This window comes from Sphingomonas sp. AC522 (assembly GCF_979258125.1).
In genome coordinates, this window is sequence record NZ_OZ409836.1 from 3,396,197 (window position 1) to 3,452,500 (window position 56,304).

At 64.2% G+C, this 56,304-nt stretch carries 52 protein-coding genes, 1 tRNA gene and 2 rRNA genes (2 of these 55 only partly in view); 17 read left to right on the forward strand and 38 right to left on the reverse strand.

The window, feature by feature from the left end; genetic code table 11:
• On the forward strand, positions 1-1,177 hold the 3' portion of the coding sequence (locus ACZZZM_RS17035) for a GMC family oxidoreductase (RefSeq protein ID WP_463596262.1). 500 nt of this gene lie to the left of the window's left edge; 1,177 of the gene's 1,677 nt are visible here — the last part of the coding sequence; its start codon lies beyond the left edge, outside the window; the stop codon is at positions 1,175-1,177.
• A 27-nt stretch (positions 1,178-1,204) separates the two neighbouring features.
• Here the strand turns inward: ACZZZM_RS17035 and ACZZZM_RS17040 are convergent, their stop codons facing one another.
• From ACZZZM_RS17040 to ACZZZM_RS17075, 8 genes are all read right to left on the reverse strand, one after another.
• Positions 1,205-2,080: a sigma-70 family RNA polymerase sigma factor gene (locus tag ACZZZM_RS17040; protein ID WP_463596263.1), complete on the reverse strand. Its 876-nt coding sequence runs from the start codon at positions 2,078-2,080 to the stop codon at positions 1,205-1,207.
• Positions 2,064-2,558 carry a carboxymuconolactone decarboxylase family protein gene (locus tag ACZZZM_RS17045; protein WP_463596264.1) on the reverse strand — a complete coding sequence of 165 codons (495 nt, stop codon included), beginning with the start codon at positions 2,556-2,558 and terminating at the stop codon, positions 2,064-2,066. Before ACZZZM_RS17045 ends, ACZZZM_RS17040 begins: the two co-directional genes overlap by 17 nt.
• On the reverse strand, positions 2,555-3,148 hold the full coding sequence (locus ACZZZM_RS17050; protein WP_463596265.1) for a glutathione S-transferase C-terminal domain-containing protein: 594 nt from the start codon (positions 3,146-3,148) through the stop codon (positions 2,555-2,557). The genes ACZZZM_RS17045 and ACZZZM_RS17050 overlap by 4 nt, the downstream gene beginning before the upstream one ends.
• The gene (locus ACZZZM_RS17055) at positions 3,145-3,900 is read right to left on the reverse strand and encodes an SDR family oxidoreductase (protein ID WP_463596266.1); all 756 of its coding nucleotides are present in this window, start codon (positions 3,898-3,900) and stop codon (positions 3,145-3,147) included. The genes ACZZZM_RS17050 and ACZZZM_RS17055 overlap by 4 nt, the downstream gene beginning before the upstream one ends.
• 170 nt (positions 3,901-4,070) lie before the next feature.
• Complete coding sequence (locus ACZZZM_RS17060) at positions 4,071-4,355, reverse strand: winged helix DNA-binding protein (protein WP_463596267.1); 285 nt, start codon at positions 4,353-4,355, stop codon at positions 4,071-4,073.
• A 98-nt stretch (positions 4,356-4,453) separates the two neighbouring features.
• Positions 4,454-4,876, reverse strand: a complete 423-nt coding sequence (locus ACZZZM_RS17065) for a hypothetical protein (RefSeq protein WP_463596268.1) — start codon at positions 4,874-4,876, stop codon at positions 4,454-4,456.
• A gap of 44 nt (positions 4,877-4,920) precedes the next feature.
• Entirely contained in the window at positions 4,921-5,268 is a 348-nt protein-coding gene (locus ACZZZM_RS17070; RefSeq protein WP_463596269.1) for a hypothetical protein, read from the reverse strand.
• 49 nt (positions 5,269-5,317) lie between these two features.
• Positions 5,318-5,752: a LuxR C-terminal-related transcriptional regulator gene (locus tag ACZZZM_RS17075; protein WP_463596270.1), complete on the reverse strand. Its 435-nt coding sequence runs from the start codon at positions 5,750-5,752 to the stop codon at positions 5,318-5,320.
• Between the two features lie 198 nt (positions 5,753-5,950).
• Between ACZZZM_RS17075 and hslV the strand changes: the two genes are divergently transcribed.
• The 4 genes from hslV to hslU all read left to right on the forward strand — a co-directional run bounded on the left by hslV (position 5,951) and on the right by hslU (position 9,844).
• Positions 5,951-6,505: an ATP-dependent protease subunit HslV gene (gene hslV / locus ACZZZM_RS17080; protein ID WP_463596271.1), complete on the forward strand. Its 555-nt coding sequence runs from the start codon at positions 5,951-5,953 to the stop codon at positions 6,503-6,505.
• Between the two features lie 186 nt (positions 6,506-6,691).
• Complete coding sequence (locus ACZZZM_RS17085) at positions 6,692-7,369, forward strand: glycoside hydrolase family 11 protein (protein ID WP_463596272.1); 678 nt, start codon at positions 6,692-6,694, stop codon at positions 7,367-7,369.
• A 38-nt stretch (positions 7,370-7,407) separates the two neighbouring features.
• The gene (locus tag ACZZZM_RS17090) at positions 7,408-8,499 is read left to right on the forward strand and encodes an FAD-dependent oxidoreductase (RefSeq protein WP_463596273.1); all 1,092 of its coding nucleotides are present in this window, start codon (positions 7,408-7,410) and stop codon (positions 8,497-8,499) included.
• Between the two features lie 52 nt (positions 8,500-8,551).
• Entirely contained in the window at positions 8,552-9,844 is a 1,293-nt protein-coding gene (gene hslU / locus ACZZZM_RS17095) for an ATP-dependent protease ATPase subunit HslU (RefSeq protein WP_463596274.1), read from the forward strand.
• A 36-nt stretch (positions 9,845-9,880) separates the two neighbouring features.
• Here hslU and ACZZZM_RS17100 read toward each other — a convergent pair whose 3' ends face one another.
• From ACZZZM_RS17100 to ypfJ, 8 genes are all read right to left on the reverse strand, one after another.
• On the reverse strand, positions 9,881-10,288 hold the full coding sequence (locus ACZZZM_RS17100; protein WP_463596275.1) for a hypothetical protein: 408 nt from the start codon (positions 10,286-10,288) through the stop codon (positions 9,881-9,883).
• Positions 10,289-10,299: 11 nt separating this feature from the next.
• Positions 10,300-10,695: a hypothetical protein gene (locus ACZZZM_RS17105; protein ID WP_463596276.1), complete on the reverse strand. Its 396-nt coding sequence runs from the start codon at positions 10,693-10,695 to the stop codon at positions 10,300-10,302.
• Between the two features lie 37 nt (positions 10,696-10,732).
• The gene (gloB, locus tag ACZZZM_RS17110; RefSeq protein WP_463596277.1) at positions 10,733-11,467 is read right to left on the reverse strand and encodes a hydroxyacylglutathione hydrolase; all 735 of its coding nucleotides are present in this window, start codon (positions 11,465-11,467) and stop codon (positions 10,733-10,735) included.
• 1 nt (position 11,468) lies between these two features.
• Complete coding sequence (locus ACZZZM_RS17115; RefSeq protein WP_463596278.1) at positions 11,469-12,500, reverse strand: NAD(P)H-dependent flavin oxidoreductase; 1,032 nt, start codon at positions 12,498-12,500, stop codon at positions 11,469-11,471.
• Entirely contained in the window at positions 12,497-12,910 is a 414-nt protein-coding gene (locus ACZZZM_RS17120; RefSeq protein ID WP_463596279.1) for a VOC family protein, read from the reverse strand. Before ACZZZM_RS17120 ends, ACZZZM_RS17115 begins: the two co-directional genes overlap by 4 nt.
• 73 nt (positions 12,911-12,983) lie before the next feature.
• Positions 12,984-13,721: a tetratricopeptide repeat protein gene (locus tag ACZZZM_RS17125; protein WP_463596280.1), complete on the reverse strand. Its 738-nt coding sequence runs from the start codon at positions 13,719-13,721 to the stop codon at positions 12,984-12,986.
• A complete protein-coding gene (locus ACZZZM_RS17130; protein WP_463596281.1) occupies positions 13,697-14,437 on the reverse strand; it encodes an alpha/beta hydrolase in 741 nt (246 codons plus the stop codon). The genes ACZZZM_RS17125 and ACZZZM_RS17130 overlap by 25 nt, the downstream gene beginning before the upstream one ends.
• A 52-nt stretch (positions 14,438-14,489) precedes the next feature.
• The gene (gene ypfJ / locus ACZZZM_RS17135) at positions 14,490-15,383 is read right to left on the reverse strand and encodes a KPN_02809 family neutral zinc metallopeptidase (RefSeq protein ID WP_463596282.1); all 894 of its coding nucleotides are present in this window, start codon (positions 15,381-15,383) and stop codon (positions 14,490-14,492) included.
• Between the two features lie 112 nt (positions 15,384-15,495).
• Here ypfJ and ACZZZM_RS17140 point away from each other — a divergent pair, with 112 nt between their 5' ends.
• From ACZZZM_RS17140 to ACZZZM_RS17165, 6 genes are all read left to right on the forward strand, one after another.
• Positions 15,496-16,281: a 3-hydroxybutyrate dehydrogenase gene (locus ACZZZM_RS17140; protein WP_463596283.1), complete on the forward strand. Its 786-nt coding sequence runs from the start codon at positions 15,496-15,498 to the stop codon at positions 16,279-16,281.
• A gap of 14 nt (positions 16,282-16,295) precedes the next feature.
• On the forward strand, positions 16,296-16,916 hold the full coding sequence (locus ACZZZM_RS17145; protein WP_463596284.1) for a DUF4893 domain-containing protein: 621 nt from the start codon (positions 16,296-16,298) through the stop codon (positions 16,914-16,916).
• Positions 16,917-17,030: 114 nt separating this feature from the next.
• Positions 17,031-18,338 carry an amidohydrolase gene (locus ACZZZM_RS17150; protein ID WP_463596285.1) on the forward strand — a complete coding sequence of 436 codons (1,308 nt, stop codon included), beginning with the start codon at positions 17,031-17,033 and terminating at the stop codon, positions 18,336-18,338.
• A 7-nt stretch (positions 18,339-18,345) separates the two neighbouring features.
• The gene (locus ACZZZM_RS17155) at positions 18,346-19,953 is read left to right on the forward strand and encodes a phage tail sheath family protein (RefSeq protein ID WP_463596286.1); all 1,608 of its coding nucleotides are present in this window, start codon (positions 18,346-18,348) and stop codon (positions 19,951-19,953) included.
• A gap of 42 nt (positions 19,954-19,995) precedes the next feature.
• On the forward strand, positions 19,996-21,366 hold the full coding sequence (locus tag ACZZZM_RS17160; RefSeq protein ID WP_463596287.1) for an RNB domain-containing ribonuclease: 1,371 nt from the start codon (positions 19,996-19,998) through the stop codon (positions 21,364-21,366).
• 60 nt (positions 21,367-21,426) lie between these two features.
• The gene (locus tag ACZZZM_RS17165; RefSeq protein ID WP_463596288.1) at positions 21,427-21,870 is read left to right on the forward strand and encodes a hypothetical protein; all 444 of its coding nucleotides are present in this window, start codon (positions 21,427-21,429) and stop codon (positions 21,868-21,870) included.
• A 4-nt stretch (positions 21,871-21,874) separates the two neighbouring features.
• Here ACZZZM_RS17165 and ACZZZM_RS17170 read toward each other — a convergent pair whose 3' ends face one another.
• The 4 genes from ACZZZM_RS17170 to ACZZZM_RS17185 all read right to left on the reverse strand — a co-directional run bounded on the left by ACZZZM_RS17170 (position 21,875) and on the right by ACZZZM_RS17185 (position 25,028).
• Complete coding sequence (locus ACZZZM_RS17170) at positions 21,875-22,774, reverse strand: hypothetical protein (protein ID WP_463596289.1); 900 nt, start codon at positions 22,772-22,774, stop codon at positions 21,875-21,877.
• A gap of 59 nt (positions 22,775-22,833) precedes the next feature.
• Positions 22,834-23,784, reverse strand: a complete 951-nt coding sequence (locus ACZZZM_RS17175) for a cation diffusion facilitator family transporter (protein WP_463596290.1) — start codon at positions 23,782-23,784, stop codon at positions 22,834-22,836.
• 6 nt (positions 23,785-23,790) lie between these two features.
• Complete coding sequence (locus ACZZZM_RS17180; RefSeq protein WP_463596291.1) at positions 23,791-24,147, reverse strand: hypothetical protein; 357 nt, start codon at positions 24,145-24,147, stop codon at positions 23,791-23,793.
• A 137-nt stretch (positions 24,148-24,284) separates the two neighbouring features.
• Positions 24,285-25,028, reverse strand: a complete 744-nt coding sequence (locus tag ACZZZM_RS17185) for a Bax inhibitor-1/YccA family protein (protein ID WP_463596292.1) — start codon at positions 25,026-25,028, stop codon at positions 24,285-24,287.
• A 239-nt stretch (positions 25,029-25,267) separates the two neighbouring features.
• Between ACZZZM_RS17185 and thpR the strand changes: the two genes are divergently transcribed.
• On the forward strand, positions 25,268-25,807 hold the full coding sequence (gene thpR, locus ACZZZM_RS17190; protein WP_463596293.1) for an RNA 2',3'-cyclic phosphodiesterase: 540 nt from the start codon (positions 25,268-25,270) through the stop codon (positions 25,805-25,807).
• A gap of 145 nt (positions 25,808-25,952) precedes the next feature.
• On the opposite strand, the gene ACZZZM_RS17195 is transcribed toward thpR, so the two are convergent.
• Entirely contained in the window at positions 25,953-27,278 is a 1,326-nt protein-coding gene (locus tag ACZZZM_RS17195) for an aminopeptidase P N-terminal domain-containing protein (RefSeq protein ID WP_463596294.1), read from the reverse strand.
• Between the two features lie 115 nt (positions 27,279-27,393).
• Between ACZZZM_RS17195 and ACZZZM_RS17200 the strand changes: the two genes are divergently transcribed.
• Positions 27,394-28,443, forward strand: coding sequence for an NAD(P)-dependent alcohol dehydrogenase (locus tag ACZZZM_RS17200; RefSeq protein WP_463596295.1), 1,050 nt, complete (start codon positions 27,394-27,396; stop codon positions 28,441-28,443).
• Positions 28,444-28,689: 246 nt separating this feature from the next.
• On the opposite strand, the gene ACZZZM_RS17205 is transcribed toward ACZZZM_RS17200, so the two are convergent.
• Positions 28,690-28,965 (reverse strand): DUF6894 family protein, encoded by a 276-nt coding sequence (locus ACZZZM_RS17205; protein WP_463596296.1) that lies wholly within the window; start codon positions 28,963-28,965, stop codon positions 28,690-28,692.
• Between the two features lie 232 nt (positions 28,966-29,197).
• On the opposite strand from ACZZZM_RS17205, the gene ACZZZM_RS17210 reads away from it, so the two are divergent.
• On the forward strand, positions 29,198-29,677 hold the full coding sequence (locus ACZZZM_RS17210) for an MgtC/SapB family protein (protein ID WP_463596297.1): 480 nt from the start codon (positions 29,198-29,200) through the stop codon (positions 29,675-29,677).
• Positions 29,678-29,692: 15 nt separating this feature from the next.
• Here ACZZZM_RS17210 and ACZZZM_RS17215 read toward each other — a convergent pair whose 3' ends face one another.
• Positions 29,693-30,754, reverse strand: coding sequence for an SDR family oxidoreductase (locus ACZZZM_RS17215; RefSeq protein WP_463596298.1), 1,062 nt, complete (start codon positions 30,752-30,754; stop codon positions 29,693-29,695).
• 156 nt (positions 30,755-30,910) lie between these two features.
• Here ACZZZM_RS17215 and ACZZZM_RS17220 point away from each other — a divergent pair, with 156 nt between their 5' ends.
• A complete protein-coding gene (locus ACZZZM_RS17220; RefSeq protein ID WP_463596299.1) occupies positions 30,911-32,476 on the forward strand; it encodes a spinster family MFS transporter in 1,566 nt (521 codons plus the stop codon).
• 30 nt (positions 32,477-32,506) lie between these two features.
• Here ACZZZM_RS17220 and ACZZZM_RS17225 read toward each other — a convergent pair whose 3' ends face one another.
• The 4 genes from ACZZZM_RS17225 to ACZZZM_RS17240 form a co-directional block, all read right to left on the reverse strand.
• Positions 32,507-33,034: a superoxide dismutase family protein gene (locus ACZZZM_RS17225; RefSeq protein WP_463596300.1), complete on the reverse strand. Its 528-nt coding sequence runs from the start codon at positions 33,032-33,034 to the stop codon at positions 32,507-32,509.
• A gap of 59 nt (positions 33,035-33,093) precedes the next feature.
• A complete protein-coding gene (locus ACZZZM_RS17230; protein WP_463596301.1) occupies positions 33,094-34,128 on the reverse strand; it encodes a hypothetical protein in 1,035 nt (344 codons plus the stop codon).
• Positions 34,129-34,208: 80 nt separating this feature from the next.
• Positions 34,209-35,108 carry a hypothetical protein gene (locus ACZZZM_RS17235; protein ID WP_463596302.1) on the reverse strand — a complete coding sequence of 300 codons (900 nt, stop codon included), beginning with the start codon at positions 35,106-35,108 and terminating at the stop codon, positions 34,209-34,211.
• Positions 35,109-35,186: 78 nt separating this feature from the next.
• Positions 35,187-37,760 (reverse strand): TIR domain-containing protein, encoded by a 2,574-nt coding sequence (locus ACZZZM_RS17240; RefSeq protein WP_463596303.1) that lies wholly within the window; start codon positions 37,758-37,760, stop codon positions 35,187-35,189.
• Positions 37,761-37,996: 236 nt separating this feature from the next.
• Here ACZZZM_RS17240 and acnA point away from each other — a divergent pair, with 236 nt between their 5' ends.
• Positions 37,997-40,666 carry an aconitate hydratase AcnA gene (gene acnA, locus ACZZZM_RS17245; protein ID WP_463596304.1) on the forward strand — a complete coding sequence of 890 codons (2,670 nt, stop codon included), beginning with the start codon at positions 37,997-37,999 and terminating at the stop codon, positions 40,664-40,666.
• 76 nt (positions 40,667-40,742) lie between these two features.
• Here the strand turns inward: acnA and ACZZZM_RS17250 are convergent, their stop codons facing one another.
• From ACZZZM_RS17250 to ACZZZM_RS17260, 3 genes are all read right to left on the reverse strand, one after another.
• The gene (locus ACZZZM_RS17250) at positions 40,743-41,228 is read right to left on the reverse strand and encodes an FKBP-type peptidyl-prolyl cis-trans isomerase (protein WP_463596305.1); all 486 of its coding nucleotides are present in this window, start codon (positions 41,226-41,228) and stop codon (positions 40,743-40,745) included.
• Between the two features lie 105 nt (positions 41,229-41,333).
• On the reverse strand, positions 41,334-44,306 hold the full coding sequence (locus ACZZZM_RS17255) for a TonB-dependent receptor (RefSeq protein WP_463596306.1): 2,973 nt from the start codon (positions 44,304-44,306) through the stop codon (positions 41,334-41,336).
• A gap of 198 nt (positions 44,307-44,504) precedes the next feature.
• Positions 44,505-45,944 (reverse strand): amino acid permease, encoded by a 1,440-nt coding sequence (locus ACZZZM_RS17260; RefSeq protein ID WP_463596307.1) that lies wholly within the window; start codon positions 45,942-45,944, stop codon positions 44,505-44,507.
• Between the two features lie 108 nt (positions 45,945-46,052).
• Between ACZZZM_RS17260 and ACZZZM_RS17265 the strand changes: the two genes are divergently transcribed.
• Complete coding sequence (locus tag ACZZZM_RS17265) at positions 46,053-46,553, forward strand: rhodanese-like domain-containing protein (RefSeq protein ID WP_463596308.1); 501 nt, start codon at positions 46,053-46,055, stop codon at positions 46,551-46,553.
• 11 nt (positions 46,554-46,564) lie between these two features.
• On the opposite strand, the gene ACZZZM_RS17270 is transcribed toward ACZZZM_RS17265, so the two are convergent.
• From ACZZZM_RS17270 to ACZZZM_RS17305, 8 genes are all read right to left on the reverse strand, one after another.
• The gene (locus ACZZZM_RS17270; RefSeq protein WP_463596309.1) at positions 46,565-47,182 is read right to left on the reverse strand and encodes an Isoquinoline 1-oxidoreductase subunit; all 618 of its coding nucleotides are present in this window, start codon (positions 47,180-47,182) and stop codon (positions 46,565-46,567) included.
• Positions 47,179-49,314, reverse strand: a complete 2,136-nt coding sequence (locus tag ACZZZM_RS17275; protein WP_463596310.1) for a xanthine dehydrogenase family protein molybdopterin-binding subunit — start codon at positions 49,312-49,314, stop codon at positions 47,179-47,181. The genes ACZZZM_RS17270 and ACZZZM_RS17275 overlap by 4 nt, the downstream gene beginning before the upstream one ends.
• Positions 49,315-49,316: 2 nt before the next feature.
• On the reverse strand, positions 49,317-49,778 hold the full coding sequence (locus ACZZZM_RS17280; RefSeq protein ID WP_463596311.1) for a (2Fe-2S)-binding protein: 462 nt from the start codon (positions 49,776-49,778) through the stop codon (positions 49,317-49,319).
• Positions 49,779-49,846: 68 nt separating this feature from the next.
• Complete coding sequence (locus ACZZZM_RS17285; protein WP_463596312.1) at positions 49,847-51,088, reverse strand: threonine synthase; 1,242 nt, start codon at positions 51,086-51,088, stop codon at positions 49,847-49,849.
• Between the two features lie 40 nt (positions 51,089-51,128).
• On the reverse strand, positions 51,129-53,549 hold the full coding sequence (locus ACZZZM_RS17290; RefSeq protein ID WP_463596313.1) for a penicillin acylase family protein: 2,421 nt from the start codon (positions 53,547-53,549) through the stop codon (positions 51,129-51,131).
• A gap of 118 nt (positions 53,550-53,667) precedes the next feature.
• Positions 53,668-53,744: transfer RNA gene (locus ACZZZM_RS17295), tRNA-Met, on the reverse strand.
• Positions 53,745-53,834: 90 nt separating this feature from the next.
• A 5S ribosomal RNA gene (rrf, locus tag ACZZZM_RS17300) occupies positions 53,835-53,949 on the reverse strand.
• Between the two features lie 131 nt (positions 53,950-54,080).
• Positions 54,081-56,304: ribosomal RNA gene (locus ACZZZM_RS17305) — 23S ribosomal RNA — on the reverse strand; it runs 580 nt beyond the window's last position.

Consider the following 56,304-nt stretch of genomic DNA (forward strand, 5'->3'; position numbering starts at 1 on the left):
TCTGCCGCATTTGCCCGACAGCCAGTTCCAGCCGCCGATGCAGATGAACGTGGCGGAGAAGTGGCTCAAGGAACGGCTCGAGGCGACCTCGCCGGGGCGCAAGCTAATCAATGCCCGCCTGTCCAACATCACCGAGGACAAGCCCGATCAGGGCCGCAGCAAATGCCAGTTCCGCAACCAATGCGGCCGCGGCTGTTCGTTCGGCGCCTATTTCTCGACCCAGGCGGTCACGCTGCCCGCCGCGCGCGCCACCGGCAAGCTGACGCTGCGGCCGGATTCGGTGGTCACCGGGCTCGAATATGACGCGGCGAAGAAGCGCGTCACCGGGGTTCGCGTCGTCGATGCCAAGACCAAGGCGGCCGAAACCATCCCGGCGCGCCTGGTGTTCCTCTGCGCGTCGGCAATGGCATCGACCCAGATCCTGATGAACTCGCGAATTCCGGGAACCGCCAAGAGCCATTTCAACACCAGCGGCACGCTCGGCGGCTATGTGATGGATCATATCTTCCGCGTCGGCATCTGGGGCGAGATCCCGGGGATGACCGATCTCATCGAATATGGCCGGCGGCCCGGCGGGGTCTATATCCCGCGCTTCCGCAATGTCGGCGGCGAAGAGGGCGTCGGCTTCCGCCGCGGCTATGGCTATCAGGGTACCGCACGGCGCGATCCGGCCGCCCCCAAGGGCTTTGGCGCATCGATGAAGCAGGGCATGCGCGATTATTCGCCGTGGCGGTTCGGCATGGGCGCATTCGGCGAATGCCTGCCATACGAAGACAATCGCGTCAGCCTCCACGCCGACAAGGTTGATCGCTTCGGCATGCCCCTGATGCGCTTCGACGTCACCTTCCGCGACAACGAGCTCAAGATGATGGCCGATGCCCGCACCGAGGGCGAAAAGATGCTGCGTGCGGCCGGCATGCTCAACGTGATGAGCGAACGCCGCGAGCATGTTCCCGGCGACGCCATCCACGAAATGGGCGGGGCGCGGATGGGTGCAGACCCGCGGCGCTCGGTGCTCAACCAATGGAGCCAGGCGCATGACGCCGCCAATCTGTTCGTCACCGATGGCGCACAGATGGCGTCGGTTTCCTGCGTCAATCCGTCTTTGACCTTCATGGCCCTGACGGCGCGCGCCGCGGATCATGCGGTCAAGCAACTCAAGGCTGGCGTGATTTAGGGAAGGGACGCGCGACAGCGGGCACCCTCAGTTCAATAGGCCCTCGGTGCCACCGATATGCTGCAGTTTGTCAGGATTGCGGATCTTGTAGACCGCGCGGATCTTCCCGCGCTCGATCTCGAATGCGGTGGTCTGCAACGTGCCGTTATACAGGCTGACATAGCCCGGAAGCCCATCGATCCAGACCGTGCGAATGAGCGCTTCGGCATCGCCATATTTCTTGAGCAGCCCCGAATAGAGCCGCAGCGCCTTGTCGATGCCGACGATCGGGTTGGGAAACGCGTGGACCTTGCCACCCCCGTCCGACACGATCTTCACGCCCTCGGCGAGAATGGCCTTGAGCCCATCGACATCGCCGTTTCGCGTCGAATCGAAGAACGCCATCGCGATCCGCTCGCCTTCCTCGCGGGCCATTGGGTAGCGGGGCTTGTCGCTTTGCACATTGCGCCGCGCACGCGAAGCCAATTGCCTGACGGCGGCGACATCGCGGTTCAGCGTCGCCGCGATTTCGTCCATCGGCGTATCGAATACGTCGTGCAGCAGGAATGCCGCACGCTCCAGCGGCGATAGCCGCTCCAGCGCAAGCATCAGGGTCAGGGTCAAATTGTCGGCCCGCAGCGCATCGTCCTGCTCCGTCAGCGGATCGGGCAGCCAGTTGCCGATATAGGTTTCGCGGCGGACCCGCGCCGACTTCATCGCGTCGAGGCACAGCCGCGTCACGATCCGGCTCAGAAAGGCCGGCGGGTTCTGCACCCCCGACCGCTCGTCCTGCTGCCAGCGCAGCCATGCATCCTGCACCACATCCTGCGCCTCGGTGACCGAGCTCAGCATCCGATAAGCGAGGCGCAGTAACCGCGGCCGCTGCGCCTCGAAAATGTCGGGCGCTTCAGGCTGCGTGGTCATGAATTTCCTCGACCGGATGGACGGCGCGCAGACCGACCTGCAGGCGGTTCCACAAATTGATCGTCCCGATTGCCAAGGTTAGATTGACTCGCTCCACCTCGTCAAAGACCGCTTCGACCAGCGCATAATCCTCATCCGGCGCACCGGTGCGGGCAACGTGGGTCAAGGCTTCCGTCCATGCCAGAGCTGCCCGCTCGCGCGCCGAATAAAGCGACGATTCGCGCCATGCATCGAGCAGATAGATGCGCATTTCGGTTTCGCCATCGGCCCTCGCGGATGTGGCATGCATATGAATGCAGAAGGCGCAGCCGTTGATCTGCGAAGCGCGAAGCTTCACCAGATGCAGCAGCGGCTGCTCAAAGCCGGCGGCAATTGCCGCCTCGACGGCGTACATGGCCTTGATGGCGGCAGCGGCCTTTGCGAACGGGTCGTCTATGCGGGGTATCATGTGGGTCTCCAGCGGATGCTTATCGGTCAAAGCAGGCCTTCGGCACGCAGCGCGGCTTGGACGGCGGGGCGCTCGCGCATCGCGCTGCGCAGTCGCGCCATCGGATCAGGCACCTCGACTTGAAATCGCTCGGCCCAGAGCAGCATCACGAACAGATAAAAATCGGCGACCGTCGGCTGGTCGCCAAACAGGAAAATGCCGCGCATGCCTTGGGCCAGGAGCGCCAACAGGCCCGTAACCGTCTCTCCGGCCCGCGCCCGCTCGCCTGCCGATCCGCCGTGCCACATCGGCTTGAAGGCGCGATGCACTTCGGTCGAGATGAACGCCAGCGCCTCGACCAGCCGCGTTCGACCAAGGGGTCCAGTCGGCGCCAGCTGCGGATGAAGCGTCGCTAGATGATCGAGCACCGCGATATTCTCGGTCAGCATCTCGCCGTCGGCGAGGATCAACGCGGGAACATAGCCCTTGGCCGTGATCGTCCGGAAATCCGCGCCGTGTTCGGTAAGGTGCGTACGGATATCGACGCGTTCGACGTCGAACGGCACGCCGATCTCATGGAGCGCGATATGATCGGCCAGGCTGCAGGCGATCGGGGCATAATAGAGCTTCATCCGGCTCATATGCGCAGCTCCCCGCGGTCGAGAAATGTCTGGAAGCTGGTGCTTCCCAGCCGCGCTCGATGATCGGGAACCAGCGAATGTTCTTCGAGTATCACGCCGAAATAGGCCGATGCCGGATCGGACACGACGACCCGCGGATCATGGGCAGCGGCGAGGAATTGCGCCACCATCTGATCGAGCGGTTGGCGATCCGGCCCGGCGATCTCCACCAGGCCATTGGCGGGCACGCCGAGGGCGATATCGGCAACGGCAATCGCGACATCGTCGGACGAGATCGGCTGGATCAGCGCCGGTGACAGGCGAACCTCATCACCTGCGGTCGCTCCATTCGCGATCGCCCCCATGAACTCGAAGAACTGGGTCGAGTGGATGATCGTGTAGGGGATGCCGGAGGCCGCGATCATATCCTCCTGCGCCTGCTTGGCACGGAAATAGCCGCTCGCTTGCAGTTTCGCCGTGCCGACTACCGACAGCGCGAGATGATGGCGCACCCCTGCCTTCTTTTCTGCAGCAAGCAGGTTGCGCCCCGAAACCTGGAAGAACTCCATCGCCGCGGCGTCTTCGAAGGAGGGCGAGTTGGCGAGGTCGATGACGACCGAGGCCTGTTCCAATACTCGATCGAGTCCCGCACCCGTGACCGTATCGACGCCAGTCGATGGCGCCGCAGCGATTGCCTCGTGGCCGAGCGCGATCAACCGCGCGACAGTCTTGGAACCGATCAGCCCGGTTCCGCCAATTACAACGATCTTCATGTTCGTGGTCCTTTGAGACTTCACGAGCATGACGAGGCGTGTCGCGAATATGTGACATCCGCTGGCGCATTTAATTTATAGAAGATGGCCCACGCGCCGCCGCTGCCGCCGGCGACACCCGAGCCCTGTCCCGCGAGCGGCCGGACGGCAGTCCGTCCGGCCTTGCTCCCTCAGTTCGCGAGCAGCGATTCGAGCGATGCTGCGCCCTTGTCGGTCAGATAGACCACGGTGCTGCGCCGGTCCGCGGGATGCGAGCGGCGCGCGACATAGCCGCGGTCCTCCAGCGTGCCCAGATGCCGCTTGGCAGTGGTGCTCGGCGCGCCGCTGCCGATACAGGCGGAAGTCACGCTGACGGCGTGGCCCTCGGCCTTGCGAACATACAGGTCGAGCAGCATTTCCCAGGTGGGATCGCCACAATCGAGCCCCGGCATCACCTCGCGGCGCCGGCGCAGCACGCTGAGAAGCTGCGAGGCCTTGGCGACCGCGCGGTCCTGCCCGCTCCGCGTACTGCCTTCGCTGAGCGAAGTCTCGCGCGGGACCGTGAGCGTCTGGATCAGCTCCGGACGGTCGGCTTGTGAAAAGTGCCGATCGCAAGAGCAATGAGGATGGGGAATGCCCAAAAGGGTTGCACCGAGCCGTAGGCTTCCGCCAACGTCGATGGCTGAAGGATCCGCACTACATGCGTGAAGGTCCCTACTAAGTGCGCTGCTGCTGCCCATAACGGCCAAAATCTCCGGCTGCGCCGTACGATCAGCAAGAGGAAGACGAGATAGAGCGCGTCCACTGCCATCACCGCATATTGCGGTTCGCGCCAGCGTGCATTCTGGATGGCCGCGACCGCCCAGGATGCGGCCGCCGCAGCGATAAAGCCCGCTGCGACGGCACGCTCGTCTCGCCCGCCCCAGATCAGCGCAGCCACGCAGATCCCGAGTACGGCGAACAAGTAAAATATGAAGGCTGCGGCGAGCATGGTCATATGATCAGCCCACCACGGCGAACCTTCCCGGTCAATGCGCTAGCTCAGGCGGCAACAACCGCGAGGGCCGGCTTGTCCTCCTTGGCGGCACGGAACTTGTCCGGCGTGCAGCCGAGCATGTCGCCGCGCAGGCCATTGGCATCGCGCAGGATCGCCAGCGCCTGGTGGCATGCCACGAAATTATCGCGGGCGTCGCGCAGCGCGGTCAGTCCTTCCACTGCCTTGGCAACGGCCGTCGAGGTGTTCTCGGCGGCAGTGCCGGTGCGCAGGCGGCCGTCGCAGATCGCGATGAGCAAATTGGCGCCGGCGATCAGCGACTGATCGATCGAAGCTTCCGAAGTGCCGAGGTTGGTCGCGATGGCGCGGCCGGCTTTCACCTTGTCGTTCAGCATGACATTCTCCCGTGCCGCGGCACGAGGCGCGGCAAATCCGTGTTGCGGTTCAGGAGCGGCTGATGGCTGAGCTGAAAACACCGAAGGCGATGAAATAGAGCGCCGCGACGGCCATCATGCAGACAGCCAGGCCGACAACGGCAATCAATTTCCCCCCGAAGCTCAGATCATTCTCTGGCCTTCCCGGCGTCGGAAACGGCCATGGCAGCCCCGACACGCCGGAATGAGAGTACGAAAGTCCGTCCGGTACGACCCCGAATTGTTCGTATGCGAAGGATTCCGCGGAAGCGGCACGTTCGGATTCGACGAGTTCGCGCGCCGCGGCCATGTAGGAAGGCGCGTCGAGCTTGTCCTTGGCTGAGCCCAGCCGCTGATAAACCGTATGGTGGGAAACCTGCAGGCGCTGCGCCACCGCCTTGGCGGAATTCAGGTCGTTATAGAGCCGAAGCGCATCGCGCTCGCGGTCGGTCAGCCGCTCGATCATTGCGAAGCTGCACAATCGTGAATGCGGGCGATGCCACAGGTCCGCACCTTAAAATACATTGGTGTCGGTTCGGACGAATCTTGCGCCATTCCGGCACGTATATGCCTGACAGAGCCCGAGAACAACGCACTGTTGTATCCAGCTGACACAGAATGGGCCGATTTGCACCCAGCGCCTGCCCTCCCCATATCGCTGGGCATGAGCGGACAAAGCAACGCGTGGCACGGCACGACCATTCTCTCCGTGCGCAAATCGGGAAAAGTAGTGATCGCCGGAGACGGCCAGGTCTCGGCGGGCAATACGGTGATGAAGCCCAATGCCCGCAAGGTCCGGCCGCTGGGCGACGGAAAGGTCATCGCCGGATTCGCCGGCGCGACCGCCGATGCCTTCACGCTTTTCGAGCGGCTCGAATCGAAGCTCGAGCGCCATCAGGGCCAGCTTCTCCGCGCCGCGGTCGAGCTCGCCAAGGACTGGCGCACCGACAAATATCTCCGCAACCTCGAGGCGATGCTGATCGTCGCCGACAAGGATGTGACCTTGGTGGTCACCGGCAATGGCGACGTGCTCGAGCCCGAAGGCGGCGTCGCGGCAATCGGATCGGGTGGCAATTTCGCCCTCGCCGCCGCCCGCGCGCTGGTCGATTACGAATCGGATGCCGAGACGCTGGCCCGCAAGGCCATGGGGATCGCCGCCGAACTCTGCGTCTTCACCAACGATCGCCTTACGGTCGAAGTGATGGATTCGGCGACTTAAGTCGCTATCCATTCAGTACCTACTCGTCATCCCGCGAACGCGGGCCCCCAGAGCCCCAAAGGACATCGCTTTGCGACCCTGGGTCCCCGCTTTCGCGGGGATAACGGTTGAGGTCATGATATCCGTACTCCTGCTCCTTCTCGCCGCCCACGCGACAAACGAGCGCGTCAACGATAGAATAGAGTCATGATTGCTCCCCGCGTCTTGGCGCTTATCATCACCGCAGCCCTGCTCCCCGCCTCCGGCGCTCCGGACCGCGAGATCTGCACCAACCAGACCGGGTCGCATGGCGGCTTCTTCTTCACCTTCTGGAAAAGCAGCGGCGCGGCTTGCATGGCGCTGGGCGCCAAGGGCCATTATGCGAGCAGCTATCGCCTGTCCGAACGCGAGAATCTTGTGCTGGGCAAGGGCTGGCGCACAGGGTCTGCCAACCGCACGATCGGTTATCGCGCGGACCGGTTCGATGCCGGATCGAACAGCTATCTCACGCTCTATGGCTGGTCGGTGGATCCGCTGGTCGAATATTATGTCGTCGATAATTGGGGCGCTAATTTCAAGCCCCCCGGCCCTGCCGCGCGCCTGCTCGGAACGGTCACCAGCGACGGCGGCACCTACAATATCTACCGCACCCGGCGCGTCCAGCAGCCCTCGATCCGCGGGACTGCGACCTTCGATCAGTTTTGGAGCGTCCGCACTTCGCGGCGGCCGACCGGCACGAACAGCCGCATCACCTTCGCCAATCATGTCGCCGCGTGGCGCGAGCACGGCATGACGCTTGGCACGATGGATTATCAGGTGATGGCCACCGAAGGCTTTGGCAGCGGCGGCGCCTCGGCGGTGACGGTGTGGGAGCAGCGCGACTAGCGCTTGCAAGCCAAAGGCAGCCCGGTACGTTCCAAGACATGCATCGCCGCCAGCTCCTAGCCGCCGCCCCGCTCCTCCTCCCCGCCTGTACGCCGCCGCGCCCGCGCACTGCCAGGGCGAACATCGTCTGCCTGCCGCGCGTCAACGTCCATCCCAGCCGCGTCATCCGCACCGTCGCCGGCCTGCGCCCCTATCGCGCCTCCGGCTTCGTTGTCCGCGCCGAGCAACTGGGCACCAAGAAGCTCGTCCATAATTATGGCCATGGCGGCGCGGGCATCACGCTCAGCTGGGGCACTTCGCGCCTCGCCGCCGATCTCGGCCTGCCTGGGCATAGCGGCCCGGTTGCAATCCTCGGCGCTGGCATCATGGGGCTCACCACCGCACGGCTCTGCCAGGAAGCCGGCTTCCAGGTCACACTCTACACCAAGGCACTCCCGCCCCACACCACGTCGAACATCGCCGGCGGCCAATGGGAGCCGTTCGGCCATTTCGACGAGGACGCCGTCACCCCCGAATGGCGCGAGCAATTCGCTCGCGCGCTCGATTATTCGTGGCGCCGCTTCCAGATCATGGTCGGCGACGATTACGGCATCCGCTGGGTCTCGACCTATCAGCAATCGAACCGCGATTTGTCCAAGCCCTTCCGGCTCTCGCGCTACATGCCGGGGCTACACGCGGTCCCGAAGGCCGAGCACCCCTTTCCCGTCGACAGCCAGATCATCAATTTCGACACGATGTATGCCGAGACCGGCCGGCTGTTGCGCAAGCTCGAACAGGATGTGCTGATCGCGGGCGGCAGAATCGTGATCCGCGACTTCGCCACCCCCGCTGATATCGCCGCGCTCCCCGAAAGCCTCGTTTTCAACTGCACAGGCCTCGGCGCGGGCGCATTGTTCGGCGATACCGGCATGCTGCCGATACGCGGTCAGCTCGCGATCCTGCTCCCCCAACCCGAGATCCGCTACGCCTTCAATGGCCGCATGGGTTACATGTTTCCCCGCCCCGACGGCATCCTCTGCGGAGGCACCTTCGAACGCGGCGAAACCCTGGCCGAGCCGCAAGACGCAGACATCGACCGCATCCTCGCCAACCACACTGCGTTCAACGCCGGCTTCCGCTGCACCGCTTGAAGCCGGGCGCCCGCGCCCCACATCGGGTCCGATACGAACCAATCGGAACCCCATGAACGACCAGCTCACCCCCAAGGCGATCGTCGCCGCTCTCGACTCGCACATTATCGGCCAGAAGGACGCCAAGAAGGCAGTGGCGGTGGCGCTGCGCAATCGCTGGCGCCGCCAGCGGCTCGGCGCCGATCTGCGCGACGAAGTCACGCCCAAAAACATTTTGATGATCGGGCCGACCGGCTGCGGCAAGACCGAGATTAGCCGCCGCCTGGCCAAGCTCGCCGACGCCCCCTTCGTCAAGGTCGAGGCTACCAAGTTCACCGAAGTCGGCTATGTAGGCCGCGACGTCGAGCAGATCGCCCGTGATTTGGTCGAGGAAGCGATCCGGCTCGAAAAGGAGCGCCGCCGCATCTCGGTCAAGGACAAGGCCGAGGAAGCCGCGATGGGCCGCCTGCTCGATGCCCTCACCGGCAAGGACGCCAGCACCGCCACCCGCGAAGCCTTCCGCCAGCGCTTCCATGACGGCGTGCTCGACAATACCGAGATCGAAATCGAAATCGAGCAGGCCCAGGCCATGCCCTTCGATATCCCCGGCGCCGCGCCGCAGATGATCAATCTCGGCGAGATGATGAAGGGCCTCACCGGGTCGCCGCTCAAGCGCCGCAAGCTCAACGTGCGTAGCGCATGGGAAAAGCTGGTGGAGGAGGAAGCCGACAAGCGCCTCGACCAGGACGAAGTCAGCCGCCAGGCGCTGGCCGACGCCGAAGCCAACGGCATCGTCTTCCTCGACGAGATCGACAAGATCGCAGTCAGCGACGTGCGCGGCGGCTCGGTCAGCCGCGAAGGCGTCCAGCGCGACCTGCTGCCGCTGATCGAAGGCACCACTGTCGCCACGAAGTACGGCCCGATGAAGACCGATCACATCCTCTTCATCGCCAGCGGTGCCTTCCACGTCGCCAAGCCCAGCGATTTGCTCCCCGAGCTCCAGGGCCGCCTGCCGATCCGCGTCGAGCTGCAGGCACTGACCGAGGAGGATTTCGTCGCGATCCTCTCGGACACCAAGGCGAGCCTGGTTCAGCAATATGCCGCATTGCTCGGCACCGAAGGCGTGACGATCGACTTCACGCCGGAGGGCATCCGCGCGGTCGCGAAGATCGCGGCGGAAGTGAACAGCGAAGTCGAGAATATCGGTGCGCGCCGGTTGCAGACGGTGATGGAAAAGCTGCTCGAGGAAATCAGCTTCGAAGCCGAGGACCGCTCGGGGACCACCATCACCATCGACGCCGCCTATGTCGACGCCCAACTATCCGCGATCGCCCGCAACAGCGATCTCAGCAGATACGTCCTCTAACCCCCTTTTCCTCCCCCGCTGCGCGGGGGAGGAAAATTACTGAGCGGGCTTCCGATACGGCGTAAACGCCCCCAGCCGGCACCGCGGACCCGGAATCGAAGACCCCATCTCGCGCGCATAGAACATGTCGTTGCGGCACAGCTGCGAGCCGTGAATCTCCACCACTAGAGTATCGCCCGGATCGAGCCCGGGGCAGCTCGTCTCCAGATCGTTGCGCCAGACCCGGCCCGCCTCGCGATAGATCAACGTACGCCCATCAACGATCTGCGGACCGCTCGTCGTGCTCGCGCTGATGCAATCCTGCGGCGCCCCCGCGACGCGCCCCTTGATCGCATCCGCCAACTCGCGCGCCGCGCGCTCCTGCGAGCCATAACTGCCGCGATCCTCCGCGCCGGTAACGCATCCCGCGAGCGCCAGCGCGCCCATCAACACCATCGTCCGCATCGCCGCTCTCCTCATTTGGTGTAGGGCACGAAATCGCCCAGCGAGCAGGATCCGGTCACCATCCCGCCGATACGCGCGCGGGTCTCGACGATGTCGCCCGAGCAATAATCGCGGCCTAGCGAACGCGTCACCGCAATGTCGCCGTGCGCCAGCCCGTTGCAACTGCCCACGGTTCGATTGCGCCAGAGCTTGCTGCGCCCCGCCACATAGAGGATCTCGCCATCGAACCCGCGCAGCTCGCTCACCCGGTCGCGCGAGACGCAGCGCTGCGGCGCGCCTGGCTGCAGCCCCTTCAGCGCGCGATCGAGCCGCGCCTGTTGCGAGCGGCTGCCGTTCTGTTCGGTGGCGGAAGTGGCAGTGGTGCAAAGGCCGGCCAGCACCAGCGCGGAAAGGGCAAAACGGATCATTCAAATCTCCTCATGCCCCACGCGCATCATAACGCACTCAGCCGCGAAAAGCATCCTTCGCCGCGCGTCTTTCCGCGAGAATTTCCGGGCTCGCCGCGCGCATGAAGGGATTGGTCGCCAGTTCCTGGCCAATTGTTGTCGGCACCGTCGCTTCGCCCGCCAGGCGTGCCGCATCGACCGTAGCCATCCGCGCGGCGATCGCCGCATTCTCGGGCTCGGCGACGAGCGCATAGCGCCCGTTCGATTGGGTATATTCATGCGCGCAGTAAACCCGCGTCTCCGCGGGCAGCGTCGCCAGGCGCTGCATATTGGCGAACATCTGTTCGGCGGTTCCTTCGAACAGACGCCCGCATCCCATCGCGAACAGCGTGTCGCCCACGAACGCCACGCCGTCCCCGGCGAAATGATAGGCGATATGCCCGGCCGTGTGCGCCGGCACTTCCATCACGGTCGCGGCATGCGCGCCCAGCCAAACCTCGTCGCCTTCCTTCACGAGCTTGTCCGCAGTCGGAATCCGCGCCGCCTCGCCCGCGGGCGCAATTACTTCGCAACCGGTCGCCGCCTTGATTCCGGCATTGCCGCCGGTGTGATCGGGATGCCAATGCGTGTTCCAGATCGCCGTTATCGACCAGCCGCGCGCGTCCGCCTCGGCCAGCACCGGCTCCGCGACTGCCGGATCGACCACTATCGTCTCGGCGCTGTCGGGGTCGTGGACCAGCCAGATATAATTGTCGCTCAGCGCCGGGATGCGGATGATTTCGAGGTTCGCCACTTCAATTCTCCAGCAATGCCACCGCTTCGGACACCAGCAAGCGCGTCAATTGCTCCGCGCCCATATCTCTAACCCGCGCCGCCCCGGCCCCAGCCCATAGCGGCGAATAATCGCCACGCCCCTCGGCCTCCGCTTTAACGCGCAACGCGGCGAGCGCGTTCGAGGCATAGGGAAATGCCGGCGCTTCCACACGAAACTCGCCAAGCTCGCGCATCAGCCGGTTGCGAATTCCCCGCGCCTCGCGTCCCGAAAACAGATTTGTGAACGCGGCGTCGCCTGCCGCCGGAGTGCCGAGCAATGCGCGGAACGGCGCCGAAATCAGGCTCTCGGGCGTCGCCAGATAGGCTGTGCCGATCTGCACTCCGCTGGCCCCCGCGCTGAGCGCCTGGGCGATCCCCGCGCTATCGACGATCCCGCCTGCGGCGAGCACCGGTACGTCCAGCCGCTCGGCAAGCAGCGATGCCAGCGGCGTCGGACAATGCCCCTCGAGAAACCAGCCCGCATGTCCGCCCGCTTCGGCGCCTTGCGCGATCACCGCGTCGCAGCGGTTCGCGAGCCAGCGCATCTCTGCCACTGTCGTTGCGTTGCCGAAAATCTTCGCCCCGCTCGCCCGAATCCGCGCCAGCAATTGCGCATCAGGAAGCCCGAAATGAAAGCTCACGGCCTCGGGCCGAATCTCGTTGACCACCGCACACATCGCCACGTCGAACGGCCGGCGCAGCGGAGGCGCAGGCCCCGCCGCCATATCTTCCTCGGTATAATAAGGGGCCAGCAGCGCGCGCCACCCGGTCTCGTCCGGGGCAGGATCGGGCATCGCGTGGCAGAAGAAATTGAGGTTGAGCGGCCCCTCCGCGTGCGCGCGGACTTCGGCGACTTGCCCGCGCAGCTGATCGGGCGTCAGCATCGCGCAGGGCAGCGAGCCGACGGCCCCGCCGCGCATTGCCGCAACGGCGAGCGCAACCCCGCCTGCCCCTGCCATCGGCGCCTGGACGATCGGAGCCTTCGCTCCAAGATCGGCCAGGAACCGCTTCACCATTCGCCGGTGTTCGGCATCGAAGCCCAGGGCTCCTGCGGGGGCAGATTGCCTTCCTGGAGCAATTCGATCGAGATATTGTCGGGCGTGCGGACGAACGCCATGTGCCCGTCGCGCGGCGGACGGTTGATCGTCACGCCGGCATCCATAAGCCGCTGGCAGGTCTCATAGATATTGTCGACGCGATAGGCGAGATGCCCGAAATTGCGCCCGCCCGAATATTCCTGCGGGTCCCAATTATGCGTCAGCTCGACCTGCGCACCCTCGTCCCCCGGCGCGGCGAGGAAGATCAGGGTGAACCGCCCCTTCTCGCTGTCCATGCGCTTGACCTCTTTGAGGCCGAGCAATTCGAAGAACTCGACCGTCGCCTTGGGATCGGTCACGCGGATCATGGTGTGGAGATATTTCATGGGGTGGAGATAGGCGCCTGACGCCGCCGCACAACCCATTCCTTCCTCGCGCAGCGTTGGGAGGAAAACGGGCTTACTTCTCCGCCACCCCGAACTGCTCCAGCGCCTTGCGCGCGCTCTCCGCCAGGGGGCTCCCGGGAGACAGTTCGATCACGCGCCCCCAAGCCGTCCGCGCATTGGCCTCGTCGCCCGCCGCCGCGGCCACATTGCCCGCTTCGAACTGCACCATCGGATCGTCGCCCGAGCGTCGCAGCGCCTCGGCGATGTCGCTCGCCGCGCGCTTGAGATCGCCTTCGCGCCGCGCCAGCGTTGCCGAGAGCAGCCAGGCGAGCGGGTCCGCCTTCGCATCCACCAGCGCCTTGTCGATATCGCTGCGCGCACCTTCCAAGTCGCCTGCCGCCACCAGCGCCCGCGCCCGATCGAGATGCGCCTCGCCAAGCGCTAGCCCTGTCAGGCTCGCCGTCGCCAGCGCCGCATCGAATCCCGCACGCGCGCGCGCCGGATTGCCCGCCGCCAGCCAGGCATTGCCCGATTGCACCCAATAATCCGCGGCTTTGGCGCTCTTCGCCAGCTCTGCCTCATGCGCTGCGTCGGCAAAGGCCTCGGCCGCTGAATCCCAGCGCTTCTGGTTGGCATAGGCCACGCCCAAACATTGCCGCGCCAGCGCGCCGCCACCCTCGCCGCGCCACTTGATCGCGTTCGCCTGCCCCGCCGAAGGATCGCCGGTGGCCAAGTCCATGCATTCGGCAAAGCGTGGCGGTTCGGCCGCGGGAACTTCCTGCGCGGTCAGGAGGAGGAAGGGGAAGAACATAGGGCAATCACATCCTCGAGCGCTCGGACGATCAGCGCGAGATCCTGGTCGCGCGAAAGCCGGTGGTCGCCGTCCTTGACCAGCACAGTCTGCACTGCGTCTGAACGAAACAATTCGGCCAAGGCGCCGGCGCGCTGCCACGGCACGTCGGGATCCTTCTGCCCCTGCAGCAGCCGCACCGGCCCCGTGAATTCGATCGGCCGCACCATCATCCGGTTCGCCTCTCCGGCCGCCCAGAAAGCCCGCGTCGTCACCCGCGGCTGGTCCGAATATTCCGAACGCTGCTCAAGCCGTCCTTCCTGGAGCAGCTTGAGCTTCTGCTCCATCGTGAAGCCCCAATCGGTGAAGTCCGGCGCCGCGGCGATCCCGACCATGCCCACCACGCGATCGGGCCGTTCCTTCGCCGCGAGCAGCATCACCCAGCCGCCCATCGACGAGCCGACCAGCACCACTGGCCCATCGACACTATCGATCATCCGCACCGCATCATCGCGCCAGGTGACGAGGGTCTCGTCTTCGAAATTGCCCTCGCTCTCCCCGCACCCGGCATAATCGAAGCGCAGGAAAGCCTGCCCCCGCGCCTTGGCCCAGGCCTCGAGATGCAGCGCCTTGCTGCCCTCCATGTCCGAGCCGTAGCCGCACAGGAAGATGACGGTCGGGGAAGTGCCGGGCGTATGGCGATAAGCGAGCTTCGGACGTTCGGGGGAATCAGTCATCCGGCTCGCCTAGCTCACTTTTCCTCCCTCGCGAAGCGGGGGAGGAGTGCCCTCACGAAATCGCACACACCGTCGGATCGCCGCTCTCCAGCCCCTTGCGCAATGCCGCCATCCGTTGCGCCGAAGTGCCGTGCGTGAAGCTCTCCGGCCGCACGCCGCCCTGCGATCCCTGCTGCAGCGTATCGTCGCCGATCGCATTGGCCGCGGTCATGCCTTCCTCGATATCGCCGCCTTCCAGCCGCTCGCGGTTGCGCCCGAAGAACACGCCGGCAAAGCAGTCCGCCTGCAATTCGAGCCCGACCGAGAGCCGGTTGGATTCGGCCTCGCCCGCCCGCGCCTGTGCCCGCGAAACCTCACCCGAAGTGCCGAGCAGATTCTGGATATGGTGCCCCATTTCGTGCGCGACGACATAGATGCGCGCCGCATCGCCGCTCGCCTTGAATTGCTGGTCGAGTTCCTGGAAGAATGCCGTGTCGAGGTACACGCCATTATCCGCCGGGCAATAGAATGGCCCAACCGCGGACGACGCCGCGCCGCAGCCCGATTGGACATTGCCGGTGAAGAAATTGATCGTCGCGGGCGAATAGGTCTCGCCGGCTTCCTTGAAGATCTGTCCCCAGGTCTTGTCGGCCAGCGCCATTACCCGACACGATTCGAGCCGCGCCTCGGTGCCGCACGCTGCCGTTCCGCCGGCCGGCCCCGCGCCGCCCGAGCCCTGCGCCACCTGACTCGTCGGTGCGGTGCCCGTATCGACCCCGCCGCCGCCGAACATTCCGAACACCGCCATGCCGCCCAGGATCACCACCATCAGCAGGCAGCCGATTTTGCGTCCGAAGATCATCGGCAGGAAGAACAGCAGGCCCATGATCCCGCCGCCGCCGCCGCCCCCGCCGCCGAAGCCGCGGTCGCGCGCATTGCTGGTCGGGTCGATATCGTCGAGACGCATGGCCATCCCCTTTTCGTTGGCTGACCGCAACAATGCCCCAAAGCACGAAGCGTTGCACGCGCCGCGGCGTTGCGCCTAGGAGGGGCCGTCATTCCGCTCGAAAGGCCCATATATGTTCCTTGCCGGCAAGTCCGCGATCATCACCGGTTCCACTTCGGGCATTGGCCTGGCCTATGCCAAGGCGCTGGCTGCGGAAGGCTGCGCAGTGATGATCAACGGCTTCGGCGACGCGGACGCCATCGAAGCCGAGCGCGCCGCCCTCGAGGCGCTGAGCGGCGCCAAGGCGCTCTATGACGGCGCCGACATGTCCAAGCCCGATCAAATCGCGGCGATGGCCGGGCGCGCGCAGGCCGAACTGGGCGGCGCTGACATTGTCATATCCAATGCCGGCATTCAGCATGTCGCCCCGGTCGACGAATTCCCGCCCGAGAAATGGGACGCGATCATCGCGATCAACCTGACCTCGACCTTTCACCTCATGCGCGCGACGATCCCGGCAATGAAGGCCCGGAAGTGGGGCCGGATCATCACCACCGCGAGCGCGCACAGCCTCGTCGCCAGCCCCAACAAATCGGCCTATGTCGCCGCCAAGCACGGCATCGCCGGCCTCACCAAGAGTGTTGCGCTGGAGACCGCCACCCACGGCATCACCGTCAATTGCATCTCACCCGGCTATGTCTGGACGCCTTTGGTCGAGGGCCAGATCCCCGACACGATGAAGGCCCGCGGCCTCACGCGCGAGCAGGTGATGAACGACGTGCTTCTCGCGGCCCAGCCAACCAAGCAATTCGTCCATCCGGAACAAGTAGCCGCGCTCGCGCTATTCCTCTGCCGGGACGAAGCGGCGTCGATCACTGGCGCCAATTATTCGATGGACGGCGGCTGGACCGCCGCCTGATGGAGCGCATGCGCATGAAGGGCCTGACCACTGCCGCGGCGATCGCGCTGAGCCTGACCGGTTGCAACGTCTATCGCGACGCCACTTCGGCCAAGCCCGACATCACCCAGCCCTGGCGCGGCATCGCCACCGATGCCGATCGCGAGCGCCTGCGCAATTGGCACAAGGCCTGGGACGAGGCCCTTCCGCTCGCCAAGGCCGCCGATGCCGCCGCGATCGCCGCCGATCCTTTGCTGTTCGATCCCGACCGCGCCCTCGCCGAGGGCGCCCTGCCCCCCGGCCAATATCGCTGCCGCACGATCAAGCTCGGCGCCTCGGGCACGGCGATGCGCGATTACACTGCCTATCCCGCATTCGACTGCGAAGTCACCGACGAAGGCGAAGTCGATGGCTTCCACAAGCTCAACGGCTCCCAGCGCCCCGCGGGGCTGCTCTTCACCGAAAACGACGCCCGCACGATCTTCCTCGGCACTCTCGTCCTCGGCGACGAAACCTCCCCCCTGCGCTACGGCCTCGACGCCCAGCGCGACATGATCGGCTATGTCGACCGCATCGGCGAAAAGCGTTGGCGCCTGGTCCTCCCCTGGCCGCACTTCGAATCAAAGCTCGACATCATCGAGCTAGTGCCGAACTGATCCCCATTCCTCCCTCGCGAAGCGGGGTAGGTGGCACGCGAAGCGTGACGGAGGGGCCTCGCCGCGAGCGCAAACCCAAGTTACACTCCCCCAAAACCAAGGGGACCCCAAGAAATGCGCGCCGCCCTCCTAGCCACCGCCACCCTACTCCTCGCCACCCCCGCGACCGCCGACCCAATCCACGACGCCACGCAAAAAGCCCTCCCCGCGCTCATGGCGCATTACCGCGATTTCCACGCCAACCCCGAACTCAGCCTCCACGAGACCGCCACCGCCGCCAAGCTCGCAGCCGAAGCCCGCAAGGCCGGCTATGAAGTCACCGAAAAAATCGGCGGCACCGGCGTGGTAGCCATCCTCCGCAACGGCCCCGGCCCCGTCCTCCTGATCCGCGCCGATATGGACGGGCTCCCGGTGATCGAGCAGACCGGCCTCCCCTTCGCCTCCAAGGTCCGCGCCACCACCGACGAAGGCCTTGAGACCGGCGTGATGCACGCCTGCGGCCACGACACCCACATGGCGAGCTGGATCGGCACGCTGCAAAATCTCGCGGCGTTGAAGAGCCAGTGGAAGGGCACGGTCGTGATGATCGCCCAGCCCGCCGAGGAGCGCGGCATGGGCGCCAAGGCGATGATCGAGGACGGGCTGTTCACGCGCTTCCCCCGCCCGCAATTCGCGCTCGCCTTCCATGACAGCGCGATGCAGCCCGCGGGCCAGATCGGCGTGACTTCGGGCTATGCCCTCGCCAATGTCGACAGCGTCGATTTGCTGGTGAAGGGCGTTGGCGGCCATGGCGCCTATCCGCAGACCACCAAGGATCCGATCGTCCTTGCCGCGCGCATCGTCGGCACGCTGCAAACCCTCGTCAGCCGCGAAATCGATCCCCAGGCCTCGGCCGTGGTCACTGTCGGCAGCATCCAGGGCGGCTCGAAGCACAATATCATCGGCAGCGAAGTCACCATGCTGCTCACCGTGCGCAGTTTCTCGCCCGAAATGCGCAAGTTCCTGCTCGACGGCATCGCCCGCATCGCCAAGGGGGAAGCCATCGCCGCGGGCATGCCCGAAGACCGAATGCCGGTGATGACGGTAAAGGGCGAATTCACCCCCAGCACCTTCAACACGCCCCCGCTCGCCGCGCGAATGCAGGCGCTATGGACGCCCCGTTTCGGCAAGGACCGCGTCGTCACTACCCCCGCAGTGATGGGCGGCGAGGATTTCGGCCGCTTCTATCTCGCCGACAACAAGATTGAGAGTCTGATCTTCTGGGTCGGCGGCGTGCCCCAGGCCAAATGGAACGCCGCGCAAAAGGGTGGCCCCGCCCTGCCCTCGCTCCACAGCGCCTATTGGGCGCCCGATGCCGAGAAAGTCATCGCCACCGCGACCGAGGCGATGACCGCCGCGGCGCTCGATATCCTCAAGCGCTGAGGGCGCCATGGCCATCCAATACAAGACGCCGGGCGTCTACATCCAGGAACCCAGCTGCTTCCCGCCCTCGATCATCGGGGTCGAGACCGCCGTGCCCTGCTTCATCGGCTACACCGAGAAGTCCGTGGATACGGACGACCGCGGTCTCCACGGCATGCCGCGCCGGATCGGTTCGATGACCGAATATGTGCAGCTGTTCGGAGGCCGCTATCTCAGAAAATACTATCTGGCGGGCACAGTCGAAGACGTGGGTGGCCAAGATCGAAACTGGGGCCAGGTCTCGATCGACGGGCTGAACAGCTACAATCTGGCCGAGGCGGGCGGCGTCCGCTTCAATCTCTATGACAGCGTCCGCCTGTTCTACGCCAATGGCGGCGGAACATGCTACATCATCTCGATCGGCAATTACGACGAGGCGATCGGCAAGGCCGCGCTGCTCGAAGGCATCGCGGCATGTGCCGGTTTCCTTGGGCCAACCATGGTCGCGATCCCCGACGCCGTGCTGCTGCCCGACGACGATGCGGCGCAGGTCAACGTCGCGATGCTCGGCATGTGCCGCGATGCCGGCGATCGCATGGCGCTGATCGACATATGGGGCGTGGAGGAGCTGACCGGCAGCCAATGGGAAAGCGCGATCCCTGCATTCCGCGCCGGCATCTCCGCCGCCGGGCCAGAGAGCATGAAGTTCGGCGCGGCCTATTTCCCGCCGCTGGTGACGTCGGTGGTCGCTCCCGAAGAGATTCAGGTCACCAGTTTCGTGACCGCGGATGCCGGCAAGCTGGCCACGCTCAAGCGCGCCTTCGAACTGGCACTTGCCGTGGACTATTCCCCCGATCAAGGCATGGATGGCGCGCTCAACGACAAGGGCAAGCAGCTCTATGCGGACTATGTCGACAAGATCGGCACCAGCGTCGCGCCACCGGATCGTAAATTGCCCGACGCCACTGTGCTTACCCATGTCCGGCTCACCCAGGCGCTCGCCGCCGCGGTGCCAGGTTTCGCGAAGCTGCGCGCCGCGATTGCCGCGACCCAGAGCGTGCTTCCGCCAAGCGGCGCGATGGCGGGCGTGTGGACCACCAACGATGCCGTGCGCGGCGTGTGGAACGCGCCCGCCAATGTCGGCATTACCGGGCTGATCCAGCCCAGGCTGGCGATCAATGGAGCGCAGCAGGACGATCTGAACGTTCCCGCAGACGGCCTGGCGGTCAACGCCATCCGCACCTTCCCGGGCCGTGGCACCCTGGTCTGGAGCGCCCGTACGCTCGACGCCAACAGCAGCGATTGGCGCTACATCCAGGTGCGCCGCACGACGATCTATGTCGAGCAATCGGTGAAGATTGCGCTCGAGACGATGGTCTTCAAGCCCAACACTGCGCAGACCTGGGTCACGGCAACCTCGATGATCGAGAGCTTCCTGCACAATCTATGGGCCGCGGGCGGGCTGATGGGTGCGTCCCCGGCCGAAGCCTTCACTGTCCAAACCGGCCTCGGCAGCACGATGACCCCCGACGACGTGCTCAATGGCGTGATGCGCGTCCAGATCATGCTCCAGATGGTCCATCCCGCCGAATTCATCACGCTCAGCTTCGAGGAGCAGATGTTAGGCGGCACGTAGCGATACTGGCCCTGTGCTCACCCGCCGTGTATCGCCTCGCCGATGAAGGCACTCGCCGACCCAAATAACGCCCTCGCCCGCGGCCTCGCGGCGATCCGCCTCAAATTCCAGGTGCCTGCCGGCTTCCCGCCCGAAGTCCTCGCGGCCGCAGATCAAGCCGCCAAGCGCGCACCCACCGGGCACGCCGATCGCACCGCGCTCCCCTTCGTCACGCTCGATCCCGCGACTTCCACCGATCTCGACCAGGCTTTCCACATCGAGACCGCAGGCGCGGACATCCTGCTCCATTACGCGATTGCCGATGTCGCCTGGTTCGTCGAGGATGGCGGCGTCATCGATCAGGAAGCATGGCGCCGCGGCACCACGCTCTATTTGCCCGATGGCAAAGCCGGCCTCTACCCAAAGGCACTCAGCGAAGGCGCCGCCAGCCTCCTGCCCACCGGCGATCGGCCCGCAATAATCTTCACGATCCGCGTCGCGCCGGAGGGTGATGTCCGCCTCGATGGCGCGGAGCGCGCATTGATCCGCAGCCGTTCCAAGCTTGCTTATGACGCAGTTACCGACGCCGACCTGCCCGCGGGCTTCCCCGAGCTCGCCCGCCGCATCCACACCGCCGAAGCCCGCCGCGGCGCCGTCCGCGTCGATCCGCCCGAGCAGCAGGTTGAAAAGCTCGCCGATGGCTATGCGCTGACCTTCCGCCCGCGCCTCGCCTCGGAGGAAAACAACGCCGCGCTGTCGCTCGCCTGCAATCTCGCAGTCGCCGACGCGCTTCTCGCCCACCATACCGGACTGTTCCGCGTCATGGCTGCGCCCGACGAAGCCGCCATCCAGCGCCTGCGCCACACCGCGCGCGCCTTCCGCATGGATTGGCCGCACTCCATGCCGCTCAAGGAATATGAGCGCAGCCTCAAGCCCGGCGATCCGGTCGAAGCCGCGTTCATGCTCGCGATCCGCCGCGCCGGCCAGGGCGCGTCCTACACCCCCTATGCCCCCGACGAGACTCCGTGGCACGCCGCGATGGCCGCGACCTACGCGCACGCCACCGCGCCCCTGCGACGCCTCGCGGACCGCTATGTTGTCCAGGCCACGCTCGCCATCGCCAATGGCCAGCCGGTCCCCGCGCAAGTCGAGCAAGCCTTCGCCAAGCTCCCGCCGGTGATGGCCCGCGCCGATCAACTCGCCGGCCGCGTGGATCGCGCCGTGATCGACCTGGCCGAAGCCGTGATGCTTCAGGATTGCATCGGCAAAACCTTCACCGCCATCGTAACCGACGCCACCGACCGCGGCACCCGCGTCCAGCTCCGCGACTTGCCCGTCGTCGCCAACCTCACTGCCAAGGGCGCGCCCGGCGACAAGCTCGAGCTGAAGCTGACCGCTGCCGATCCCGAGACGGGGACCATCGCCTTCGCCTGACCCCTTGGCGAAGCCCCTGCGTCTCCCCACCTCGCTGTCAGCAACGGGGGGTGGATCTGCATGGCACTGATCGTCACGTTTCTCGGCTTGCTGGCGGCAATGGTCCACGCCCCCGATACGCCCGCTGGCCGCTTCCTCCACCGCGCGCTGGTCGCGCTGCCCGCCAGGGGTCTCGCGCATATCTCGCGTGGCAATGCCATCGTCGCGGTCGGCGTCGTCGCCGCCCTCGCCGGCACCTTCTGGTTGATCGACGAGGAATTGGCGCTGGTCATGACGCTGATGGCGCCCGAGGCACTGGCCTATATCGCGATGTTCGAGATCGGCACTTTGGTCGACATATTCGTCGCCGTGACTCTCGCCGGCACGTCGCTGCGCTTCTCGCGCTTGACCGCCGCCCTGCGGGGCTTCCGCCGCCCTGGCGCGCCGCGCGCGCGCCGGCCGCGTCGTGTCGAGCGCCCCGCCGCCAATGACGACGAGGATCGAAGGTTCGGGCTCGCCGCCTGACCGCCTAGTTGCTCGACTTCCCGTATTTCAGCACCCAGCGCAGGCCCTCTTCGAAGGTCGCGAACTTCATCTCCTGCCCTTCGGGGCATGCATAATCGACCAGATCGACCTTGCAGGCCTCGGGCTTCTGCGCGTCGGGCGCATTGTTCGCCAGCGTGTTCGCGTCGTGCAACGCTGCGTCGAAGCGCCCCAGATGCTGTCCCGCTACGACATAAGCCGCGCACGGCGAATTGCGCTCCGGGCTATTCTGGTCGGCGCACAAGGCCCGCATTTCCTTCGCATAATCCTCCCAAAAGGGTGCGAAGCGCGCCTCGGACGAGACATCGACCAGTTCGCCGCCCCGGACATTGTACAGTATCGGCGGGCTGAAGCTCCCGGCTCCGGAAGCGAATTGATAGCGTAAGCGATCGTCCTGCCGCTGGAAATCGACCACGCCGTCCTTGTCGATATCCTCGGGAAAACGCTCGGTGCCGCTGCCATCGATGCTTTCGAAGGTCAGCGTCTTGAGCGTGCCGTTCCACGGCGTCACCAGCGTCAGCGTCGCGCAGCAATGCGCCCCGCCGGTAAAGCCCTGGAGCAGCACTGAGGCGGCGGGGTCGGACGCGGCCAGCTTGCCGATCCCCACCCAGCGGTCAAAGACCGGGTTCGCGGCCGCATCCTCGGTGACCACCAGTACTGGATAGCCTGGGATCCTGATCGCCGCTGAAGCCTTGATCATGCCCTCGCCGTCCGAAATCGGGCTCAGCGTCACTTCGGTGCCGCCGGCGGCGATCTTGGCTGGCCGGGGGGCCGTTTCGAAATTCACGGCCTTGAATGTCTGCGCCATGGCCGGTGCCCCCGCCGACAGGCCCAGTGCCGCAACCACGCCCGCGCACGCGCGCACCCAATTCCATCCGATCGTCATGCTTAGCGCCCCTTCGTATCAGCAACCCTGTCTAAGGCTCTGCCCGAAAGAGACAATCGCTAACCGATCGGCGCCAGATCCACTGCATCCTCGCGCTTCTCCGGCCGGATATAGATCGAGCTCAGCACCGGCAGCTTGGCCTTCAGCTTCCCCTCGATCCGCTCGATCAGCGTCTCGGCCTCGCCCATCGCCAGCGTGTCGGCAAAGTCGGCGCTGATCGCGACGAACACGCGGTCGGGCGCGGTGTGCACAGTGCGGACATGGTTCACATGCGTGATCGCCGCCTCGGCATCGAGCGTGGCGCGGATTTCGGCGATCATGCCGGGGTCGGCCCGCTCGCCGATCAGCAGCCCCTTGGCCTCGCGCGCCAGCAGCAGCGCCACGGCCGCCAGGATCACGCCGATCACAATCGACGCCGCGCCGTCGATCCGCGGATCGTCCCAGGCGTGGCTCGCCCAGATGCCGATCCCTGCGACCACCAGGCCGGCCAGCGCCGCCGAATCCTCGAACAGCACGATGAACCCGGTGGGATCCTTCGATTCACGCACGGCTTCCCACCAGCCCATCTGGCCCTTGCCCGCGGCAAATTCCTTGAGCGCGATGCCCCAGCTCGTCCCCTCCAGCGCGATCGCGACGGCAAGCACGATATAATTGATCGTCGGATCGTGGAGCGGCTCGGGCGCGGCGATATGCTGCCAGCCCTCATAGACCGATATGCCCGCGCCCAGCCCGAAGATCAGGATCGCGACGACGAACGCCCAGAAATAGAGCTCGCGGCCATAGCCGAAGGGATGCAGCGCATCGGGCGCCCGCCGCGCGCGTTTCTGCCCGTAGAGCAGCAACGCCTGGTTGCCGCTGTCGACCAGCGAGTGGACGCCCTCGGTGAGCATCGAGGACGAACCGGTGATCGCCGCCGCGACGAACTTCGCGACGGCGATCCCCAGATTGGCGGCAAGCGCCGCATACAGAACCAGATTGGCGCGCCAGCCGCCGGCCGGAGACGCCTGCACGCGAGCTTATCCCAGGCCGATCTTGTTGAGCACGCGCTCGACCAGGCCCGGCTCTTCGGTCTTGCCTGCGGCGAGCCGCTCTTCCTTCTTGGGGTCGAAGCCGCTGCTCTCCGGCAGCGTGCCACCGCCACCATGGCTGTGCACCGGCTGGGTGGAGGCCGGCGGGTCCGAAGCGTCCATCGATTCGTCGAGCCCGCGGTCGAGCCGCGCTTCCTTGCTCTCGGGATTGCGCTCGAGCCGCTCGGCGATCGATGCATCGGTGCCGGCATCTGCCGAGCCCACCGGCGCGGGCTTCTCACTCTCGGGGCCCGGTGCCACCGACATCCTGTCCATCGCCGGGTCGATCGGGTTCGAATTCATCATGCACTCTCCTGAGCGTTGCCCTGCTGTAACGACTTCCCCGCGATTCGCGTTCCGCCGGAAAAAGCGCGGGCGCCCGAAAAGCAAACGGCCCGGCGATTATGCATCGCCGGGCCGCTTTTTGCGCCTGTGTCCGAAGACTAGTTCCGCGAGCTGCCGAACAGCCGCAACAGGAACAGGAACATGTTGATGAAGTCGAGATAGAGGTTCAGCGCCCCCATGATCACGACCTTGCCCTGCATCTCGGTGCCCGCGACCTGATCGTAGATGCTCTTGATCTTCTGCGTGTCATAGGCGGTCAGCCCCGCGAAGATCAGCACGCCGGCCACGCTGATGACGAAATCCATCGCCTGCGAGCGGAAGAACAGGTTGAGCAGGCTGGCGACGATGATGCCGACCAGGCCCATGATCAGGAAGGTGCCGAAGCCCGACAGGTCCTTCTTGGTGGTGTAGCCCCACAGGCTCAGCCCGGCGAAGCCCGCCGCGGTGGCGAAGAATGCCTGTGCGACCGAAGTGCCGGTATAGCGCAGCAGCACTGTCGACAGCGACAGCCCCATCAGGATCGCGAACGCCCAATAGAGCGTCTGCAGCGTGCCCTGCGACATGCGATTCTGCCCGAAGCTCATCGCAAAGACGATCGCCAGCGGCGAAAGCACGATGATCCACGCCAGCGGGCCGCCCTGTGCGAACACCTGGTACGCCGGCGAAGCCTCGATGGGATCGCCCCATGCGAAGAGCAATGCGACGAGGCCGGTGAGCAGCACGCCCGAGGCCATGTAATTATAAACGGAGAGCATATACGCCCGAAGCCCCGCGTCGCGGGCCTCGGCCTGTACGCCGGCATAGGGCGCGGCGCTCGTCCGGGGATCAGACCAATTTGCCATTCCAAACTCCTTTGCCCGGCAGCACGCCGGTCACCGCCAATATTGCCTTGAGACGGCAGATTTTCAAGCGAAACCGGGGTCAGCCGGCACGCCCTTCTATTCCCCTCCCTGGAAGGGAGGGGCTAGGGGTGGGTGGCGTCCAGGCGATACGAAAAGAGCTGAACACTAGGCCGGAAGTGAAGCGAGCACGCAACCCACCCCCGACCCCTCCCTTTGAGGGAGGGGAGCAAGGACGGAAAATGCACCGCCTGTTCATCGCCTTCCCCCTTCCCCCCGCGATCCGCGTTCAGTTGCTCGCCACCACAAGCGGCATCCCCGGCGCCCGCTGGCAGCGCGACGACCAGCTCCATCTCACGCTGCGTTTCATCGGCAAAGTCGATCGCCACGTGGCGGAAGACGCGGCGCTGGCGCTGGCCGCGATCCGTCACCCGCAAATTCAGGTCGCCCTCTCGGGCACCGGCCAGTTCGAGACCCGCGGCCGACCCAACGCCGTCTGGGCCGGCGTTACCCCGCACGAAGCGCTGGCTGGCCTCCACAAGAAGATCGACCAGGCCCTGGTCCGCGCCGGCCACCCCCCGGAAGGCCGCGCCTATCTCCCCCACATCACCCTCGCCCGCATGAACGCCCCGTCGGGCGCTACCGACAAGTTCCTCGCCGAACACGCCGGCCTGGCGTCCGCAAGCTTCACGCTGACCCACTTCCACCTCTACGAGAGCCATCTCGGCCGCGAAGGCGCCAGCTACGAGACGGTGGAGCGCTATGCGCTGGGCTCTTCTTAGCCCCTCCCTTTCAAGGGAGGGGGAAGGGGCGGGTTAGCGGCGGGCGGGGCTCGATGCTTCGACGGCGCTGCATTGCCGAGGGCGACGCTCGCTGCGCTCGCAAGCCACCCCCAACCCCTCCCTTGCAGGGAGGGGAGCAAGGAGCTCACCGTCCCTGCGCCATGAACCCCTCAACCTCCGCCACTGTCCGCGGAATCCCCACCGACATCCGCTCGGCGCCGTTCGCCCCGATCAGATATTGGTCCTCGATCCGAACCCCGTAATTCTGCGCCTGCACGTAAATTCCCGGCTCGATCGTGATCACCGCGCCCGCGGGCAGCGGCTTCGACATGTCTCCCGCATCATGCACCTCAGTGCCGACCAGATGGCCCACGCCGTGATAGAAATCGTCGGCATGCCCGGCCTTTCGGATCACGTTGCGCGCCGCCGCGTCGACATCCTCGAAGAACGCGCCCGCCCGCAGCACCGCCACCGAAGCCTCCTGCGCCGCCAGCACCGTCTCGTAGGTCTTGCGCTGGGCATCGCTGAACCGCCCGCTCGCCGGGAAGGTCCGTGTCACGTCGCAGGCATAGCCGCCCACCGAAGCCGCGGCGTCGATCAGGATCAGATCGTCCGCGCCGATCACGCCGTTGCCGCCGCGATAATGGAGCGACGCGGCATTGCGCCCGGATGCGACGATCGAGTGATAGGACAGCCCCTTGCCCCCCGCGGCGCGGAACGCGGCTTCCATGATTGCCTTCAATTCGCCTTCGGTCATCCCCGGGCGCACCGCGCGCATCGCCGCCAGATGCCCGGCCCGCGTCGCGTCCACTGCCTTGCGCATCATCGCCAGTTCGCGCGGTTCCTTGACGATGCGCAGCGAGGGCAGCAGCGCCGTATCGTCCACCGTCCGCGCCCCTGGCACGCGCTGCGAGACCTTGCCGTACAGGTCCAGCACCGCCGGCACTGGCGCGCCTGGCGCCACGATCGGCCCCAGGAACCGCAATTCCTTGTTCCGCTGCGCCAGACCAGTCACCAGCCCGCCCAGCGCAGAGGTCCGCTGCACCTTCTGGAAACCCGTGCGCCGCTCCATCTCCTCGCCCAGCGCCAACCGCTCGATATCCCAGCGCTCGGCCTCGGGATTGCGCGAGGGCAACAGCAGCCATTCCTTCACCGTCCGCTCCGCTGGCGCCAGCACCAGCACCGCGCCCGGCTCGTCGACGATGCCGGTCAGCCAGGCGAAATTGGCGATCTGCTGCGATGCTTCCTCTTCGCTCTGCCCATGCTCGATATTCTCGGCGCCATAGAGCACGGCGATTCCCGTCTTCATCGCCGCCATCACCCGCTGCCGCCGCTCGCGGAACACTTCGGGCGGGAACGGCACCGTGCCGAGCGGCGTGCCCTGCGCAAACCGCGTGACATCCTGCGCCAACGCCGTTCCGCCGCCTGCTACCGTCGCGATCGCCGCGCCCAACAATGTCCGCCTCTTCATGTCCGATCTCCCTTTGCCCGATTTCTTTCACAGCCGCGGCACAGCGGCAAGCCCGGGCGGTTGATGCCGCCCCGCCAGCCCCTATCTCCGGCCCTTCCCCCGGAGACCCGCACCCATGACCGTCCAAGCCTATGGCGCCCTCGCCGCCGACAAGCCGCTCGAGCCCCTCCAGATCTTCCGCCGCGAGCCCGGCCCGCACGACGTCCAGATCGACATCGCTTATTGCGGCGTCTGCCATTCGGACCTCCACACCGTCCGCTCCGAATGGGGCGGCACGATCTATCCGTGCGTCCCCGGCCACGAGATCGTCGGCCATGTCAGCGCGGTCGGCGCGGAAGTCACCGGCTTCCAGATCGGCGACACAGTCGGCGTCGGTTGCCTCGTCGACAGCTGCCAGCATTGCGCCTCGTGCGCCGAAGGCCTGGAGCAATTCTGCGAGAACGGCTTCACCGGCACCTATAATGGCGACACTCCGGACGAGCCCGGCCACACGCTCGGCGGCTATTCGCAGCGCATCACCGTCAGCGACAAGTTCGTCCTCCACATCCGCCATTCGGAAGACCAGCTCGCCGCCACCGCGCCCCTGCTCTGCGCCGGCATCACCACCTGGTCGCCGCTGCGCCACTGGAATGCCGGCCCGGGCAAGAAGGTCGGGATCGTCGGCATTGGCGGCCTCGGCCATATGGGCGTCAAGCTCGCGCATGCCTTGGGCGCACACACGGTGGCCTTCACCTCGTCGGAGTCCAAGCGCCAGGACGCGCTCGATCTCGGCGCAGACGAGGTCGTCGTCTCGCGCAACGCGGACGAAATGACCGCGCACGCCAACAGCTTCGACTTGATCATCAACACCGTCGCCGCCAGCCACAGCCTCGACGCCTATACCGCGCTCCTCAAGCGCGACGGCACGCTCTGCCTGGTCGGCGTCCCCGAGCACGCCCATCCCTCGCCCGATATCTCGGCGCTGATCTTCAAGCGCCGCGCCATCGCCGGCTCGCTGATCGGCGGGATCGCCGAGACGCAAGAGATGCTCGATTTCTGCGCCGAGCATGGCATCGTCTCCGAAGTCGAGATGATCTCCGCCCAGCAGATCGACGAAGCCTATGAACGCATGCTCAAGAGCGACGTCAAATACCGCTTCGTCATCGACAACGCGACGATGGGCTAAGCGCCACTAGCCCCCCTCCCTGTAAGGGAGGGGTTGGGGGTGGGTGGAAGCCCGGGAAACGCGCAAGGCCGTGTTCCCGATCGACGAGGGCGACGTTACGCTGATCTTCCCCGAGGGCATTAGCCCGACCGGGCTTCAGGACCTCAGCGATATCTGGCGATCTTCCTCAAGAAGGAGGCCCGCAAAAAGCGGGATACGAACACCGCTGAGGTTTTGAGCAGCCTGCTCGAATAGCAAAAGCCCGGCCTAACCCGCCGGGCTTTTCGTGGCTGGCGGGATGATCGTTATGGCGTCCGCAAAGGGAAGCGTATGCACGATAGTGCCCCGCTCATCGTGAATGTCGATGCTGTAGCGTAGATCAATCTGTCCGGCGCGAGCGTCGCCTGCGATGCAATCGCGCGCTGCTTCAAGGGCCGCGTCTGGGACTGCCGCGACCGGTATCTCAACCCCCTCATCGTCCAGCAACACGTCCGTACCGTCGCGCAGGTGCATAAAAAATCGGGGCACAATGCTCCCCCTCATTGGGGCGGGAGCAATTGCACTCTCAGTCGTCGAAGCCCTAGGCTATGTCCGGCGATGATCCTGATATATATCAGCTTTAAGTTAAGCGCGCCAACTTGGGTTTAGCTAGCACCGCAACGATCTGGGTCACGCATGTATATAGGTCCCTCCCTTCCAGGGAGGGGAGCCAGATCGAATAGCGACCCCCAAATCCCGCTACCCCGCCTCCCCCATCGCGCCTATGATCACATCCATGCTCGCAGAACTCATCGGCCTGAAGTCGTTCGACATTCTCCCCCATTTCGTCGCGATGGCGATCGCCTATGTTCTCGCCTTCCCGATCGGCTGGAACCGCGAGCGCGAGGAGCGCAGCGCCGGCCTGCGCACCTTCCCCCTCGTCGCCGTCGCCACTTGCGGCTTCATCCAGGCATCGGAGTCGCTCACGGCACAGAGCCCGGAGGCAATGGCGCGGATCGTCGAGGGGCTGATCACCGGCATGGGTTTCATCGGCGGCGGCGCGATCTTGCGGCTCAAGGATTCGGTCAAGGGCACCGCCACCGCCGCCAGCCTGTGGATCACCGGCGCGATCGGCACTGCGGTCGGGCTCGGCAGCCTCGATGTCGCGGTCATGCTCTCGGTGCTGACCCTGGTCACCCTCCAGCTCCTCTCTCCGCTCAAGAAGGGCGAGCTCGTCGCCCCGATCGAGGACAAGGATTCGGACGCGATCGATTGATCGCGGATCACCGCATCACGGAATAAGCCGTTCCGCCCGAAGCCGCGCGAACAGGTCGAGAAACGCATCGTCGGTCGGCCGGTAATCGGTAAAGCCCATCCGGCGGCTCTTGCCCATGTCGGTGACGACTTCGATCGGACGCCCGAGATCGGCATCGGTGTGCCAGGGCGATGTCAGGCGCAGCAGGTCGGGCTCGACCAGTCCTTCGCGCTCGGCAATCGCCCGCCATAGCGGCGCATCGCCTGCCATCTGCGCCTCCAGCGGCTGCACCGAACCGTCAAAGCCCGCAGGCTCGATCCCGAACCATTGCGCGATCCGGCCCCACATCCAGCTCCAGCGAAAGACATCGCCATTGACGATGTTGAACGCCTGGTTCCGTGCCGCGGGAGTAGTTGCCGCCCAGAGCAGATGGCGGGCGAGCAGCCCGGCGTCGGTCATGTCGGTCAGCCCGTTCCACTGCGCCGCAGAACCGGGAAAGCGGAACGGGCGTCCGGTCTCGCGGCAAAGCGTCGCATAGACTGCCAGCGTCGTGCCCATGTTCATGGCATTGCCGACAGCCAGCCCGATGACGGTGTGCGGGCGGTGCACGCTCCACGAAAAGCCGTCACGCTCGGCCGCGGCGAACACCTCGTCTTCCTGCGCATAATAGAAATTCTCGATATCGAGCCGGCCCTGCTCCTCGCGGAACGGAGTCTGCGGCAATACGCCCTGCCCATAGGCTTCGAACGGCCCGAGATAATGCTTGAGCCCCGTCACCAGCGCGACATGCCCGGTGCTCCCGCCCGGCCGCAGCGCGTCGAGCAGATTGCGCACCATCGCCGAATTGACGCGGATATTCTCCGCTTCGCTATCCTGCCGCAGCCAGGTGGTGATGAACACCGCATCGGGCCGCAGATCCGCCAGTGCCGCGGCCGTCGCATCCCGATCCTGCAAATCGGCGGCGACCGCGCGGATCCCGGCTTGGCCCGTCGGGCGGCGCGAGAGGCCGTGCACCGTCCACCCTTTTTCGAGCAAAAGCTCCGCGGTCGCGCTGCCGACGATCCCGCTTGCGCCTACCACCAATGCCGTACCGGCCATGTCATGTTCCCGTCAGTGAAGGGGCGCGATATCCGCGACGCGCGGCTACGCTCGCAGGTCGAACGCGCAGGCAGGGTCCGCAGTCGCAGCACAATCCGCCCTTTCGCAAATCGAATTCGCTCTGCTAGCCTCCCGCAAAACACGGGGGAGAGAGACATGGCAACCGCACCCATTGCGCCCGAGGCTCAGGCCAAGGCCGGGCCCTATGCCTGGTATGTCCTCTTCGTCCTGTTCCTCGTCTACGCGCTCAATTTCATCGATCGCCAGATCCTGACGATCTTGGCGCCGCACATTCGCAAGGATCTCGGGCTCAGCCAGGCTGATATCGGCTTTCTTTACGGCACGGCGTTCGGCGTCTTCTATGCGCTGTTCGGCATCCCGCTCGGGCGGCTGGCGGATAATTGGCACCGCGTCCGGCTGATGACGATCGGGCTTGCGCTTTGGTCGACGATGACTGCGATCTCGGGTCTGGCAAAGAACGGCCTCCAGCTCGCCGGTGCCCGCATCGGCGTCGGCGTCGGCGAAGCCACCGCCAGCCCCTCGGCCTATTCCTTGATCTCGGACTGGTTCCCCAAGCGCCAGCGTGCCACCGCGCTCGCAATCTATTCGGCTGGCATCTATTTCGGCGGCGGCTTCTCGCTGTTCATCGGCGGCTCGATCGCCGACAATTGGAATGCCGCCTACCCTGCGGGCGGCCCCTGGGGGCTGGTCGGCTGGCAGGCGGCGTTCATGGCGGTCGGCCTGCCCGGGCTGTTGCTGGCGCTATGGGTCTTCACGCTGCGCGAGCCGCTCCGCGGGCGGTCCGAGGGGCTGGTCACCCCCAAACATCCCGCGCCCTTCAAGAGCTTCCTCGAAGAGCTCGTCACGATCATCCCGCCGCTTACGCTGATCGGCGCGGCCAAGAACCGGGCGTTGGTCTCGAACCTCGTCGCGCTCGCGGTGATCTCCGGGCTGGCCTATGCGCTCATCCGCTTCGACGGCAGCCCCGCCGCGCTCTATCAATGGCTCGCAGTCGCGATCGGCGCCTATGCGGTCTTCTCTTGGGCCTCGTCGCTCCGCCGCCGCGACGCACCGACTTATAAGCTCATCGTCGGCACCCCCGCCTTCCTCTGCGTCGTCCTTGCTTACGGCCTCAATGCCTTTCTCGCTTATTCGGTCGCCGGTTTCGCCCCCAGCCACGCCGCGATCAGCTTCGGCGTGACCAGTGCCGAGGCCGGCCTGTGGATCGGTGGACCGGCGATCCTCGGCGGCTTTCTCGGCGTCACGCTCGGCGGCATCACCGCCGATCGCCTCCGCCAGAAATACCCGGCCGGGCGGATCATGGTCATCCTGTTCGGCAGCCTCGCCCCGGTGCCGTCGCTGATCGTGGCCTTCACCACCACCGACAAGACCTTGTTCTACGCGATGCTCCCGATCACCCAGATACTGGCGAGCTGCGCGCTGGGATCCGCCGCCGCGGCGACGCAGGATCTCGTCCTCCCCCGCATGCGCGGCACCGCCACCGCCGCCTTCTTCATCGGCACCACCCTGGTCGGCCTGGCGCTGGGACCCTATCTGGCCGGCCGCATCGCCGATCTCACCCAGAGCATCAGCACCGGCATCCTGTCGCTGCTGGTCACGCTCCCGATCGCCCTGGGCTGCGCCATCGCCGCCTACCGCCTCGTCCCCGCCGCCGAAGCCTCGCGGGAAGAGCGGGCAAGGGCGGCTGGGGAGGCGATCTAAAGATCCTCCCCGTGCCGGGGAGGATCAAGACTACATCGACTGGAAAACCCCGCAGGCAATCCGCCCACCCGAATTCCCGCTCGGATCGGTCTTGTAATCATCGGCATTGGCATGGACGACCAAAGCCGCGCCGTCCTCGTCCATCAGCCCGGCAAAGGTCGCGCCCTTCAGCGTCAGCGTGATCTGGTCGCGGCCGTCCGCCTTGACGTGGAGGTTGGGCAAGTCGCCGATATGCGGGCCGGCCGGGTTTTCCTTGCCATGCTGGTGCGCGCTCGGATTCCAGTGCGGCCCGGCGCTGGTAAAGTCCGGCGCCTCGCACTTGCCGACCGCGTGGATGTGCGTGCCATGCACGCCCTGCGGCAGCCCCTTCACTTCGACGATGACGCGGATATCGCCATCCACTTCCTCGGCGATCCCCGTGCCCACCGGCGTCCCGTCGGGCAGCATCAGATCGGCCTGGGCGCGAAAATGCCCGGCCATGTAGCGCGCATTCTTCTCCGGGCTCGTGCATCCGGCCAGGGCCAGTCCCGCAATCGCCGTCACAACCAATGCACGCATCGCAAACTCCTGTTTCGTTCGAACCACAATGAACCCGCGCCCGCCCGGTTCCAAGCCGCTCAGCCGCTTTGGGGACACGCTCCGTCGACCTTTCCGCTCACGCTGCCCACCCCCAGGATGATCTTGGCGCGCCGCTCGAAGGTCAGCGCCTGCCAGCGCCCGCTATTTCCTATCGCGGTCCTGCTTCGCATATATGTCAGGTGCAGCATCTCATAGGCTTCGGGGTCGATCAGCCGCTTGTCGAGCATGCAGTTCCAAGCGGCATGGTTCCATTTCCAGTCGCGCCCCACCCCGTCCTGATCGATCGTCGCCGCTGAGGCGCGATACCAGTCGAACACCGCCCGCAGCCGGTCCCAGCGCTCGGCCTCGGGCATCTTCGCCAGCTTGCCGCGAAGCCGCGCCAGATCCCCGTCCGCCGGAAAGCCGCCCTGCTGGATCTTGGTGTCCATCGCCCAGCGCACCTTGCGCCAGGTGATCGCCTGCCCGGGAAACACCCGCAGCAAGTCCAGCCGCAACGCCTCGAGCAAGGCCACATAGGCATCCGCCTGCACCTGGATCATCGCATCGCCTTCGAAGATCGCGCGCAGCTCGCCAAACAGCACCGGGTTGAGCCGCCCGTCCGCGCCATGCGCCGCGAGCACCCCAGCGCGGCATTTCTCGCGCACCGGCACGCTCAGGCAATCACGCGAGAACAGCAACTTGCCATAGACCGGCGCCAGAGCCTTGCGCGTCCGTCCGAACTTCCCCCGCAGCCGCTTCTTCCACGCCCCCAGCACCGGCTGTAGGCTCCCGGTCCCGTAATTCCACTGGCTCATCCCCACCGAGATCAGCTGCCCGTCGAAATTCCCCGCCGGCTCGGCCCAGCAGCCTCCGGTCTCGGGGATCGAAGTCTCGCGCATCAGCGCAAACACTTGCTCCCGCCCCAGCCCGATCTCCGCCAGCCGCGCCGCGCTCTCGGGCGCAATCGCCACGAAGGGCATGTCCGCCACTTGCCGGCACGGCGCCAATACGGGCGCGGGCGCGGGCGCCGCGGGCACCTGCGCCCAAGCCATTCCCGGCACCCACAGCGCCAACGCCACCAACCACCGCATCATTGCCCATCCTCCCCGCAAACCGGGCGAGCCTAAAGCGGCGGCAGCAGTGCGGCAACGCCCCAGCCCGCCCCCGCCTCGCGTCAGCGCCCCCCTGCCTCGCGCCAGCGCCCCCAGGTCTCGCGCCAGCGCGCCCAGTCGCGCGCCTGCGCTTCCGCCACCGCGCGCTTCCGCCGCTGCTCGATCGCATCGAGCTTTGCCATCAGCACCGCATCGGTTTCCTCCGGCGCCGCAAAGCCCTCCCCGAAATAGCCGCCCGCAGCCTCGGCCGTCTCGCGCGCCAGCGCCACCCGCGCCTTCTTGCCCCGCTGCAGGGGCACGCCCGCCCCCGGTGCCGCCGCTCGCTGCGCCGCCTTCTCCGCCTGCCCGTCGCGCAACAGCAACGCCCGCAGCAATGAATCCGAATAGCGCCGCCGCTCGCCGACGATTCTGCCGCCCGCCACGATCGGCTCGACCCAGCCGTTAACCGCCCGCTCCAGCGCCGCTTCGAGTACCGAGGGCGGCGCGTCCCCGCGCAGCGCCTTCGCCCAGGCGGCGGCAAAGCGCGGCGATTGCCCGCGCAGATAATAAGCGGAAGAAACCGACATCCCCGCCTCGCGGCACGCCTCGGCCACCTGCTTGCAGCGCTTCAGATTGCGCAGGAACAAGCCCCGCTTGCGGGCGTCCCAGCCGCCGGCCCGGTCGCGCCACGGCGTCAGCCGTCCGCCGGCGCTATCCTCATCGCTATCGAGCTCGGGCCCGAGCCGCGCGGCACTGGCCGCGATCCACGCCGCCTGCTGCTCCGCCACCGCCGCGTCCCAGGCTTGCGCAAATTCGGGATGGTTCTTGCGGCGCGTATAGACCGAGTTCTTGCTCCGCCCGATCTGCGCCGCCGCCTTGGTCGCCTGACCCGTCATCTTCAGCGCAAGCAGGAAAGCCCGCTCGGTATCCGCACTCCACCGCGCAAACGGCTTCGGTGTCCGTGCGGTTGGTTTGTCGCCCATGAATCGCTCCAGTCAAAGGAGCGAAGCTAGTTATGGGGCGATTTCCTACATTGGAAGGGAAAATGCGTGAGTACTTTACTAGAAGCTCTGCGCCTCAAATTCACTCACGATCCCTTGGCCTTTCAACAATTCCTCGATTTCACGTTGCGCCGCCTGCCTGGCCGCCAACGGCGTAGAAACATCTCTAGACTGAGCTTCTAAAATACGCGCCCTTAGAAGCCTATCCTGATACCCCCCAGTCCGAACTTTTGACAGCTCTTGCAGTGCATCGCTGAATCTTCCTTGGCTAAGTTTCAAGCGGGCTTCTATTCGGTGTCCGGCGTCGATACCGCCCGACCTCCCCTTAACAAATTCAATGTCGGAGCGCGCTGTTTCGACGTCACCTGCATGGGCAGCCGCAATCCCACGAAGTCGTCGGGTAGGCAAAACCGACGCGCGGGGGTTGAGCAAAGCTTCTGTGAGTAGCGCCTGCGCACCCGCGTAGTTCTGGTCCCTGTGCATCATAATCATCGCCGTTCTACTAGTCGCACGTCCATCCTCCTGTGGATGATTTCGAAGGACGCGAATAGCATCCTCCGCCTCTGAGAACCGCCTTGCTCCAATTAATAGCGCTGCCTTTGCGTCAAGTAGGCCGGCATTTCTAACTATATATTGCTCATGCTCGTCCAAAAGTATTTTCAGTTCCTTCCATAGCCCCAAACGCTGATAGCAAATTGCCAAATCAGCCAAAACGGAATGAAAATATTTTCGGACGCCCAAGGCGAGCTTCAGCAGTCGCACCGCCTCTACAAGATTTTCTCCCGTATGTCGCAAAAAGAATGAACGAAGATAGTACCTTGATCTATATCCCTTGTTATCAAAGAAATTCAAAAGTTCTTCGGCTTCGCGCTTTTGCCCTAAGCGAACTTGAGCTCTAATGACATATGAAAGTACCTCTTCGCGCGTCGTGTCATCCATTTTTAAAGTTCTTGCGGGCAAACCCCAAGTTACGACGCGCTGAAGAGCATTGTCATCTTGATCACGATTAAGGTAAGTGGATCGTACGATCTCCTGCAATGTAGAAGGTAGTAAGAGCTCCCGAAATGCGGGATCTAAAGTGCCACCCTCAAGAGCGGCCATAAATATCATGGCATCAAATAGCTCAGTGCGGAGTTCATCGTCGGCGGCCGCCCGCGCCCATTCATCTTTCAACACACGAGCAAAATTGCTTCTGAGGTCCAGAGACCCATATCCATGCTTTCTCCTAAACAGCAATCTAATAGGAGAGGCGATGGAGTAATTCGAACCACTCACTTGAATTAAGCAAGACCTCTCTAAACCGGCCAATACATCCGACACTGTTTTCGCTAGTGTTTCTTTATTGACAAGCGTACTGAGAAGAATGTCACTGCCAAGCTGCGGCACCCAGCTCAGTAATGAGAGCACATCCTTTTCAATCGGAGATTTCGTATCAAAATCCAGCGATTCGCTAAGTATCTCTTCCTGAATATCAAATAATTGTTTCGGATTATTTTCGAGTACGGCAGGGCCTTGATCCATAATTAATTTGGTCGCAATTTTTGCAATTTGAGGGTGACCTCCAATCGCACTCATTATGTTACCTTTTGGAAGAGTGAGAACTCCACCGAGAACGACAGCCTCGGATATCATAAGCGCCCGAACGTCTGCATCTGACAAGGCCGGAACGGAAAATTGCAATACATTGGAATACTGCCGAAGTTCGCCTTCACGAACTAATCTATACGTTATAAGGCACAATTTTGCATTTGCGGATTTAGCCATCTCACTAAATAGACTTGGGACCCAGAATTTAAGTACCCCTCGATCCTCAAATATGCCATTCCCCGTGGCGATAGTCACAGCCTGACCCATCTCGCCAAAATGGGCGATATTGCGGACGATTTCAGCGCATTGCTCCGTCGCACCTAGGGCTCGAAATTCACGGAGGTCGGCGGAAAATCCGCTAATCGTAAAATTAGCCTCTATCTCCTGACGGAGCGCGCGATAAATATCTTCCAAATCGGCGAATTGCGGAAACGAGAACTCCGGTCCGAAATTTAGTTCGGGCCGTGTGGGAAAGTTTCTGAGCAGAAATTCTTTTGATACAGTCCTTCGGCCTACCCCGTCGTTACCGGCGAATAGCAATACGTTAGGCGCAACTCCGGCACGGAAGGTGGCCTCCTGCGACGCACGTATCACGGCGTCAATCAGAGTCCCGCGCCCGAATATTTGCTGTCCCCGGTCGCTAAAGTATGACTGGGCTAAAACATGTCGAATATATCGAGCGATGTCACGCGAAGTCCACCCTGCCTTCGGTATCCAGAACTCTCTCATCCACGCAGGGAGGTCGGTGGCTGAGAAATCTGGCTCTAAGGGGAATACTAATATTCTAAAATTTTTGCGCTTGATTTTCTCAAGCCGAGCTCGCTCAATTTCGAATCCTACCCAAGGGGAATCTAGCGACTTTTTTGAGGCAAAAAGAACGAAAATGGTCGCGTCTGGAACGCGTTGTTCCATTGCAACGATCAAGTCTTCGCCGTTTTTAAAGCTCTTGGGATAGAAATACGCCAAACCGTCCGGAAGAAAGTCATGAACCCTCTGGACAAACTCAACGTCGTTTCCCGAAAGAGATAGGAATACTGTAGGAAGCATGAGTCCCCCATCCTAATGCGAGTATCAACCTAGCGAAACGGGCTGCGACTATCAATGCTGTCCCGCCGCTGCCTTGTATTCATGCCATGCTCCACACCCTTCCCCCCACCCCTCCCCCCTGCTATCGGCCTCCCGACTCTTCGCATCCGCAGCACCGGCGTGCCCGCGCGGGCTCCACCGCCCGCCTCCCCGCCCCACCAGCTGCGGCGCACATACAGGGAAGGACCCGCGTCAAAATGACCGCCGTCGGCAACAACAATCTCGGCACCCGCGACACGCTCACCGTCGGGACCTCCACCTACCAATATTATTCGCTGCCCAAGGCCGCGGCGAAGCTCGGCGATATCAGCCGGCTCCCTTTCAGCATGAAGGTGCTGCTCGAGAACATGCTGCGCTTCGAGGACGGCAAGACCGTCACGCGCGAGGATGCCCAGGCGATCGTCGATTGGCAGAAGGATGCCCGCTCGAACCGCGAGATCCAGTATCGCCCCGCCCGCGTGCTGATGCAGGATTTCACCGGCGTTCCCTGCGTCGTCGATCTGGCGGCGATGCGCGATGCGATCACCAAGCTCGGCGGCGATGCCGGCAAGATCAATCCGCAGGTTCCCGTCCACCTCGTCATCGATCACTCGGTGATGGTCGACGAGTTCGGCACGCCCAAGGCGTTCGAGCAGAATGTCGAGATCGAATATGAGCGCAACAATGAACGCTACGAGTTCCTCAAATGGGGATCGAAGGCGCTCGACAATTTCCAGGTCGTGCCCCCCGGAACGGGCATCTGCCACCAGGTGAATTTGGAATATATCGCCCAGTCGGTCTGGTCGTCCAAGGACCCCACGGGCGCCAAGATCGCCTATCCGGACACGCTGGTCGGCACCGATAGCCACACCACGATGGTCAACGGCCTGGGCGTGCTTGGCTGGGGCGTGGGCGGGATCGAGGCCGAGGCCGCGATGCTCGGCCAGCCGGTATCGATGCTGATCCCCGAAGTCGTCGGCTTCAAGCTCACCGGCGCGTTGGCCGAGGGCATCACCGCCACCGATCTGGTGCTCACCGTCACCCAGATGCTGCGCGCCAAGGGCGTGGTCGGCCGCTTCGTCGAATTCTTTGGCCCGGGCTTGGGCGCGATGACGCTCGCCGATCGCGCGACGATCGCCAACATGGCGCCCGAATATGGCGCCACCTGCGGCTTCTTCCCGATCGACGACAAGACGATGGATTATATGCGCCTGACCGGGCGCCCCGACGAGACGATCGCCTTGGTCGAGGCCTACGCCAAGGCGCAGGGCATGTGGTACGATGCCTCGCTGCCCGATCCGATCTTCACCGATACGCTCGAGCTCGACATGAGCAGCGTGCGCCCCTCCCTCGCCGGCCCCAAGCGCCCGCAGGACCGCGTCAGCCTCGATAGCGTCGACGAAGTGTTCAACGGCGATCTGATGAAGGTCTATAAGAAGGACCATGCCGTGCGCGTGCCGGTCGCCGGCGCCGAGCATGACATTGGCGATGGCGACGTCGTGATCGCCGCGATCACTTCGTGCACCAACACGTCGAACCCCTCGGTGCTGATCGCCGCGGGCCTGGTCGCGCGCAAGGCGCGGGCGCTGGGCCTCACGCGCAAGCCCTGGGTGAAGACCTCGCTCGCGCCGGGATCGCAGGTCGTGACCGATTATCTCAACAAGGCTGGCCTGTCCGAGGATCTGGACGCGATCGGCTTCAACCTGGTCGGCTATGGCTGCACGACCTGCATCGGCAATTCGGGCCCGCTGAAGGAGTCGATCTCGGCTGCGATCAACGGCAACGACATCGTCGCCGCCTCGGTCCTGTCGGGCAACCGCAACTTCGAGGGCCGCGTCTCGCCGGACGTCCGCGCCAATTTCCTCGCCTCGCCGCCGCTGGTGGTCGCCTATGCGCTCAAGGGCACGGTGACCGAGGACATGTACGAGACGCCATTGGGTGAAGGCACTGACGGCCCCGTCTACCTCAAGGACGTCTGGCCCACGAACCTGGAAGTCCAGGAAATGATGGACGCCAACATCGACGACCGCATGTTCCGCGCAAGATATTCCAACGTTTATGCGGGCGACGATCATTGGCGCAAGATTAACGTCGAGACTTCAGATACGTACGCCTGGCGTGCCGGTTCGACTTACATTGCCAATCCGCCTTACTTCGACGGCATGACCATGACCCCCGCTCCGGTCCAGGACATTATCGAGGCCAAGCCCTTGGCGATATTGGGAGATTCGATCACCACCGATCATATCTCGCCAGCCGGTTCGATCAAGGCAGACAGCCCCGCGGGCACCTTCCTCCAGGAGCATCAGGTCAGCCGCAAGGACTTCAACAGCTACGGCGCCCGCCGCGGCAACGATCAGGTCATGACCCGCGGCACCTTCGCCAACATCCGGATAAAGAACGAAATGGTCCCCGGCGTCGAAGGCGGCATGACCCGCTATCACGGCCAGGTAATGCCAATCTACGACGCCGCCATGCGCCACAAAAAGGACGGCACCCCGCTCGTCATCATCGCCGGCAAGGAATATGGCACCGGATCGAGCCGCGATTGGGCCGCCAAAGGCACCAATCTGCTCGGTGTCCGCGCCGTGATCACCGAAAGTTTCGAGCGAATTCATCGCTCTAACCTGGTCGGTATGGGCATCCTCCCGCTCCAGTTCGCCGAAGGCCTCACCCGCGAAACCCTCAAGCTCAAGGGCAGCGACGTCTACACGATCAAGGATGTTGCCAAGATCCGCCCCCGCCAGGACGTGGAAGTAACCCTCACCCGCGAGGACGGCACGGTCGAAACTTTCATGACCCGCTGCCGCATCGATACCGTCAACGAGCTGGAATATTTCCTGCACGGCGGCATCCTGCAGTATGTGCTGCGTAACCTCGCGGCCTAAGTCATTGGCAAACCAACGAAACGGGGCGCCCTGCCGGCCGGTAGGGCGTCCCTTTTTGTTTGAACCGCTCTGGGATTTATCCGCCAATTGCCAGCAACTCGATCTTGAACAACAAGGTCGCGCCGCCCGGGATCGGACCCTTGCCGCGCGGCCCATAGCCAAGCTCGGATGGCACTGCGAGCTCGATCGTGTCGCCAATCCCCATCTGCGGCACCGCCAGCTGCCACGCCTCGATAAGCTGATCGAGCGGGAAGCTGGCAGGCTCGCCCCGCGCATAGGAACTGTCGAATTCGGTCCCGTCGGTCAGCTTGCCCGCATAATGCAGCGTCACCGTGTCGGTGACCACCGGATGCTTGCCGCTGCCGTCGCCCTTGACCCGCCGCCAGCGCAAGCCCTTCTCCAGGCTCTGCCAGCCGTCACTCGCCTTGAGGCTGGCCAGCGCAAGCGACTGGCCGTTGATCCAGGCGGTATCCTGCGACCGGTCGGGCGGGGTCTGCCCGCATGCCGTCACGCTCCATAAGCTCGCCAGCCCAGCCAGCAATATCATTCGCTTCACGTCCATATTCTCCTGAATGCTCCGCTCAGCGCTTAGCCAGCCTGTGCCTTCCCCACAAGAAAACGGCGGTCCCCGAAGGAACCGCCGTCAAAGTTTGCGAGGTAAATGCGATCAGAAGCGGACCGACGCTCCTGCCGTGAACTTGCGCCCGATCAGGCCGGCATAGTGCCAGGTGGTCAGGAAGTTCGGCGAGCTGGCATAGGATGCCGGAGCGATCGGCGCTCGCGCGTTGAACAGGTTGCCGACGTTCACGTAGAAGGTGAAATCGTCGTTCACGCGCCACGTTGCGTTGGCATCGACGGTGACGAACTGCTTCACGAAGCAGAAGCGCTCGCTGTTCGGGTCGCCGGCGAGTGGAGCCTTGTAGAGGCTGGCCGTGCACGAGGTCGACAGATTGCCCTGATCGGTGGCGACAGCCTTGATCTTGCCGACATAATAAGCGGTCGCGCTCAGCGAGAAGTCTTCCAGGTCGAGCGTAGTCTGCCAATTGCCGCGCCAGCTCGGCGTGCCGTTGCCCGACGACAGATCGTACGGCCCAAGCGTACCGGCGAAGCGCTGAATGCCAGTCGTCGTGTGGCGATTATACAGCATCACGTGCGTGGCTTCGACACGGCTGGTCAAACGCACCCCGTCGCTCAGCGGCGCGCGGAATGTCGCCGAGAAATCGAGGCCGGTCGTCAAATCCGCGTTCACGTTCACGAACGGCGCGTTGATGATCAGCACGCGCGGAAGCGCACTCGGGAACAGCGGATCGATGCCGTCGACCGTGTTGACCGAATAGCCCGGACCGATCGCCGCGACGGCGGCAGTCGCAGCCGCGAGATTGGTCTGGGTATAATAAGCCGTGATTGCCCGCCCGGCGTCTGGGCCGTTCGCGATCAGGTTCGACTTCTTCACATTGTAATAATCGACCGTCAGGCTGAGCCACTTGAACGGCTCGAAGATCGCGCCGGCCGTGAAGCTGCGCGAGGTCTCGGGCTTCAAGTTCGGGTTGCCGACGAAACCGCGGCCGACGGAATAGGCGAGGCTGTATGGATTGGTCGTGCCGCCATGCGCAGCCTGGAAGTTGGCGGGCGGCGTCGTCGTCACAAAGCCCGCATAAGACGAGCGCGGGCCCGATTCGGCGAAGGTCGGCGCGCGGAAGCCCTTCGAGTAAGTGCCGCGGATGGCGAGCTGCTTGATGGGGGTAAACTTCGCACCAATCTTTGGCGAGAAGCGGCCGAAGCCTTCGGAATAATGATCGTAGCGGCCCGATGCGTTGACTTCGAGCATGTCGAGGATCGGCGCCTGGATTTCGAAATAGCCCGCGGAGACGGTGTGCTTGCCGAAGGCCGACGACGTGGTCAGGCTGTAGGTATCGAGCGCCGCGTTCTGGTTGTTGTTCTCCAGCTCCTCCCAGCGAACCTGGCCGCCGATGGCCAGCATCAGCGGGCCGCCCGGAAGATCGAACAGCTGCTTGGTGATCGACGCATCGACCGAGGTCATCTGCGAGAAGGAAGGCGTGATCTTGTCCGGCGCGATGAAGTTGCGCACCGTCGCGCTGTTGAGCGATGGATTGACGAAATTGTACGAGCCGGTGTTGATCGCGTTCAGCGTGTTGGCGATGTTCAGATAGCCGTGCTGGACGATCTTGAGCTCATCGCGGGCGTAAACGCCGTCGATGCGCCAGGTCCAGTCGTCGCCGATCGTGCCGTGCAGGCCGCCGGCGAAGCGATACACTTCGTTGGTGCGGTCGCTGCCTGCAAGGATATCTCCGAACAGGTAATAGATGCGCGCAGCGCCGTTGGCCGGATCCGCGGCAAAGGCTGCGGCATAGGGGTTGTTCGGATTGAGCGCGCGGCCGGGCGCGCCCACGGTCGCGCAATTGACACCTGCGGTGCAGATATAGACCGGAAGCACGATGCCCGGGTTGCTCGAGGCGAGCGCCGGGGCGCCGCCATAAGGCTGGGTGTTACGGATCGCGCGCGGCGCGTTGAGGATGCTGACATAGCTGTTCGAATAGCTACCGGTCAGATACGCCTCGATATTGTCCGACAGGCGAACGCTGGCGCGGCCGTTGATCGACCATTTGCGCTGCAGCGGCGCGAGCTGGAAATATTCGTCTTCGATATTGTGCTTGCAGCCGAGGCCGTTCACCGCGGCGCTGGTCTGCGTGTAGGTGCCGTACGCGCAGTTCGTGTTCAGCGTCTGGAACTGCGTGCTCAGCGCCGTGGCCGAACCGGTCAGCGGATTGTTGAGGTTCGACTGGTTGACGCGCACGACGACTGCATTCGGCGTTGCGGTGGTCAGCGAATTATCCGCCGCATTGTTGTCGTTGCCGCCGATCGAAGTCAGGTCGCGGTTGTTGTAGGGGAAACCACGGCTGTTGTTGCTGACGCGGCCGTCCTGCTGGAATTCGCCGTTCAGGTAGATGTTCCAGCCCTGCGTCTCATAGTCGCCGTAGCCGGCGGTGAGCGACAGGCGCTGATGACTCGCATCGCCTTCTTGCGAAACGCCGGCCTGGCCGCGGGCATCGATGCCGGTGAATTGCTTCTTGAGGATGAGATTGACCACGCCGCCGATCGCGTCCGCGCCATAGGTCGACGAGGCGCCGTCCTTGAGCACTTCGACGCGCTCGATCAGGCTGAAGGGGATCGAGTTGAGATCGACATAGGCGTTGTGCCCATCGTCGCTGATCGGGAAATTGGTGGAGCGCAGGCCATCGACCAGCACGAGCGTGGACGACACGCCGAGGCCGCGCAGCGAAACCGCCGAGCCGCCGGCCGAGAAGCCGCTCTGGAAACCGACGCCGATCGAGCCGGCGCTATCCGCCGAAACCGAGCGGATTGCATCGGCCACCGTGGTGATGCCCGATTTCTGGAGCGAATCCGCAGTCAGCACGGTCACCGGTGAAGGCGTCTCGGTATCGGTGCGGCGAAACAGCGAGCCGGTGACGACGACAGTCTCTTCGTCTTGGGCGGCGGCTGGAGCGTCCTGAGCGGGCGCCGGATCCGTCTGCGCAAGCGCCGGGCTGGCGATCAGGCCGAGTGCCAAAGCGAGCGGCGCGGAGCCGTAACGAAGAAAGTGACGATAACGCAGCTGCATGGCCAGATCCCTGAAGATTCGTTCTCTACGGAACGCGATGAAGGGCACTCCCACAGCACCCCGTTGGCCCTTTCGTGCCGCGTGAGAAACAATCTGTAAAGATGCAGACACATTTCTGCGTCATGCTGTGGTAAGGCTGCAACACACATGCAGCGCGTGCATAGGTGTCGCAGATTCAGGAATTCCGGCCGATTGCTGCTAGACGCCTGCTTTGTCGACGTTTCTGCGGGCGTAGAGGAAATATAGCCCCAGCCCGATCAGATTCCAGATGCCGAACAGGATCTGTGTCTCGTGCGGCAAGCTTACAAACAGATATACACAGCCGAAGATCGCGCCGAGCCCGACAAGCCACGCTGCGGGTGTGCGGAAGGGCCTTTCGGCATTGGGCGCACGGCGACGCATCACCAGCAGGCACAGCCCGACCGCGGCGAAAGCAGTCAATGTGCCTGCGTTGGCCAGCGCCGCAATCTGATCGATCGGGAAGAATGCTGCGAAGAACGTCACAACTGAAGCAGTGAAGATCGTGATCCGCACCGGCGTTCCCCGCTTGGAAACCTTGGCGAGACCGGCCGGCAGCATATTGTCACGCGCCATCACGAAGAAGATTCGGCTCTGCCCGTACAGAAACGCAAGGATCACGGTGGGCAGCGCGATCACTGCGCTCGCGGCGAGGAATGCCGCCGCGCCGGGCTGGCCGATCCCGCGCAGGATCAGTGCCAGCGGCTCGGGGCTGTCGGCGAAATTCGTATAGGCCAGCGCCCCCACTGCGGCGACGGCGACGATCATGTAGATCGCCACGCACACCACCATCGAGCCGACGATGCCGATCGCGAGATCGCGTCCCGGATTCTTGGCTTCCTCCGCCGCCGTAGAAATCGCGTCGAAGCCGTAAAACGCGAAGAAGATGATCGCCGCCGCGGCCATCACCCCGCGCTCGACCATCTTGCCATCGGCGCCGGCAACGCTGTGCGCAGCGAACCCGAAGGGCGAGAACGGCTCGAGGTTGGCACCATTGAAATAAGGCAACGCAACCGCGACAAACACCGCCAGCGCGATGATCTTGACCACCACCAGGATCGCATTGAGCGTGGCGCTTTCCTTGGTGCCGACCAGCAGCAGCCCTGCGACCACCGCCACGATAAAGAGCGCGGGCAAGTTGACACCCCATTCGGCAATCCGCCCATCGACCAAGGTCGGCCCATGCGTCAGCGCGTAGGGCAGATGCACGCCGAGCCCGTCGAGGAACCCGGTCGCATAGCCGGACCAGCCGACTGCGACTGTGGCCACCACCAATGTATATTCGGCAAGCAGGCTCCAGCCGACCACCCAGGCGATCACTTCGCCGAGCACGGCATAGCTATAGGTATAGGCGCTGCCCGATGCTGGGATCATCGTCGCCATCTCGGCATAGGCCAGCGCCGCGCACGCGCAGATCGCGCCGGCAATTGCAAAGGAGAGGATGACCGCCGGCCCTGCGCGGTCGGCGCCGACGCCGATCAGCGTCAGGATGCCGGTGCCAACGATCGCGCCGACGCCGAGTGCCACCAGATGCGGCCAGGAAAGCGTCCGCTGAAGCTGATGCTCGGGCGGCCGTTCGTGCGCCGCGACGATCATCTTCAGGCGAAACAGGCTGGCCATCGCATCATCCCCTATTGCGTTGCTGGAAGGTGATAGCGCGACGGCGCGAGCGTGCAATCGTTCATGCCCGGTGCAGCAGCGAAGGCGGACTTGTTACGCCCCCGATCGATGGAGGCTCTCGTGCTGCTCACTGCGCTTGCATTGCTCCTGGCGCTTCCCGAAGACCCCGCGCCCAAGGCCAATCCGCAAATCGATTATGCCGGCTTCGTCACGCTCACCCGTGACGTTCGCGCGCTGCGCGCCGAAAGGCTGCTGAGCTTCGACGCGTTCAAGGCCAAGGCCGCGGAGAAGGGCGCGCTGATCCTCGATGCGCGCTCGGCGGACAAGTTCGCGGCCGGTCACATAAAGGGCGCAGTCAATTTGCCGCTCACCGACTTCACCGCGGAGGCGCTGGCGGAGGTGATCGGCAAGCATGGCGGCCGCCCGATCCTGATTTATTGCAACAATAACTTCTCGAACCATCGCGCTCCCGTCGCCCTCAAATCGGCGGCGCTGGCGCTCAACATCCAGACTTTCATCAATCTGGTGGGATATGGTTATGCAAACGTCTGGGAATTGCGCGACATAGTGGATTTCGAGGATCCAAGGGTTGAATGGGCGAAAGGCTAGCGCAACAATCGCTAAGCCTTCGGACACTTAGCTCCAGCCGCCACCCACGCCCGCGTCAGTTCGCCAAACTCGGCCTGCGTCCCCGGCACCTTCTGCCGCCCTGGCCCCGGATTCCAGCCCCAACCGACCAGGCTGTCATGCGCATTATGCTCGGCAATCTGGGCGAGCGTCTTGCCGCCGTTGCGCCTGCGGTCCTTGATTTGCTCGCAGATCGCGCCGAGCGACTTGCCTTCCCACGCCATTGATTTGGGCGCGAGATGCCATTCGGGATGCCCGGGGATGCTGCCCGTACCGTTGGCGAAGGCGACGTTGCGCGGGCCGTGGCAGGTCGAGCATTCGAGCCCCGGCGCGCCGTGCCCGTCGGGGCCCCGCGTCACCGGCGTGATGTGCGGCACCTGCTTGTCGCCGGAGAGCGGACGATCGGTGCGCGGATGGCAGTTCACGCAGCGCGGATGCTGGATAACCTTGCCCATCTCCTCGAAGATCGCGACTGCGCGCGCATCCTTGTCGGCAATCGCGGCGAAGGCGCTGACTGGCTTGAGCTCCACCACTGCCTGATCGGGCGCTGCGGCAATCGCCAGCGGCAGGATCAGCGCGGCGGCGCCCAGTGCGATGACACCGGCCTTCATGCATTGTCTCCATGGATGAAGGGAAGTCTTCGCACCGATTTGCCCGTCAGCTTGCGCCAAGCATTGGCAACCGCAGGCGCGGCGGGAGGAAGCCCCGGCTCGCCTACGCCTGTGGGACTCTCGGTCGACTTGATGATCGCAACTTCGACCTCGGGCATCTCGCCGATGCGCAGGCTGCGATAGCTGTCGAAATTGCCCTGCTGCACCACCCCACCCTCGCCCAGTACGATTTCGGAATAAAGCGCATGCCCCAGGCCATAGCCGATCCCGCCCTCGATCTGCGCGCGGATGACATTGGGATTGACCGGGATGCCGCAATCCACCGCACACCACACCTTGTGCACTTTCGGCACGCCCTCCGGCCCCACCGAGACTTCGGCGATCTGCGCTACATAAGAGCTGAAGCTCTTCCATGCCGCCACGCCGCGCGCCCTGCCCGCGGGCACCTTGCCGCCCCAGTTCGCGAGTTCGGCGACCTTGGTCAGCGCACCCTTGAGCCGCGCTTCCTTCATCAGCGCGAGCCGCCCCGCGACGGCATCCTTGCCCCCCATCGCCAGCAGTTCGTCGAGGAATGCCTCGACCGCATAGGCCGTGTGGGTATTCCCCACCGATCGCCACCACAGCGTCGGCACGCCGCCGTCCATGATGTGCTGCCCGATATAGCTTGCCGGGAAATGATAGGCATCGGCGATGCCCTCGGTCAGCGAATCGTCGATCCCGTTCTTCACGCCCATCGCCTCCATCGGCGTGTTCTTGAAGAAGCTTTGCGAGGCGACGACCTGTTCCCAGCCGGTGATATTGCCCGCCGCGTCGATCCCGCCGCGCAGCTTGTGCACCGTCAGCGGGCGATAGCGCCCGCCGCGGATATCGTTCTCGCGCATCCAGACATGCTTGACCGGCGCTTTGCCGCCATAGGCCTTGAACGCGCTGGCCGCCTCTATTGCAAACTCCATCGCCGGCGTCGCGCGCCGCCCGAAGCTGCCGCCGGCGAACTGCTCGTGCAACGTCGCATTGGCCATCGGCACGCCGAGCGTCCCGCAGATCGCGCCCAGTTCGCCGACCTGGAACTGGCTGCCCATCCACACGTCGAGCTTGTCGCCGGTCATCTCGATCACCGCATCCAGCGGCTCCATCGGCGCGTGCGCGAGAAAGGGGAAAAGATAGGTCGCTTCGAGCGTCTTGACCGATCCCGCGATCGCGGCACCCGCATCGCCCGCGGCTTCGACCTTGTTGCCCGGCTTGTCCACTGCCTCCGCATAGGTCTTGTAGAGCTGCTCGCTCGTCCGCTTTTCGGCCCTGCCCAGGTCCCAGGTCACGTCGAGCGCCGCGCGGCCCTTCATCGCCGCATAGCTGTCCTTGGCATAGACGACCACGCCCTGCGGCAGCGCCTTGACCGCGAGTACGCCCGGCGTCGCCAGCGCGGCGGCGTCGACGACCTTGCCGACCGTGCCGCCAAATGCCGGCGGATGCAGGATCGCGCTGTGGACCATGCCTGGCCGCTGCACGTCCATCGTGAACATGGCGCTGCCATTGGTCTTCGTAGCGCTGTCGACCTTGGTCAGGTCGGTGCCGATCAGCGTCCACTGGTCGGGGGTCTTGAGAATGGGTTTTTCGGGTGCCTTGAGCGCCGCCGCGTCCGCCGCCAGCTCGCCGAAACTCGCCTTGTTCTTGCCCGAGGAGACAATGCCCTTCGCGACCTTCACGGCCGATACCGGTACGCCCCAACGCTTGGCGCCCGCTTCGGCCAGCATCGCGCGTGCCGCAGCGCCGGCATTGCGCATCTGCATCCAGCTGTTCGAGATCGCCGAGGATCCGCCGGTCCCCATCGTTCCGAAGGCGAGGTTCTTGTAGAGTGCGTCATTAGCCGGCGCGAACTCGACACGGACCTGCGCCCAATCGGCGTCCATCTCGTCCGCCAGGATCGTCGCCAGCCCGGTCGCGGGTCCCTGGCCCATTTCGATATGCTTGATCACCACGGTGACGAGATTGTCCGGAGACACGCGGACGAATGCGTTGGGTGCGAACTGCGGCGCCGCGGCGCTCTTCGCCATCCCGCGCATCGGCAGCGCGAGCCCGAGCACGAGTCCGGAGGATTGGAGCAGGTCACGGCGGGTGGGTAGCGATGCGTTCATGATCAGCCTCCCAACTTCGCGGAGGCGTCGTGGATCGCCTGGCGTATTCGCGTATAGGTCGCGCACCGGCAGATGTTCCCCGCCATCGCACTGTCGATATCCGCGTCGGTCACGCGTTTCTTCTGCGCGAGCAGGCCGATAGCGGACATCACCTGGCCCGACTGGCAGAAGCCGCATTGGGGCACGTCGATCGCCACCCAGGCGCTCTGCACCGCCTCCGCCGTCTTGCCCGCAATGCCTTCGATGGTCGTGACCTTCTTGCCCGAAACCATGCTCACCGGTGTCACGCACGAGCGGCGGCTCTTGCCCTCCAGGTGCACGGTGCACGCCCCGCATTGCGCGATACCACAGCCATATTTGGTGCCGGTAAGGCCCATATGGTCGCGCAGCACCCAGAGCAGCGGCGTCTCGGGATCGCCATCGAAGCGGGTCGGCTTGCCGTTGAGCGTGAAGTCGGTGGCCATCGCATGCTCCCTGGTCGCTTGCTCACAAGCATAGCCACGGAAACGTTCGGGAGCGAAACCAATTTTTGTTAGAGTGCCGCCCAGTCGATCGGGCGGTCCTTGTCGAGGTCACGCGACTGATCGGCCATCGGATATTTGAGGCCCGTCGCGCAATTGAACAGCAACACGCGATCGTCGGGCGAGACCAGCCCCGTGGCCAGCGCCTCGCGCCACGCCGCCAGCGTCGCCCCGCCCTCGGGACATAGCAGCAGCCCGTCCTTGCGTGCGGCATCGTCCACCGCCTGAACGATCGCCGCATCGCTCACCGCCATGGCAAAGCCATTGCTGGCGCGCACTGCGTCGAGGATCAGAAAATCGCCGACCGCCTGCGGCACGCGGATGCCCGCCGCCACGGTATGCGCATTCTCCCAGCGCGTCGCATGCCGTTCGCCCTGCTCCCACGCCCGCACCATCGGCGCGCAGCCCTCGGCCTGCACCGCGACCATCCGGGGCCGCGCGCTACCGGTCCAGCCGAGCGCCTCCATCTCGTCGAATGCCTTCCACATCCCGATCAGCCCGGTGCCGCCACCTGTCGGGTAGAAGATCACGTCGGGAAGCTGCCAGCCGAGCTGCTCGGCAAGCTCGAGCCCCATCGTCTTCTTGCCCTCGATCCGGTACGGCTCCTTGAGCGTCGACAAATCGAACCACCCGCGCTCCTTGGCGCCCTGTCCGACCAGCTTTCCGCACTCGTCGATCAGCCCATTAACGCGGTAGACCCGCGCACCTTGCGCGGCGATCTCGCGGACATTGATTTCGGGTGTATCCGCCGGGCAGAAAATCACTGCCTCGATGCCGGCCCGGCTCGCATAGGCCGCAGCCGCCGCGCCGGCATTGCCGTTGGTCGGCATCGCGATCGTCGTGATGCCCAGTTCCTTGGCCATGGCGATCGCCATCACCAGCCCGCGCGCTTTGAACGATCCCGTCGGCAGCCGGCCTTCATCCTTGACCCACAGGTTCGACGCGCCGTGCTCGGCCGCGACCTTGTCGATTGGAACGATGGGCGTGGCATTCTCGCCCAGGCTGACGACATTCCCGGTGTGCCGCACCGGCAGCAATTCGCGATAGCGCCACAGATCCGCCGGCCGTTCCGCCAGCACTTCCTTGGTCAGCGCTTGTCCCGCACCCGCGAGATCGTACCGCACCAGCAGCGGCCGCCCCACGCGCGAGAGGCCGTGCAATTGATCGGCTTCGTAGCGTTCGCCCGTCATCGAGCATTCGAGATGGGTTACGAAGGTCGCCCGCTCGGCGGTGAGATTGTCATCGTGTCGCATGACGCGGACTTAGGCCTGCGCCGACGCGACGCAAAGCCATTCAAACTTTGGGAGGGTGAAGAATGGTGCGGCCAACGACGCGTGCATCGACCGCCGCCCGGCTGAACAGCATCGGCTGCATCTCGCCCCGGCTCCACGGACCAAATTGGTCGCGATAATGGGGTGAGCGCGGATCGTTCGATTGGCCGGGCAGATTGAGCATCAGCGAATTGTCCCACGCGCCGACATCGATGACCTGCAGATAGCTTGCCCCGCTGCCGACCTGCCAGCCGCCGCGTATCCCGCGCGCCATGACCGTGTAGGAATCGCCGCCCGAAGCCTCCCCCTCGATAGCGGGGAAGGCAGCCGCGATCGCCGGAATTCGCGACAGGGGATGCGCGAGGCGCACCTGGTGCAAAGCGCCCCATCGCCACAACTCGAAATTCGCGCCAAGCCTTTCCTTGGCGTCCTTCCAGGCCGCGGCCAATGCGGCGTCCAAAATAGTATCGCGCGATTTGATCGGATCCGAGCCGAACCGCGCGTCCGGCTTCGCCAGCAGCTCCAACAGCATTGAGGGCGCGATCTCATCCACAAGACCACGCGCCCGCTCCGGCACGATCGCCCGAACCATCCGCGAACCCAGCTCGCGCCAGACCATTTCGAACAATGCAGCCGGCCCGCTATCGGCCGCTACCCGCGCGTTCCAGCCACGCAGCATCGCGATCGCCGGCTGTGCGCCCGCCGAGCCCTGTGCCGGAAGCAACGCGATCAGTTCGCGGGCCGGCTGGGACAGCGTATCATGCTGGAGCGCCACGCTGTCGGCGAGGCTATGCCCCGGTTGCGCGGACAAGACGTCGGCGATCCGCTGATAGCGGTAGGGCTCGCGGAACGAGAAAGCCGGGATGCGGTCGCGCGGCCAACCGGCCGGTAAATTGTTCTGGTTGGCCGACGCGAACCAGCCTTTGGCAGGATTATACTCGCTGGGCAGCTCGCGGAAATCGCGCATCCCGGTCCAGTCATAACGACCATCCCCCGGCACTGGCAGCAGCCCATCGCCCTTGCGGCGGACGGGCGCGAAGCCGATCACTTGCCAGCCATGATATCCCTCGACATCGGCATAATGGAAATTGGTCGGTGAGGGATGGAAGGCAAAGGCATTGCGCAAATCCTTCCAGTCGCGCGCCAGATTGATCGCGATCATCGCGAATGCCCCGCTCGCACCCGGCTGAAGCTCGACCGACGCCAGCACGGTCGCGCGGCGCCGCGAAGCGTCGTGCGAGATCACCGGCCCTTGCACGGCATAGCGCAAGCTCACGGGCCTGGGCGCCCCACCCTTCACCAGAATGCTCGTCTCGACGCGGTCGAATCGCTTCCATTCACCCTGATGGCGATAGCGTTCCGGGTCCTCAGGGTGCAGCTCGAGGACGAACAAATCCTCTTGGTCGATATGGAAGTTGGTCCGGCCAAAGGCGAAGCGATCGGTGTGCCCCTGCATGATCCCCGGCAGCCCCGGCGAACCTGCGCCGACCACATCGAGTCCGGGCGCGCTCAGATGGACGACGTGACGGGGCCCGAACCCGCCAATCCCCAGATGCGGATCGTTGGCAAGGATCGCCCTGCCGGTCGCGCTGCGCTCGGGCCCAACGGTCCACGCATTGCTGCCGGCATTGGCGCGCTCGGCCGGATTGGCTGGCGCAGTGCTAGGAACAAGCGATCCGAACGGCAATCCGCCAAGTCGCAGCACGCCCAGATCGGCCTCCGACACGGCGCTTGCGTCGAGCCCCTCGGGCACGCGCAATGTCCATGCCGGCCGGAGCGGGGCAACCAGGGCGTCGAGATCGAGCAGTCCCATCGCAGCGAGCCGCGCCCGCCGGACTTCGTCGCCGACATTTCCCGCGGATGCGCCACGGGCGAGCACCAGATCGCGCAGCGCCCAACGCATCGGGCGCACGCCGAGAATGCCATATTCGAGCGGTAGCAGACCGGGATCGGCAAGGACCTCATCGATCCGCGCGTTGATCCCGGCGACGTACGCCCGCGCGCAGTCCACCAGCCTGGCCGGCACCCGCGCCAGTTCCTCCTCGAGGCTGCCTTGGTAATGGAAAAGCCGCGCCGCGGCGTCGTGCGCGGCGAAGTCGGCGCCGAACACTTCGGCCAGCCGCCCCATCTCGCGGCGGTGCGCCAGGTCGATCTGGAACAGCCGATCGCGCGCGACGACATAGCCCTGGCCGAAATAAGCATCGGCGATCGAGCCGGCGCGGATGTGCGGCACGCCATAGGGATCGTCGAGGATCTCGATCGGCGCGGCCAGGCCAACCGCCGCGACCCGCCGGCTTCGGACCGCGGAACCGGCATGACCGTCGACGGGCAACAGCGCCACGGCGGCAGCGGAGCCGAGCAGGAACGAGCGGCGGTCTAGCATCGACAATCCCCAGGCATTGGCGCGTGCCAAGGCTAGCCGCATCCGAGCCCTGCGTCGCATGACGAACGCGGATGCGGCCGTAGGGCTAGGCTATATCGGGCAGCAGATGGAAATCCGAAGCGCCAAAACGACAAAAGCCGCCGACCCTAGGGTCAGCGGCTTTTGTAGAATGTCGCGTTGGTTGCGGGAGCAGGATTTGAACCTGCGACCTTCAGGTTATGAGCCTGACGAGCTACCGGGCTGCTCCATCCCGCGACAACGGGGCCCAAATTAATGGGACTTCGCCTTCTGGCATTGTGAATGGGTTCTTCAAAGAAACACTTTCCCGCAAACACCGGCTGCAATGCCTGGCGACGACCTACTCTTCCATCGCTTAAGCGATAGTACCATCGGCGCTGTCTGGTTTCACGGCCGAGTTCGGGATGGGATCGGGTGGGGCACAGACGCTATGGTCACCAAGCAATGAAGCCGGTGTGTGCGGGTAAGGGTTTCAAATCGATGTGCACCTGTATGGCGTATATACAAGCTGCGATTGATCATCCGACCGATGCATTCCGGGCATAGCCCAGAATTGTCATTGATGGTGGAACTCTCAAGCGCGAATAGGACAATTAGTATCGGTTAGCTCCATGCGTTACCGCACTTCCACATCCGATCTATCAAGGTCGTGGTCTCCGACCGTCCTAAGAAATCTTATCTCGAGGGAGGCTTCCCGCTTAGATGCTTTCAGCGGTTATCCCGTCCATACATAGCTACCCTGCTGCGCCGTTGGCACGACGACAGGTACACCAGAGGTATGTTCAACCCGGTCCTCTCGTACTAGGGTCAACTCCTCTCAAATTTCGACGCCCACGGCAGATAGGGACCAAACTGTCTCGCGACGTTCTGAACCCAGCTCACGTACCACTTTAATTGGCGAACAGCCAAACCCTTGGGACCTGCTCCAGCCCCAGGATGTGATGAGCCGACATCGAGGTGCCAAACAACCCCGTCGATATGAGCTCTTGGGGGTTATCAGCCTGTTATCCCCGGCGTACCTTTTATCCGTTGAGCGATGGCCCTTCCACGAGGGACCACCGGATCACTATGACCGACTTTCGTCTCTGCTCGACTTGTCAGTCTCGCAGTCAGGCTGGCTTATGCCATTGCACTCTAACAGCCGGTTTCCAACCGGCCTGAGCCAACCTTCGCGCGCCTCCGTTACTCTTTAGGAGGCGACCGCCCCAGTCAAACTACCCGCCACAGAGGGTCCCTGAGCCAGTTTCATGGCTCGAGGTTAGACATCAGAAAACAACAGGGTGGTATTTCACATTGCGGCTCCACCACGGCTGGCGCCATGGCTTCAAAGCCTCCCACCTATTCTACACAGTTCCTTCCTAATGCCACTCTGAAGCTGCAGTAAAGGTGCACGGGGTCTTTCCGTCTAACCGCGGGTACTCCGCATCTTCACGGAGAATTCAATTTCGCTGAGCATGTCCTGGAGACAGTGGGGAAGTCGTTACGCCATTCGTGCAGGTCGGAACTTACCCGACAAGGAATTTCGCTACCTTAGGACCGTTATAGTTACGGCCGCCGTTTACCTGGGCTTCATTTCGGAGCTTGCACCCCTCCACTTAACCTTCAGGCACCGGGCAGGCGTCAGGCCCTATACGTCGTCTTGAAGCCGACTTAGCAGAGCCCTGTGTTTTTGCTAAACAGTCGCTACCCCCTGGCCTGTGCCCCCAACAAGAGCTTGCGCCTATGTTGGGCCTCCTTCTTCCGAAGGTACGGAGGCAATTTGCCGAGTTCCTTCAGGACACTTCTCTCAAGCGCCTTGGTATACTCTACCTGACCACCTGTGTCGGTTTCGGGTACGGTCTATACGGTGGGGCTATTTCCCGGGACCCCTTCGAAGCATGTCCAATCCGATAAGGACATACAACACACGGGATCCGTCACACACCACCAGGCCCACGAATATTAACGTGGTTCCCATCGACTACCCCCTTCGGGCTCGTCTTAGGGGCCGGCTCACCCTGCGCGGATTAGCCTTGCGCAGGAACCCTTGGTCTTTCGGCGAGAGGGCATCTCACCCTCTTTATCGCTACTCATGTCTGCATTCGCACTTCCGATACCTCCACAGCCCATTACCAGACTGCTTCAACGGCTTACGGAACGCTCCGCTACCACGTGCCAAATCTCGAAGAAATGGTCACATCCTAAGCTTCGGTGCATCACTTTAGCCCCGTTACATCTTCGCCGCAGGAACCCTTATTTAGACCAGTGAGCTGTTACGCTTTCTTTAAAGGATGGCTGCTTCTAAGCCAACCTCCTGGTTGTTTTGGGATTCCCACATGCTTTCCCACTTAGTGATGACTTGGGGACCTTAGCTGTAGGTCAGGGCTGTTTCCCTTTTGACGACGGACCTTAGCACCCGCCGTCTGTCTCCCGCATAGTACTCATAGGTATTCGGAGTTTGGTTAGGTTTGGTAGATCTCGCGACCCCCTAGCCCATCCAGTGCTCTACCCCCTATGGTATTCGTGCGAGGCACTACCTCAATAGTTTTCGCGGAGAACCAGCTATTTCCCGGCTTGATTGGCCTTTCACCCCTAAACACAACTCATCCGGTAACTTTTCAACGTTAATCGGTTCGGACCTCCAGTGAGTGTTACCTCACCTTCATCCTGGTCATGCCTAGATCGCCGGGTTTCGGGTCTAATACACCAAACTAAATCGCCCTATTCAGACTCGCTTTCGCTGCGCCTACACCTAACGGCTTAAGCTTGCTTGGTACATTAAGTCACAGACCCATTATGCAAGAGGTACGCGGTCACC

What these genes read in the sequence shown, in the direction of transcription:
- ACZZZM_RS17040 (WP_463596263.1), bottom strand. Translation starts at nt 2,080, where the DNA reads ATGACCACGCAGCCTGAAGCGCCCGACATTTTCGAGGCGCAGCGGCCG.
- ACZZZM_RS17050 (WP_463596265.1), bottom strand. Translation starts at nt 3,148, where the DNA reads ATGAGCCGGATGAAGCTCTATTATGCCCCGATCGCCTGCAGCCTGGCC.
- ACZZZM_RS17055 (WP_463596266.1), bottom strand. Translation starts at nt 3,900, where the DNA reads ATGAAGATCGTTGTAATTGGCGGAACCGGGCTGATCGGTTCCAAGACT.
- ACZZZM_RS17065 (WP_463596268.1), bottom strand. Translation starts at nt 4,876, where the DNA reads ATGACCATGCTCGCCGCAGCCTTCATATTTTACTTGTTCGCCGTACTC.
- ACZZZM_RS17070 (WP_463596269.1), bottom strand. Translation starts at nt 5,268, where the DNA reads ATGCTGAACGACAAGGTGAAAGCCGGCCGCGCCATCGCGACCAACCTC.
- ACZZZM_RS17075 (WP_463596270.1), bottom strand. Translation starts at nt 5,752, where the DNA reads ATGATCGAGCGGCTGACCGACCGCGAGCGCGATGCGCTTCGGCTCTAT.
- hslV (WP_463596271.1), top strand. Translation starts at nt 5,951, where the DNA reads ATGAGCGGACAAAGCAACGCGTGGCACGGCACGACCATTCTCTCCGTG.
- ACZZZM_RS17085 (WP_463596272.1), top strand. Translation starts at nt 6,692, where the DNA reads ATGATTGCTCCCCGCGTCTTGGCGCTTATCATCACCGCAGCCCTGCTC.
- ACZZZM_RS17090 (WP_463596273.1), top strand. Translation starts at nt 7,408, where the DNA reads ATGCATCGCCGCCAGCTCCTAGCCGCCGCCCCGCTCCTCCTCCCCGCC.
- hslU (WP_463596274.1), top strand. Translation starts at nt 8,552, where the DNA reads ATGAACGACCAGCTCACCCCCAAGGCGATCGTCGCCGCTCTCGACTCG.
- ACZZZM_RS17100 (WP_463596275.1), bottom strand. Translation starts at nt 10,288, where the DNA reads ATGCGGACGATGGTGTTGATGGGCGCGCTGGCGCTCGCGGGATGCGTT.
- ACZZZM_RS17105 (WP_463596276.1), bottom strand. Translation starts at nt 10,695, where the DNA reads ATGATCCGTTTTGCCCTTTCCGCGCTGGTGCTGGCCGGCCTTTGCACC.
- ACZZZM_RS17120 (WP_463596279.1), bottom strand. Translation starts at nt 12,910, where the DNA reads ATGAAATATCTCCACACCATGATCCGCGTGACCGATCCCAAGGCGACG.
- ACZZZM_RS17125 (WP_463596280.1), bottom strand. Translation starts at nt 13,721, where the DNA reads ATGTTCTTCCCCTTCCTCCTCCTGACCGCGCAGGAAGTTCCCGCGGCC.
- ACZZZM_RS17130 (WP_463596281.1), bottom strand. Translation starts at nt 14,437, where the DNA reads ATGACTGATTCCCCCGAACGTCCGAAGCTCGCTTATCGCCATACGCCC.
- ypfJ (WP_463596282.1), bottom strand. Translation starts at nt 15,383, where the DNA reads ATGCGTCTCGACGATATCGACCCGACCAGCAATGCGCGCGACCGCGGC.
- ACZZZM_RS17140 (WP_463596283.1), top strand. Translation starts at nt 15,496, where the DNA reads ATGTTCCTTGCCGGCAAGTCCGCGATCATCACCGGTTCCACTTCGGGC.
- ACZZZM_RS17145 (WP_463596284.1), top strand. Translation starts at nt 16,296, where the DNA reads ATGAAGGGCCTGACCACTGCCGCGGCGATCGCGCTGAGCCTGACCGGT.
- ACZZZM_RS17150 (WP_463596285.1), top strand. Translation starts at nt 17,031, where the DNA reads ATGCGCGCCGCCCTCCTAGCCACCGCCACCCTACTCCTCGCCACCCCC.
- ACZZZM_RS17155 (WP_463596286.1), top strand. Translation starts at nt 18,346, where the DNA reads ATGGCCATCCAATACAAGACGCCGGGCGTCTACATCCAGGAACCCAGC.
- ACZZZM_RS17160 (WP_463596287.1), top strand. Translation starts at nt 19,996, where the DNA reads ATGAAGGCACTCGCCGACCCAAATAACGCCCTCGCCCGCGGCCTCGCG.
- ACZZZM_RS17165 (WP_463596288.1), top strand. Translation starts at nt 21,427, where the DNA reads ATGGCACTGATCGTCACGTTTCTCGGCTTGCTGGCGGCAATGGTCCAC.
- ACZZZM_RS17170 (WP_463596289.1), bottom strand. Translation starts at nt 22,774, where the DNA reads ATGACGATCGGATGGAATTGGGTGCGCGCGTGCGCGGGCGTGGTTGCG.
- ACZZZM_RS17180 (WP_463596291.1), bottom strand. Translation starts at nt 24,147, where the DNA reads ATGATGAATTCGAACCCGATCGACCCGGCGATGGACAGGATGTCGGTG.
- ACZZZM_RS17185 (WP_463596292.1), bottom strand. Translation starts at nt 25,028, where the DNA reads ATGGCAAATTGGTCTGATCCCCGGACGAGCGCCGCGCCCTATGCCGGC.
- thpR (WP_463596293.1), top strand. Translation starts at nt 25,268, where the DNA reads ATGCACCGCCTGTTCATCGCCTTCCCCCTTCCCCCCGCGATCCGCGTT.
- ACZZZM_RS17195 (WP_463596294.1), bottom strand. Translation starts at nt 27,278, where the DNA reads ATGAAGAGGCGGACATTGTTGGGCGCGGCGATCGCGACGGTAGCAGGC.
- ACZZZM_RS17200 (WP_463596295.1), top strand. Translation starts at nt 27,394, where the DNA reads ATGACCGTCCAAGCCTATGGCGCCCTCGCCGCCGACAAGCCGCTCGAG.
- ACZZZM_RS17205 (WP_463596296.1), bottom strand. Translation starts at nt 28,965, where the DNA reads ATGAGGGGGAGCATTGTGCCCCGATTTTTTATGCACCTGCGCGACGGT.
- ACZZZM_RS17210 (WP_463596297.1), top strand. Translation starts at nt 29,198, where the DNA reads ATGCTCGCAGAACTCATCGGCCTGAAGTCGTTCGACATTCTCCCCCAT.
- ACZZZM_RS17215 (WP_463596298.1), bottom strand. Translation starts at nt 30,754, where the DNA reads ATGGCCGGTACGGCATTGGTGGTAGGCGCAAGCGGGATCGTCGGCAGC.
- ACZZZM_RS17220 (WP_463596299.1), top strand. Translation starts at nt 30,911, where the DNA reads ATGGCAACCGCACCCATTGCGCCCGAGGCTCAGGCCAAGGCCGGGCCC.
- ACZZZM_RS17225 (WP_463596300.1), bottom strand. Translation starts at nt 33,034, where the DNA reads ATGCGTGCATTGGTTGTGACGGCGATTGCGGGACTGGCCCTGGCCGGA.
- ACZZZM_RS17230 (WP_463596301.1), bottom strand. Translation starts at nt 34,128, where the DNA reads ATGATGCGGTGGTTGGTGGCGTTGGCGCTGTGGGTGCCGGGAATGGCT.
- ACZZZM_RS17235 (WP_463596302.1), bottom strand. Translation starts at nt 35,108, where the DNA reads ATGGGCGACAAACCAACCGCACGGACACCGAAGCCGTTTGCGCGGTGG.
- ACZZZM_RS17240 (WP_463596303.1), bottom strand. Translation starts at nt 37,760, where the DNA reads ATGCTTCCTACAGTATTCCTATCTCTTTCGGGAAACGACGTTGAGTTT.
- acnA (WP_463596304.1), top strand. Translation starts at nt 37,997, where the DNA reads ATGACCGCCGTCGGCAACAACAATCTCGGCACCCGCGACACGCTCACC.
- ACZZZM_RS17250 (WP_463596305.1), bottom strand. Translation starts at nt 41,228, where the DNA reads ATGGACGTGAAGCGAATGATATTGCTGGCTGGGCTGGCGAGCTTATGG.
- ACZZZM_RS17255 (WP_463596306.1), bottom strand. Translation starts at nt 44,306, where the DNA reads ATGCAGCTGCGTTATCGTCACTTTCTTCGTTACGGCTCCGCGCCGCTC.
- ACZZZM_RS17260 (WP_463596307.1), bottom strand. Translation starts at nt 45,944, where the DNA reads ATGGCCAGCCTGTTTCGCCTGAAGATGATCGTCGCGGCGCACGAACGG.
- ACZZZM_RS17265 (WP_463596308.1), top strand. Translation starts at nt 46,053, where the DNA reads ATGGAGGCTCTCGTGCTGCTCACTGCGCTTGCATTGCTCCTGGCGCTT.
- ACZZZM_RS17270 (WP_463596309.1), bottom strand. Translation starts at nt 47,182, where the DNA reads ATGAAGGCCGGTGTCATCGCACTGGGCGCCGCCGCGCTGATCCTGCCG.
- ACZZZM_RS17275 (WP_463596310.1), bottom strand. Translation starts at nt 49,314, where the DNA reads ATGAACGCATCGCTACCCACCCGCCGTGACCTGCTCCAATCCTCCGGA.
- ACZZZM_RS17280 (WP_463596311.1), bottom strand. Translation starts at nt 49,778, where the DNA reads ATGGCCACCGACTTCACGCTCAACGGCAAGCCGACCCGCTTCGATGGC.
- ACZZZM_RS17285 (WP_463596312.1), bottom strand. Translation starts at nt 51,088, where the DNA reads ATGCGACACGATGACAATCTCACCGCCGAGCGGGCGACCTTCGTAACC.
- ACZZZM_RS17290 (WP_463596313.1), bottom strand. Translation starts at nt 53,549, where the DNA reads ATGCGACGCAGGGCTCGGATGCGGCTAGCCTTGGCACGCGCCAATGCC.